This window comes from Rhodococcus sp. NPDC077669, from assembly GCF_040686915.1.
GTDB classification, from domain to species: domain Bacteria; phylum Actinomycetota; class Actinomycetes; order Mycobacteriales; family Mycobacteriaceae; genus Rhodococcoides; species Rhodococcoides fascians.
Window position 1 is genome coordinate 114,382 of record NZ_JBFBMD010000009.1, and the last position, 55,953, is coordinate 170,334.

The 55,953-nt window shown below is 64.4% G+C and carries 60 protein-coding genes, 1 tRNA gene and 1 pseudogene (2 of these 62 cut by a window edge); 22 read left to right on the forward strand and 40 right to left on the reverse strand.

Annotated elements, in window-relative coordinates:
- The 3 genes from AB0P23_RS13465 to AB0P23_RS13475 form a co-directional block, all read left to right on the forward strand.
- On the forward strand, positions 1 to 126 hold the final stretch of the coding sequence (locus AB0P23_RS13465) for an ABC transporter ATP-binding protein (protein WP_206498306.1). The gene continues 630 nt to the left of window position 1, outside the view; the window shows 126 of its 756 coding nt (coding positions 631–756); its start codon lies off the left edge, out of view; it ends in the stop codon at positions 124 to 126.
- Positions 123 to 1,505, forward strand: coding sequence for an FtsX-like permease family protein (locus tag AB0P23_RS13470; protein WP_363797836.1), 1,383 nt, complete (start codon positions 123 to 125; stop codon positions 1,503 to 1,505). Before AB0P23_RS13465 ends, AB0P23_RS13470 begins: the two co-directional genes overlap by 4 nt.
- A gap of 200 nt (positions 1,506 to 1,705) precedes the next feature.
- Entirely contained in the window at positions 1,706 to 2,563 is an 858-nt protein-coding gene (locus tag AB0P23_RS13475; protein WP_032373019.1) for a DUF559 domain-containing protein, read from the forward strand.
- Between the two features lie 107 nt (positions 2,564 to 2,670).
- On the opposite strand, the gene egtD is transcribed toward AB0P23_RS13475, so the two are convergent.
- From egtD to egtA, 4 genes are read right to left on the reverse strand one after another with little or no spacing between them, the layout of a single operon-like run.
- On the reverse strand, positions 2,671 to 3,636 hold the full coding sequence (gene egtD / locus AB0P23_RS13480; protein WP_363797838.1) for an L-histidine N(alpha)-methyltransferase: 966 nt from the start codon (positions 3,634 to 3,636) through the stop codon (positions 2,671 to 2,673).
- Between the two features lie 9 nt (positions 3,637 to 3,645).
- Positions 3,646 to 4,386 (reverse strand): ergothioneine biosynthesis protein EgtC, encoded by a 741-nt coding sequence (egtC, locus tag AB0P23_RS13485; protein ID WP_363797840.1) that lies wholly within the window; start codon positions 4,384 to 4,386, stop codon positions 3,646 to 3,648.
- The gene (gene egtB, locus AB0P23_RS13490) at positions 4,387 to 5,691 is read right to left on the reverse strand and encodes an ergothioneine biosynthesis protein EgtB (RefSeq protein ID WP_363797841.1); all 1,305 of its coding nucleotides are present in this window, start codon (positions 5,689 to 5,691) and stop codon (positions 4,387 to 4,389) included.
- Positions 5,688 to 6,929: an ergothioneine biosynthesis glutamate--cysteine ligase EgtA gene (egtA, locus tag AB0P23_RS13495; RefSeq protein WP_363797843.1), complete on the reverse strand. Its 1,242-nt coding sequence runs from the start codon at positions 6,927 to 6,929 to the stop codon at positions 5,688 to 5,690. Before egtA ends, egtB begins: the two co-directional genes overlap by 4 nt.
- A gap of 143 nt (positions 6,930 to 7,072) precedes the next feature.
- Here egtA and AB0P23_RS13500 point away from each other — a divergent pair, with 143 nt between their 5' ends.
- Positions 7,073 to 8,242 carry an aminotransferase class V-fold PLP-dependent enzyme gene (locus tag AB0P23_RS13500; protein WP_032373114.1) on the forward strand — a complete coding sequence of 390 codons (1,170 nt, stop codon included), beginning with the start codon at positions 7,073 to 7,075 and terminating at the stop codon, positions 8,240 to 8,242.
- A gap of 45 nt (positions 8,243 to 8,287) precedes the next feature.
- On the opposite strand, the pseudogene AB0P23_RS13505 reads toward AB0P23_RS13500, so the two are convergent.
- Positions 8,288 to 9,118: pseudogene (locus AB0P23_RS13505) on the reverse strand (DMT family transporter); the annotation flags it as partial.
- 74 nt (positions 9,119 to 9,192) lie between these two features.
- On the opposite strand from AB0P23_RS13505, the gene AB0P23_RS13510 reads away from it, so the two are divergent.
- From AB0P23_RS13510 to pth, 3 genes are all read left to right on the forward strand, one after another.
- Complete coding sequence (locus AB0P23_RS13510; protein WP_363797845.1) at positions 9,193 to 9,801, forward strand: helix-turn-helix domain-containing protein; 609 nt, start codon at positions 9,193 to 9,195, stop codon at positions 9,799 to 9,801.
- A 185-nt stretch (positions 9,802 to 9,986) separates the two neighbouring features.
- Positions 9,987 to 10,649 carry a 50S ribosomal protein L25/general stress protein Ctc gene (locus AB0P23_RS13515; protein WP_027496086.1) on the forward strand — a complete coding sequence of 221 codons (663 nt, stop codon included), beginning with the start codon at positions 9,987 to 9,989 and terminating at the stop codon, positions 10,647 to 10,649.
- 81 nt (positions 10,650 to 10,730) lie between these two features.
- Positions 10,731 to 11,324, forward strand: a complete 594-nt coding sequence (pth, locus tag AB0P23_RS13520) for an aminoacyl-tRNA hydrolase (protein ID WP_032373025.1) — start codon at positions 10,731 to 10,733, stop codon at positions 11,322 to 11,324.
- Here pth and AB0P23_RS13525 read toward each other — a convergent pair whose 3' ends face one another.
- Positions 11,325 to 12,959 (reverse strand): fatty acyl-AMP ligase, encoded by a 1,635-nt coding sequence (locus tag AB0P23_RS13525; RefSeq protein ID WP_027496084.1) that lies wholly within the window; start codon positions 12,957 to 12,959, stop codon positions 11,325 to 11,327.
- Between the two features lie 129 nt (positions 12,960 to 13,088).
- On the opposite strand from AB0P23_RS13525, the gene AB0P23_RS13530 reads away from it, so the two are divergent.
- The 3 genes from AB0P23_RS13530 (at position 13,089) to AB0P23_RS13540 (ending at position 16,193) form a co-directional block, all read left to right on the forward strand.
- Complete coding sequence (locus AB0P23_RS13530; RefSeq protein WP_032364118.1) at positions 13,089 to 14,771, forward strand: peptide chain release factor 3; 1,683 nt, start codon at positions 13,089 to 13,091, stop codon at positions 14,769 to 14,771.
- Positions 14,772 to 14,780: 9 nt separating this feature from the next.
- Positions 14,781 to 15,434, forward strand: a complete 654-nt coding sequence (locus AB0P23_RS13535) for a nicotinamide mononucleotide transporter family protein (RefSeq protein WP_206498308.1) — start codon at positions 14,781 to 14,783, stop codon at positions 15,432 to 15,434.
- Positions 15,435 to 15,581: 147 nt separating this feature from the next.
- A complete protein-coding gene (locus AB0P23_RS13540) occupies positions 15,582 to 16,193 on the forward strand; it encodes a hypothetical protein (protein ID WP_206498309.1) in 612 nt (203 codons plus the stop codon).
- Between the two features lie 11 nt (positions 16,194 to 16,204).
- Here the strand turns inward: AB0P23_RS13540 and AB0P23_RS13545 are convergent, their stop codons facing one another.
- The 4 genes from AB0P23_RS13545 to AB0P23_RS13560 form a co-directional block, all read right to left on the reverse strand.
- Positions 16,205 to 17,203: an enoyl-CoA hydratase/isomerase family protein gene (locus AB0P23_RS13545; protein WP_206498310.1), complete on the reverse strand. Its 999-nt coding sequence runs from the start codon at positions 17,201 to 17,203 to the stop codon at positions 16,205 to 16,207.
- Between the two features lie 45 nt (positions 17,204 to 17,248).
- On the reverse strand, positions 17,249 to 17,932 hold the full coding sequence (locus tag AB0P23_RS13550; protein ID WP_363797848.1) for a DUF4166 domain-containing protein: 684 nt from the start codon (positions 17,930 to 17,932) through the stop codon (positions 17,249 to 17,251).
- A gap of 78 nt (positions 17,933 to 18,010) precedes the next feature.
- Positions 18,011 to 19,807, reverse strand: coding sequence for an ABC-F family ATP-binding cassette domain-containing protein (locus AB0P23_RS13555; RefSeq protein WP_363797849.1), 1,797 nt, complete (start codon positions 19,805 to 19,807; stop codon positions 18,011 to 18,013).
- Positions 19,807 to 20,742, reverse strand: coding sequence for a 4-(cytidine 5'-diphospho)-2-C-methyl-D-erythritol kinase (locus AB0P23_RS13560; protein ID WP_032371216.1), 936 nt, complete (start codon positions 20,740 to 20,742; stop codon positions 19,807 to 19,809). The genes AB0P23_RS13555 and AB0P23_RS13560 overlap by 1 nt, the downstream gene beginning before the upstream one ends.
- 181 nt (positions 20,743 to 20,923) lie before the next feature.
- On the opposite strand from AB0P23_RS13560, the gene AB0P23_RS13565 reads away from it, so the two are divergent.
- Positions 20,924 to 21,913 carry a YafY family protein gene (locus AB0P23_RS13565; protein WP_206498311.1) on the forward strand — a complete coding sequence of 330 codons (990 nt, stop codon included), beginning with the start codon at positions 20,924 to 20,926 and terminating at the stop codon, positions 21,911 to 21,913.
- 12 nt (positions 21,914 to 21,925) lie between these two features.
- Positions 21,926 to 22,741, forward strand: a complete 816-nt coding sequence (locus AB0P23_RS13570) for a DNA/RNA non-specific endonuclease (RefSeq protein WP_206498312.1) — start codon at positions 21,926 to 21,928, stop codon at positions 22,739 to 22,741.
- Positions 22,742 to 22,751: 10 nt separating this feature from the next.
- Here the strand turns inward: AB0P23_RS13570 and rsmA are convergent, their stop codons facing one another.
- From rsmA to AB0P23_RS13585, 3 genes are all read right to left on the reverse strand, one after another.
- Positions 22,752 to 23,627, reverse strand: a complete 876-nt coding sequence (rsmA, locus tag AB0P23_RS13575) for a 16S rRNA (adenine(1518)-N(6)/adenine(1519)-N(6))-dimethyltransferase RsmA (protein WP_206498313.1) — start codon at positions 23,625 to 23,627, stop codon at positions 22,752 to 22,754.
- Between the two features lie 19 nt (positions 23,628 to 23,646).
- Positions 23,647 to 24,774, reverse strand: coding sequence for a transglycosylase family protein (locus tag AB0P23_RS13580; protein ID WP_363797852.1), 1,128 nt, complete (start codon positions 24,772 to 24,774; stop codon positions 23,647 to 23,649).
- Between the two features lie 102 nt (positions 24,775 to 24,876).
- Positions 24,877 to 25,704 (reverse strand): TatD family hydrolase, encoded by an 828-nt coding sequence (locus AB0P23_RS13585; protein ID WP_206498314.1) that lies wholly within the window; start codon positions 25,702 to 25,704, stop codon positions 24,877 to 24,879.
- 21 nt (positions 25,705 to 25,725) lie between these two features.
- On the opposite strand from AB0P23_RS13585, the gene metG reads away from it, so the two are divergent.
- Positions 25,726 to 27,276 (forward strand): methionine--tRNA ligase, encoded by a 1,551-nt coding sequence (gene metG / locus AB0P23_RS13590; protein WP_032373032.1) that lies wholly within the window; start codon positions 25,726 to 25,728, stop codon positions 27,274 to 27,276.
- Positions 27,277 to 27,328: 52 nt separating this feature from the next.
- On the opposite strand, the gene AB0P23_RS13595 is transcribed toward metG, so the two are convergent.
- Positions 27,329 to 28,708: a wax ester/triacylglycerol synthase family O-acyltransferase gene (locus AB0P23_RS13595; RefSeq protein ID WP_027496070.1), complete on the reverse strand. Its 1,380-nt coding sequence runs from the start codon at positions 28,706 to 28,708 to the stop codon at positions 27,329 to 27,331.
- 187 nt (positions 28,709 to 28,895) lie between these two features.
- On the opposite strand from AB0P23_RS13595, the gene AB0P23_RS13600 reads away from it, so the two are divergent.
- Entirely contained in the window at positions 28,896 to 29,900 is a 1,005-nt protein-coding gene (locus AB0P23_RS13600; RefSeq protein WP_052073517.1) for an alpha/beta hydrolase, read from the forward strand.
- A gap of 14 nt (positions 29,901 to 29,914) precedes the next feature.
- A complete protein-coding gene (locus AB0P23_RS13605) occupies positions 29,915 to 30,343 on the forward strand; it encodes an SRPBCC family protein (protein ID WP_027496068.1) in 429 nt (142 codons plus the stop codon).
- A 3-nt stretch (positions 30,344 to 30,346) separates the two neighbouring features.
- Here the strand turns inward: AB0P23_RS13605 and rsmI are convergent, their stop codons facing one another.
- Complete coding sequence (gene rsmI, locus AB0P23_RS13610) at positions 30,347 to 31,171, reverse strand: 16S rRNA (cytidine(1402)-2'-O)-methyltransferase (RefSeq protein ID WP_363797853.1); 825 nt, start codon at positions 31,169 to 31,171, stop codon at positions 30,347 to 30,349.
- Between the two features lie 107 nt (positions 31,172 to 31,278).
- Here rsmI and AB0P23_RS13615 point away from each other — a divergent pair, with 107 nt between their 5' ends.
- On the forward strand, positions 31,279 to 32,790 hold the full coding sequence (locus AB0P23_RS13615) for a phospholipid carrier-dependent glycosyltransferase (RefSeq protein ID WP_363797887.1): 1,512 nt from the start codon (positions 31,279 to 31,281) through the stop codon (positions 32,788 to 32,790).
- A 24-nt stretch (positions 32,791 to 32,814) separates the two neighbouring features.
- Here the strand turns inward: AB0P23_RS13615 and AB0P23_RS13620 are convergent, their stop codons facing one another.
- The 3 genes from AB0P23_RS13620 to AB0P23_RS13630 form a co-directional block, all read right to left on the reverse strand.
- A complete protein-coding gene (locus tag AB0P23_RS13620; protein WP_363797855.1) occupies positions 32,815 to 33,237 on the reverse strand; it encodes a DoxX family protein in 423 nt (140 codons plus the stop codon).
- A 69-nt stretch (positions 33,238 to 33,306) separates the two neighbouring features.
- On the reverse strand, positions 33,307 to 33,675 hold the full coding sequence (locus AB0P23_RS13625; protein ID WP_363797857.1) for a GntR family transcriptional regulator: 369 nt from the start codon (positions 33,673 to 33,675) through the stop codon (positions 33,307 to 33,309).
- Positions 33,676 to 33,682: 7 nt separating this feature from the next.
- Complete coding sequence (locus AB0P23_RS13630) at positions 33,683 to 34,351, reverse strand: SDR family oxidoreductase (RefSeq protein WP_027496063.1); 669 nt, start codon at positions 34,349 to 34,351, stop codon at positions 33,683 to 33,685.
- A 63-nt stretch (positions 34,352 to 34,414) separates the two neighbouring features.
- Between AB0P23_RS13630 and arsC the strand changes: the two genes are divergently transcribed.
- Entirely contained in the window at positions 34,415 to 34,762 is a 348-nt protein-coding gene (arsC, locus tag AB0P23_RS13635) for an arsenate reductase (glutaredoxin) (RefSeq protein WP_032407574.1), read from the forward strand.
- Between the two features lie 13 nt (positions 34,763 to 34,775).
- Here arsC and AB0P23_RS13640 read toward each other — a convergent pair whose 3' ends face one another.
- Positions 34,776 to 36,014: an arginine deiminase gene (locus AB0P23_RS13640; protein WP_027496061.1), complete on the reverse strand. Its 1,239-nt coding sequence runs from the start codon at positions 36,012 to 36,014 to the stop codon at positions 34,776 to 34,778.
- Between the two features lie 64 nt (positions 36,015 to 36,078).
- Here AB0P23_RS13640 and soxR point away from each other — a divergent pair, with 64 nt between their 5' ends.
- Complete coding sequence (gene soxR, locus AB0P23_RS13645; RefSeq protein WP_027496060.1) at positions 36,079 to 36,579, forward strand: redox-sensitive transcriptional activator SoxR; 501 nt, start codon at positions 36,079 to 36,081, stop codon at positions 36,577 to 36,579.
- Here the strand turns inward: soxR and AB0P23_RS13650 are convergent.
- The 15 genes from AB0P23_RS13650 to AB0P23_RS13720 form a co-directional block, all read right to left on the reverse strand.
- Positions 36,495 to 37,397, reverse strand: coding sequence for an SDR family oxidoreductase (locus AB0P23_RS13650; protein ID WP_032371544.1), 903 nt, complete (start codon positions 37,395 to 37,397; stop codon positions 36,495 to 36,497). The two genes, soxR and AB0P23_RS13650, sit on opposite strands and share 85 nt — an antisense overlap.
- Before the next feature lie 74 nt (positions 37,398 to 37,471).
- Positions 37,472 to 37,627, reverse strand: a complete 156-nt coding sequence (locus tag AB0P23_RS13655) for a hypothetical protein (protein WP_167329154.1) — start codon at positions 37,625 to 37,627, stop codon at positions 37,472 to 37,474.
- A 57-nt stretch (positions 37,628 to 37,684) separates the two neighbouring features.
- Complete coding sequence (locus AB0P23_RS13660) at positions 37,685 to 38,359, reverse strand: ScbR family autoregulator-binding transcription factor (RefSeq protein WP_027496059.1); 675 nt, start codon at positions 38,357 to 38,359, stop codon at positions 37,685 to 37,687.
- Positions 38,360 to 38,549: 190 nt separating this feature from the next.
- Positions 38,550 to 38,867: an AraC family transcriptional regulator gene (locus AB0P23_RS13665; RefSeq protein WP_363797860.1), complete on the reverse strand. Its 318-nt coding sequence runs from the start codon at positions 38,865 to 38,867 to the stop codon at positions 38,550 to 38,552.
- Positions 38,868 to 38,983: 116 nt separating this feature from the next.
- Positions 38,984 to 39,436: a GyrI-like domain-containing protein gene (locus tag AB0P23_RS13670; protein WP_027496057.1), complete on the reverse strand. Its 453-nt coding sequence runs from the start codon at positions 39,434 to 39,436 to the stop codon at positions 38,984 to 38,986.
- A 146-nt stretch (positions 39,437 to 39,582) separates the two neighbouring features.
- A complete protein-coding gene (locus tag AB0P23_RS13675) occupies positions 39,583 to 40,473 on the reverse strand; it encodes an SGNH/GDSL hydrolase family protein (protein ID WP_363797862.1) in 891 nt (296 codons plus the stop codon).
- A 221-nt stretch (positions 40,474 to 40,694) separates the two neighbouring features.
- Entirely contained in the window at positions 40,695 to 41,579 is an 885-nt protein-coding gene (locus AB0P23_RS13680) for a glycosyltransferase family A protein (protein WP_363797864.1), read from the reverse strand.
- Between the two features lie 167 nt (positions 41,580 to 41,746).
- A complete protein-coding gene (locus AB0P23_RS13685) occupies positions 41,747 to 42,298 on the reverse strand; it encodes a DapH/DapD/GlmU-related protein (RefSeq protein WP_051365347.1) in 552 nt (183 codons plus the stop codon).
- A gap of 65 nt (positions 42,299 to 42,363) precedes the next feature.
- Complete coding sequence (locus AB0P23_RS13690) at positions 42,364 to 43,206, reverse strand: glycosyltransferase family 2 protein (protein WP_363797866.1); 843 nt, start codon at positions 43,204 to 43,206, stop codon at positions 42,364 to 42,366.
- Positions 43,207 to 43,467: 261 nt separating this feature from the next.
- Complete coding sequence (locus AB0P23_RS13695; RefSeq protein WP_363797868.1) at positions 43,468 to 44,601, reverse strand: hypothetical protein; 1,134 nt, start codon at positions 44,599 to 44,601, stop codon at positions 43,468 to 43,470.
- Positions 44,602 to 44,712: 111 nt separating this feature from the next.
- Positions 44,713 to 44,785, reverse strand: a tRNA-Ala gene (locus AB0P23_RS13700).
- Positions 44,786 to 44,841: 56 nt separating this feature from the next.
- Complete coding sequence (gene glpR, locus AB0P23_RS13705) at positions 44,842 to 45,714, reverse strand: gephyrin-like molybdotransferase receptor GlpR (protein ID WP_032371228.1); 873 nt, start codon at positions 45,712 to 45,714, stop codon at positions 44,842 to 44,844.
- Between the two features lie 149 nt (positions 45,715 to 45,863).
- Positions 45,864 to 46,511 (reverse strand): GNAT family protein, encoded by a 648-nt coding sequence (locus AB0P23_RS13710; RefSeq protein ID WP_032364078.1) that lies wholly within the window; start codon positions 46,509 to 46,511, stop codon positions 45,864 to 45,866.
- A gap of 37 nt (positions 46,512 to 46,548) precedes the next feature.
- On the reverse strand, positions 46,549 to 47,808 hold the full coding sequence (gene glp, locus AB0P23_RS13715) for a gephyrin-like molybdotransferase Glp (RefSeq protein WP_363797870.1): 1,260 nt from the start codon (positions 47,806 to 47,808) through the stop codon (positions 46,549 to 46,551).
- 33 nt (positions 47,809 to 47,841) lie between these two features.
- Positions 47,842 to 48,795, reverse strand: coding sequence for a UTP--glucose-1-phosphate uridylyltransferase (locus AB0P23_RS13720; protein ID WP_027496052.1), 954 nt, complete (start codon positions 48,793 to 48,795; stop codon positions 47,842 to 47,844).
- A gap of 106 nt (positions 48,796 to 48,901) precedes the next feature.
- Between AB0P23_RS13720 and AB0P23_RS13725 the strand changes: the two genes are divergently transcribed.
- The 4 genes from AB0P23_RS13725 (at position 48,902) to mscL (ending at position 51,311) form a co-directional block, all read left to right on the forward strand.
- Complete coding sequence (locus AB0P23_RS13725) at positions 48,902 to 49,498, forward strand: 5-formyltetrahydrofolate cyclo-ligase (protein WP_363797872.1); 597 nt, start codon at positions 48,902 to 48,904, stop codon at positions 49,496 to 49,498.
- Between the two features lie 143 nt (positions 49,499 to 49,641).
- Positions 49,642 to 49,986, forward strand: a complete 345-nt coding sequence (locus AB0P23_RS13730) for an FmdB family zinc ribbon protein (RefSeq protein ID WP_027496050.1) — start codon at positions 49,642 to 49,644, stop codon at positions 49,984 to 49,986.
- An 89-nt stretch (positions 49,987 to 50,075) separates the two neighbouring features.
- Entirely contained in the window at positions 50,076 to 50,738 is a 663-nt protein-coding gene (locus AB0P23_RS13735) for an RcpC/CpaB family pilus assembly protein (protein ID WP_363797874.1), read from the forward strand.
- A 93-nt stretch (positions 50,739 to 50,831) separates the two neighbouring features.
- Positions 50,832 to 51,311 (forward strand): large conductance mechanosensitive channel protein MscL, encoded by a 480-nt coding sequence (gene mscL, locus AB0P23_RS13740; protein WP_222080670.1) that lies wholly within the window; start codon positions 50,832 to 50,834, stop codon positions 51,309 to 51,311.
- Between the two features lie 109 nt (positions 51,312 to 51,420).
- On the opposite strand, the gene AB0P23_RS13745 is transcribed toward mscL, so the two are convergent.
- The 6 genes from AB0P23_RS13745 to AB0P23_RS13770 form a co-directional block, all read right to left on the reverse strand.
- Positions 51,421 to 51,867, reverse strand: coding sequence for a hypothetical protein (locus AB0P23_RS13745; protein ID WP_363797876.1), 447 nt, complete (start codon positions 51,865 to 51,867; stop codon positions 51,421 to 51,423).
- Positions 51,868 to 51,992: 125 nt separating this feature from the next.
- Positions 51,993 to 52,883 (reverse strand): MspA family porin, encoded by an 891-nt coding sequence (locus AB0P23_RS13750; RefSeq protein ID WP_363797877.1) that lies wholly within the window; start codon positions 52,881 to 52,883, stop codon positions 51,993 to 51,995.
- Between the two features lie 564 nt (positions 52,884 to 53,447).
- A complete protein-coding gene (locus AB0P23_RS13755) occupies positions 53,448 to 53,639 on the reverse strand; it encodes a hypothetical protein (RefSeq protein WP_363797879.1) in 192 nt (63 codons plus the stop codon).
- 8 nt (positions 53,640 to 53,647) lie between these two features.
- Entirely contained in the window at positions 53,648 to 54,145 is a 498-nt protein-coding gene (locus AB0P23_RS13760) for a MogA/MoaB family molybdenum cofactor biosynthesis protein (RefSeq protein WP_197077495.1), read from the reverse strand.
- Between the two features lie 89 nt (positions 54,146 to 54,234).
- Positions 54,235 to 55,770, reverse strand: a complete 1,536-nt coding sequence (locus tag AB0P23_RS13765; RefSeq protein WP_222089942.1) for a trypsin-like peptidase domain-containing protein — start codon at positions 55,768 to 55,770, stop codon at positions 54,235 to 54,237.
- 100 nt (positions 55,771 to 55,870) lie between these two features.
- Positions 55,871 to 55,953 carry the 3' end of a HAMP domain-containing sensor histidine kinase gene (locus AB0P23_RS13770; RefSeq protein WP_094666207.1) on the reverse strand. 1,312 nt of this gene lie beyond the right edge of the window, so the window shows 83 of its 1,395 coding nt (coding positions 1,313–1,395); the start codon falls outside the window, past its right edge; it ends in the stop codon at positions 55,871 to 55,873.

Genomic DNA, 55,953 nt, shown 5'->3' on the forward strand with positions numbered 1-55,953 from the left:
GTCGCGGCCAGTTACGCCGATCGCATCGTCTTCCTCGCCGACGGCCGCATCGTCGACGAACTGGGACGCTCGACGCCGGAACAGATCTCGAACTACATGCTGGGAATGGAAGGTGTTCTCCGATGAGCGTGTCCACATCTGCTCGGGCGTCTCGGGAACACGGTGCGAGCATTCTGGTGACGGCGCTCGCGTCGTTCTTCGGCGTCGTGCTGATCCAGGCCACTGCGTTTCTGGTCGACATCTTCGACGACGGCAGCGACAGCACCGGAATCGTGGCGTTGTACTGCGTGGCCCTGGTGTTCATCGGCCTTGCCCTGTATGTCGCGGCTGTCGTCACCTCCAACACGTTCGCGACGATCGTGGCCGGCCGCACCCGCACCATCGCGCTGCTCCGCCTACTGGGTGCCCGGGCTCGCGATCTGCGTCGATCGGTCGCCCGGGAAGGCTTCCTCGTCGGGTTGTTCGGTGGCGCAGTCGGTCTGGTGCTCGGTGTCGGTGTCAGTCACCTGGCCCGCGCCGTCGCGGTCTCGGCCCGTCAGTTGCCGGATGTGCAGTACACGTCCGTACAACCGCTGGTGGTCCTTCCCGTCGTCACCGTGGTTCTGACGACGACGCTGGCGTCGTACGTCGGATCACGGAAAGTTCTGGACGTCACTCCGATTCAGGCGACCGGAGGTGCCGTCGACACCGGAATCGAGACTCCACGGTCGCGGCGGGTACGGACGGTGTTGTCGATCGTGCTCATCGCGGGCGGTGTCGTGCTGCTCGGCCTCGGTGTGCTGATCGGGATGGTCAACCCCGGCGGAGTACTGGTCGCGTTCTTCGGCGGTGTGGCATCGTTCACCGGCATCATGGTGGGTGCGTACCGAATCCTGCCCGGCGTGCTCCGACTCGTCGGAAGGATGGCGGGCCGCGGGCCGGCCGCACGATTGGCGTCCGCCAACGCAATTCGCTATCCGGATCGCAGCACCCGCACTGCAGTGGGCCTGCTCATCGGGGTGACCTTGGTGGTCACCTTCGCAGTCGCGATGTACAGCTATCGATCGATGCTCGCCGACGAGTACGACGAGGAGACCATCGGTCAAGTGCTGACGGTGACCGTCGGAATCATGACCGGCCTCATCGGTTTCTCCGCCGTCATCGCCGCGGTCGGCATGGTGAACAACCTGCTGCTGAGCATTCTGCAACGTACCCGGGAAATCGGTCTGTTGCGCGCACTCGGATTCACCCGCAAGCAGATTCGTTCCATGATCGTCTCGGAGAGCACCCAGATGGTGGTCGCGTCGATGGGCTTCGGGTTGATCCTCGGAATCGGATACGGTTGGGCCGCAGCACAATCGCTGCTGGGTTCGCTGAGCGGCGGCGGCGTGTCTGCTCCGACACTCCCCTGGGCCGTCATCGCAGGCACGGTACTGTGCGGCGGGCTTCTGGCGCTCGGAGCATCGTTGGCACCGGCGCGGCGGGCGAACAAAATCTCGCCGGTACTCGCGTTGGCGGACACCTGATCGGGCACGAGCGCATCGGGTTGGCTACTAGGGCATGGTTGCGCACTACCGACGCCGATCGACGGAATTCCGTCGATCGGCGAACGTAGCGTGCAACCGTGCCCGCTCCGCCGGGCAGTCCTGTGGATAACGTCGTCGAGTTATCCACAATTGCGAGATTGCCACTGTTGCGTGGGCCCGTCAGCCGCAACGGTGTAGCAATGGGGGTCTACACAGTGCAGCAATTGCTCGCACAAGGAATCAGCACGAGCACGATTTCGAGGCGGTCGCGGTCGGGTGAGCTGGTGCGACTGCTACCGAAGGTCTACGCGACGGAGAAGCCGGACTATTTCGGACTGTGCCTCGGGGCCACCCTGTGGAGACCGGACGCCGCACTGAGTCACGAAAGTGCGGCATGGTTATGGGGACTGATCCAATACGAACCGCGTCTGGTCGACGTCACTGTCGGCCCGACCGGCCAGTCGAGGTCGGTGCCCTGGATCCGAGTTCATCGCCGAGTTCTCGGCGACACCACCACGAGACGCGGCATGCGAGTGGTGTCCCTGGAGCAAACGTTCGTCGACGTCGCGACCTGCTTGTCGACGCCCGATCTCGAGAAGTTCTTCGACAACGCCATAGACAATCACGTGCCGTGGCGTCGGGTCGCTGAACTGTGTGACACGGCAAAGGGCATGGACGGGATGGCTGCAGTGCGCAAGCAGCTCCGAACCTGTTGCCCGAGAACCCTGTCCGAGCCGGAGCGGGTGGTGGCGCGGGCATTGAAAGCTCGCCACTTCACAATGGAGATCAATGCGCGCGTAGGTAGGTTCTACGGCGACCTGGTCGACTTTTCCGCACGAGTCATCGTCGAGATCGATGGACGAGAGTTCCATACCGATCCCGCGACGTTCAACAACGATCGTCGACGCCAGAACGAGTTGGTGCTCGACGGATGGTTGGTGCTGCGATACTCGGCGGCCACAGCGCTTGCCGAACTCGATCGCGTCGTGGACGAAATCATCACGGTGGTGCGTCGTCGCCGGAAGTCGATTGCAGCAACGGGACGTCGACTCCCGTGAATACGCGGCATCGACGGGCAGGGCTGCGCACTACCGACGCCGATCGACGGAATCCCGTCGATCGGCGAACATAGTGTGCAGTGGTGCCCGCAATGCCAGCAGTCCGTTCAGACCCTTCCGGCCAGGATCAGAGCGAAGCGCGAATCTGCGTCGGACCACAGATGGAGGACGTCGAAGCCCGCCATCTTCAATTCACCGGCAATGCCGTCCGGCCGGAACTTCGCGGAGATCTCGGTACGTAGATCTTCTCCGGACTCGAAGTGCACGTGCAGGTCGAGATCCTGCAAATACACCTCCTGCGCAGCTGTGGCCCGCAATCGCATCTCGATCCACTCGTGCTCGGCGTTCCACAGTGCCACGTGTTCGAAAGCCTCGGGGTCGAAATTCGCGCCGAGCCGAGAGTTCAGGACCGACAACACGTTTCGGTTGAACTCGGCTGTCACCCCGGCCGCGTCGTCGTACGCGGGAACGAGCACGTCCGGATCGATCACCAAGCCCACCCCGAGCAGCAGAAACTCTCCGGGTTCGAGTGCGTCCGCTACGGCCGCCAGGAATTCCTCGCGTTCCTGCGGGATGAGGTTCCCCAGAGTGCCGCCGAGGAAGGCGATGGTGCGGCCTGTTCCGGAGGGAAGATTGTGCAGGGTGTCGGTGAAATCGCTGACGATGCCGTGCAGTTCCAGCGTCCGGAACTCCTTCGAGATCTGCTCGATAGCACCCTCCAAGGCGGTACTGGACACATCCTGAGGCACATACGTTCTCAGCGAACCGTGTTCGATGCCGGCAGACAACAGCAGCTTGGTCTTCTCCGACGAACCCGAGCCCAGCTCGATCAGCATCGTCGATTCGGTGGCCCGGGCGATGTCGAGTGCATGCTCCTCGATCGGCGCGCGCTCGGTGCGGGTCGGGTAGTACTCCGGCAGCACCGTGATCTGCTCGAACAGCTCACTGCCGACGGCATCGTAGAAATACTTGGGCGAGAGCCACTTCGGGTCGGCCGTCAAGCCCTCCCGCACGTCCTTGCGCAATTCGTCCAGCAGCGTCGTATCGGTCAGATGTACGTCCACCGTGCTCATGACTCTCCTTCATTCTTCCAGGGTCGAAACGGTGACACCGGTCGCTGTCGCGACGACGATGCTGCGGTCGTCGATAGAGATCCATTCGGGATCGTCGTCGACGGGTTCGGAGGCGATCGTGACCGAATCCTCGGTCTGCAGTACCGACAGCGAATGATGCACCGCCGTGGCATACATGGACGTGCCGTCCGAGAGCAGAAAATTCAGGCGCGCCTTGGGCGACCTGGCCAGAACCTCTCGAACCAGCATGCGCAATGCCGACTCGGGATCGTGTGTGCGCAACAGGTTTCGCAGCACGATCCACAATCCGGCGGCGTCGGTAGGGGCCGGCAGCATCAACGCATCGGTCGGCGGAATCTCCGCCCACAGCTCCGCCAACGATTCCGGCCAACCGAACACGACGCCGTTGTGGCTGAATGCCCAGCGCTCGTCGGTGAACGGGGCACAGGCACTGCGTTCGACCGGCATTCCCACGGTGGCCGATCGGACCGCCGCGATCACCGACGTCGACTCCAGTTGCGGCAGAGCATCGTCGACCGCCGGGTCGGTCCAGATGGGCATCGGATTGCGATAGCTGCGCAGGGTGTCGTCGCCGTCCCACCAGGCAACGCCGAACCCGTCGGCGTTGATGGTGCCGCCGCCCCGCATGTCGGTGGGCGCGAACGATTGTGTGCGCAGGGAGTTCTTGCCCCGGGTCAGCAGCGACCCGACCGAGGTGTTTGCTCCGAGGTACCCGAGATGACGGCACATTCAGTGCGACTCGACGTCGCGGGCCAACCGGAACCCACTGAAGATCTGCCGACGAATCGGGTGATCCCAATTTCGGAACGTCCCGCGGCAGGCGACCTCGTCGGTACCGAAAGAGCCGCCGCGCAACACCTTGTAGTCACCGCGCAGGAACACCTCCGAATACTCGGCATACGGGAATGCCTCGAATCCCGGGTACGCCTCGAAATCCGAGGACGTCCACTCCCACACGTCACCGATCAGCTGATGGACCCCGGCCGAGGACACACCCTGCGGATACGCCCCCACATCGGCCGGTTCGAGATGTCGCTGATTCAGATTGGCATGTGCAGCAGTGGGTTCGGCGTCGCCCCAGGGATAGGCCCCGGTGGTGTTCGACGCCGCGTCGTACCGCGCGGCCTTCTCCCATTCCGCTTCCGTCGGTAGCCGCTTGCCTGCCCAGCGCGCGTAGGCGTCGGCCTCGAACCAGCACACGTGCACGACGGGTTGCTGCGGACGCACCGGCCTGCGCACCCCGAAGCTCCGACGCCACCAGGTGCCGTCGGAATCGGACTCCCAGAACTGCGGGGCGGTGAGCTGCGCGTCGACGCGGTGCGCCCACCCCTTCTCCGTCCACAACTCGGGGCGCTCGTAGCCACCGTCGGCGATGAAGTTCATGTACTGCGCGTTGGTGATCGGGGCGCGGTCGATGGCGAAGGTCGGCACGTGCACGGCGTGTGCAGGCCGCTCGTTGTCCAGCGCCCACGGGTCCAGGGAAGTTCCCATCGTGAACGGCCCACCGGCAATGATGGCTTCCCCCGCCACCGGCATCGTGGACGTCGGCGGTGCGGGAGAAGTGAGAACGGCTGGGCCGGAACGTAACTGGTGGGTTGCGAGCATGGTTTCGTCGTGCTGCTGCTCGTGCTGGGCGATCATTCCGAACGCGAACCCGTGCTTCTCGACCGGCCGACCCTCGAACGTGCTGTGCTCCAACACGTCCCAGGCCTTGTCCCGCACGGTATGCACGTAGGCGCGCGCTTCCTCGGGCGTCAGGAGCGGCAGGGACGTTCGCGACGAACGCGAGTGCTTGAACGCGTCGTACAACTCGTCGATGTCCGGCCGCACCGGATCGCGGCCGCCGACATCGCGCACGAGCCAGAGTTCTTCCTGACTGCCGATGTGTGCCAGATCCCAGATCAGCGGGCTCATCAACGGCGAATGCTGAGCCATCAGTTCGGTTTCGTCCACGCACTCGGTGAGCGAGGCACTGCGGGACCGGCTCCGAGTCAGCACGGTCTCGATTCTGGTCCTGAGTTCTTCGGCGCTCACACCGATTCCTTTCGGCTCTGCGATGTCGGCGACACCGCATCGAATTCGTGGGGCGAAATACCGGCGCGACATCTCCGAGATGCCGCACGCAGCTGCTGGGAGAACTCTCCTCCCGCGGATGATGCGAGATCGAGCACGTCGCTTGCGGCCCTGCGCAACTCGCCATCGGCCAGACCTGCCCGGGCCGCACCGAGCCACCGACCGGCTGTGCCTGCGCCGAGTTCGGTGGCATGGGAAACCAGATCGGGAGTGGACAGCAGCGCCTCGAACGCGGCGGCCGGTATCACCCATTGCCCGTCGGGTTGCGCGTCGAGGTAACGGATTTCGAGGTGCCCGCAGGCTCGGACATGCGGGAACAGCGTCGTCAGGTGGTAGTCGAGATCGGCGTAGGTTGCCGGGCGACCGACAACGCTCGGATCGTCGAGCCACTGCGCAAAAGTGATGCCGGACGGCGCTTCCCAGTTCTGGGTGGTTCCCCGAATACAGAGGAGCGGAACGTCGAGTGCCCACCGCGCGTAATCGGCGATCGGATCGCCCGTGTTCGGTACCGTGGTCCGACTGGAATCGAGTTCGAGCCAGGTGCGCATTCGCTGCGATGCCCACGCACCCGCCGGTGCCCCGGCGAGTTCGGGAGAGCGCGCGAACGCAGCGACGAAGGCCGGGCCGATGGCGTGCAGCATCTGCCATCGCGAAGTGACCTCGGCCCGATCACGTCCGGCGTCCACACTGACCTGGGTAGCGGCGGTGTTGCACATCATCAGCTTGCCGAAAGGACCGATAGTGGTGAAGCGGTTCTCCATCGCGCAATAGCGCGGTAGGACCAGTAGTCGTTCGGGATCTCGCAGGGCGTCGGCGGGAACTGCGCTGATGGAGATGCCGTCGCGACCGAGCATGTCGTGCAACAGTCGAGCGTCGGCGTCGAGCAGCGGTTCGAGCTGGGAAACGGAAATAGAAGGCGAACTGGACAATTCGACTTGGCCGCCCGGTTCGACGGTGACGATACTTCCGCCCGGCAACGTCAGGGCGGGTGACTCGGGAGCGATACTGCGCGGGGAGTGATCACCGAGCGCAGCGGCCAAAGCTGACAGGGAGGGCCGCGAACCGTCGTCGAGGGCGGTGAGCCATTCGAGTTCGGCACCGATGAGCGACGGTGGCCCCAGCTTGAAACACACCTTCGACACGTATGCCTCGATGGCTGGGCGCGTGCTCAGCTCGAGGGACTTCTCGTTGGAGGACACATTTCCTTCTTTCCCACTCACCGCGATCCGACTACGCAATGTACCCAGCTGCCAGGATCGAAAACGCCGAGATCCCGCGTCGTATCGAGGCTACCGATTGTGGAACCCTGATGCCCGAGAGTTCGCTACCGGAAGGACTATCGATGCTCGATCACGACCGCATTCGCCGCGACACCCCTGGTGCGTCGGGCCGGGTATTTCTCGACAGCGCCGGCTCCTCGCTGCCGCCCACCGTCGTCGTCGACACCGCGATCGCCCATCTGCGCCGCGAGGCGGAGATCGGCGGGTACCGGGCCGCGAGCGAACGCCTCGACGATCTCGCGGCGGTCAAGACGTCGATCGGAACCCTGATCGGGGCACCGGCGTCGACCATCGCTCTGAGCGATTCCGCCACCCGCGCGTGGACCGACTTCTTCTACTCGGTGCTGTTGTCGGCCGGGGATCGAATCCTGCTGTGCGAGGCCGAGTACGCCAGCAACGCCATTTCCGCGCTGCACCGCGCCGAGGTCTCCGGGGCCACCGTCGAGGTGATTCCGAGCGACGCGTCGGGGTGCATCGACGTGGACGCCCTCGAACAGATGCTCGACGACCGAGTCCGGGTGGTGTCGGTCGTGCACGCGCCCACCAACGGAGGCTTGATCAACCCGGCCCGCGCGGTGGCCGATCTCGCCCATCGACACGGTGCCCTCGTTCTGCTCGACGCGTGTCAGTCCATCGGCCAGCTGCGGGTTGACGTGGACGAACTCGGCGTCGATGCGCTGTCGGCCACCGGTCGCAAGTGGCTACGCGGGCCCCGAGGTACCGGGTTCCTCTACCTGCGTCCGGAATTGGCCGCGAGCTTGCATCCACCGGCTCTCGATCTGCACAGCGCGCAGTGGGAGGACTCGTCCACCTACCGAATGGCCGACGACGCAACACGTTTCGAGTTCTGGGAATGCGACGTCGCAGCCCGGCTCGCACTCGGCGCGGCCGTCGACTATCTACTCGAACTGGGCATCGACGACGTCGCGGACGCCATCTCCGAGCGCGCCGAGTACCTACGTACCGGCATGCGACGCATTCCCGGGGTCACCGTCCACGATCTCGGTGACCGCAAGAGCGGCATCGTCTCGTTCACCGTGGACGGTGAGGAGCCGGTGGCCGTCCGCGACCGACTTGCCGACCGAAACGTGACGGTCACGGTGAGCCATCGCGGTTCCACTCGACTGGACATGACGGGCCGGGGACTCGACGCCGTCGTCCGTGCATCCCCGCACTACTTCGTCACCTTCGCCGAGTTGGACACGATGCTCGCTGCGCTCGCCGGCGCGTGAGCGGGCTCTACGGTCCGGATGTGCGCTGAGGTAGGCGGCGACCCCGATCCCCGAGACTGCGAGGCCCGCGATACCGAACCACGTGACCGCGTCGCCGAACATCACGAAAGCCCAGAGCATCGTCGTCGGCGGTGTCAGGTAGAGCAGCACACTGGCACGAGTCGGTCCACTGCGGCGCACGACGAACAGGTACGCGCCGTATGCGCCGAAGGTCGACAGCACCACCGTCCACGCCACCGCAGCCCAGAAACCCGTCGTCATCGGCGGTACCGCGTCACCGGCAAGTGCACTCCACGTCATGAAACCGACTGCACTGATGCCACATTGGATGGCCATGGCCAGCGCGATGGGTTCTTTCGGATCCAGTAGCCGTTGCCCGATCGTCCCGGCCGACAGCGCCAGCATGCCCGCGGCAGGAAGCAGGTAGACGGGCCAGGCGAGATCGGCACCGGACAGGTCACCGACGACGACGAGCGTCACTCCGGCGATACCGACGACGAGGCCGAGAATTCCTCTCGATCCGACGCGTTCGCCGAATATCCTGCTCGAGGCCAGCGCGACCACCAGCGGCTGCAATGCAGCGATCAGGGCGGCGACGCCCGGAGGGACGCCCATGCCGATGCCGGTGATGGTGGCACCGAGGTAGAGGAACTGGCAGAAGAGGCCGAGGACTGCGTGGATACGCAGCGCGTGCCACGTCGGGGTGAGTCGTCGCCATCGGCACCACGCGACGAGGAGCACGACTGCCACCAGGTATCTCCATGCCAGCAGCGTGTGGGCCGGAGCTTCGGCGGTGCCGAATTCTGCTCCGATGAAGCCGGAACTCCACAGAATCACCAGAGCTGTACCGGCGAGAACGTCGATGCGTGAGGTCATGGAAGCGATGTAAACATACAGGTCTGTATACTCGCAGTGAACCCCACTCCGACCAGCGCTTTCGAAAGGTCGCCATGCACGACAAGCCACTGACCCCGGCAGCGGAACGAATCCTCGCCGTCGCGAGCGAGCTCTTCTACGACCGCGGAATCCGCGCCGTCGGCGTCGACCTGATCGCCGAGGAAGCCGGCACGACCAAGAAGACCCTGTACGACCGCTTCGGCTCCAAGGACGGCCTGGTGCAGCGCTACCTGAAGCGTCGATACGACCTCTGGTGTGCGCACGTGACGCAGTACGTCGACTCCCTCGACCAGGGTGAGCAGCGTGTACTCGGGGTCTACGACGCACTCGACCTGTGGATGCGCGACAACCATCGCGGCTGCGGATTCGTCAACGCATTCGCCGAGTTCGGCGGCACCGACAGCCCGGTGTTGGCCATCATCGAGTCGGAGAAGGCGTGGACGCGATCGCTGTTCGCACGCCTGGCCACCGATGCCGGATACCCCGATTCAGACGAACTCGGGACTCGATTGTCACTGCTGCACGAAGGTGCGGTGGTCATGGGAACCGCAGGCGGTCGGGACGACGCCGTCGCCGTCGCCCGGTCGGTGGCCGCCGAGTTGCTCGCTGCGCTCGCACGTGAGCGGAAGTTCGTAGCAGGGGTCGAACTTCCGCGCACGTGACCTGGTCGTGTATTGTCTTCCAGGTTGTCTCGGCGAGGGTAGATCCGGCTCATGAGGATCCACCGTTATCGACGCGGCTCGGCCCCGTTGGCCGCGCTCGTTCGTGTCCGCCCCGACGAGTTTGACAGCCCGACGAAGTACGCCGCACGAACCACAGATCACAGTTATCAGGAGCATGTAGCACCATGGCATCGAAGGTAAACAACCTCACCGCACAGGTCCGCACCGAATTCGGCAAGGGTGCCGCACGCCGCGCTCGTCGCGACGGCCTCGTTCCCGCCGTTCTGTACGGACACGCAACCGACCCCCAGCACCTGGCACTCGACGCCCGCGCATTCGCTGCCGTGCTGCGTAACGACGGCACCAACGCTGTGCTCACCCTCGACATCGCCGGCAAGTCGCAGCTGGCACTGACCAAGTCGATCGTCGTGCACCCGATCCGTCGCAGCATCGAGCACGCCGACCTCCTCGTCCTGAACAAGGGCGAGCGCGTCACCGTCGAGGTCAACATCATCGTCGAGGGCGACGCCGCACCGGGCACCCTCGTCACCACCGACTCGACCGCCGTCGAGATCGAGGCCGACGCGCTCGAGATCCCGGAGAACTTCGTCGTCTCCGTCGAGGGTGCCGAGATCGGCACGCAGATCACCGCAGCAGACCTGGATCTGCCGTCCGACGTCACCCTCATCTCCGACGGCGAGACCCTCCTGGTCAACGTCGTCGAGGCACCGTCCGAGGAAGACCTCGAGGCCGACGGCGAAGGCACCGAGCCGATCTCCGAGACCGGCGAGGCCGAGACTCAGGAAGAAGCAGCTTCCGAGGACGAAGACAGCTCCGACGAGAGCTGATTCTCTCCCCTGCATCTCGAGCGGCGCGCTGTTCTCCTTCGGGAGACGGCGCGCCGTTCGTTTCGAACCATCGATGGAAGAATGACGCCCGTGAGCACCGAAAACGGCCCCGCCCTGATAGTCGGGCTCGGCAACCCCGGTCCGCAGTACGACAAGACTCGGCACAACGTGGGCTTCATGGTCGCCGACGCACTCGCCGGGCGCGTCGGCTCGTCGTTCACGTCGCACAAGAAGTCCAATTCCGACATCGTGCAGGCCCGGCTCGACGGCCGTTCGGTCGTCGTCGCGAAGCCGCGAACGTTCATGAACCTCTCGGGCCAGCCGGTGGCGGCACTGGCTCGGTTCTTCTCCGTCGACCCCGCGAACATCGTGGTCGTGCACGACGAACTGGACATCGACTTCGGCGCACTGCGACTCAAGCTCGGCGGCGGTGAGGGCGGGCACAACGGTCTGCGCTCGATTTCTCAGCACCTCGGCACCAAGGACTACCTGCGGGTCCGCGTGGGCGTCGGACGGCCGCCGGGACGGATGGACCCGGCGTCGTTCGTGCTCAAGCCCTTCTCGACGCCCGAACGCAAGGACCTCGGCGTCGTGATCGAAGAAGCCGCCGACGCCGCCGAGCTACTGCTGAAGGTCGGTCTCGAGGCCGCCCAGAATCGGGTACACCCGCGCTGATCAGTTCAGCAGCGACACCGAATTGGCCCGTCGCAGTTTGCCGCTCGACGTCTTCGGGATGCTGCCCGGTCCGAGGACTGCCACCGTGCGGGGGCGCACTCCTACCTCCGAATGCACCGCGTGGATCACTTCACGCTCGATCCGCTTGACCTCGTCGGGGTTGTCGATATCGTTCGTTTCGACTGCAACAGCGAAGCTTTCGCGCTTGTCGCCGGCGTCGAGGCGGATCGCGACGGCGTTACCGGGCCGAACTCCCGCGACGGTGCCCGCCGCTCGCTCGATATCGGTGGGATAGATGTTGCGGCCGCCCATGATGATGACGTCCTTGACCCGGCCGCAGACGACGACCAGTTCGTCCTCGGTGATGTAGCCGACGTCGCCGGTATCGAGCCAGCCGTCGGCGTCCTGTGTCGGCACGGGGCCGTCGACGGTGATGTATCCGGGCGTGACGGCCTTGCCGCGGACCTCGATGATGCCGACACCGCGCGCGGTGAGCACCTGCCCTTCCTTGTCCACGACGCGGCCCTCGAGACCGGGAACGAACTTTCCGAGAGTCGCCAGGGATCGGGTGTTGCCGCGGGTGGACGGGACTGCGCGGCCGAGCGTTTCGAGTAGATCCGCGTCGACGACGTCGATCACCTGCCCTTGGCCGGGGTCCGGAATCGACACGGCGAGAGTCGTTTCCGCCATTCCGTACACGGGCGCGAGGGCCGCGGGATCGAGCTTGTACGGCGCACCCGCTTCTGCCAACGCGATCATCGTGTCGGGGTCGACGGGTTCGGCACCGTTCCACGCGTAACGCAGCGTGGACAGATCCAGATCCAGATCGTCCTCCGCCTGACGCAGCCGACGCGCCAACAGTGAATACGCGAAATTGGGTGCAGCAGTGACTGTTCCGCGGTACTTGTCGATGAGCTTGGCCCACAACAGCGGCGAGCGCAGGAAGTCCAACGGCGTGATGCTCACGACCTCGGCACCCACCTGCATCGGCACCGACAGAAAGCCCACCATGCCCATGTCGTGGAAGAGCGGCAACCAACTGACCATGACGTCGGAATTGACGTCGAACTCGATGCGATCGATCATCGCGTACGCATTGACATAGAAGTTCTCGTGCGTGATGCGCACGGCCTTGGGCGACCCGGTGGAGCCGGACGTGAGCTGTTGCAGCGCGATGTCGGTCTCGGCCGTCGGCACCGGATCGATGTCGCGACCGGACTTCATGTCGTCGATCTTCAGCACAGTGATTCCGCGCTCGACGAGCACCGGTGCGGCGATGTCGAACGGAGCTCCCAGAATCACCGCCTTCGCGTCGATCATCCGGACGACGGTTTCGGTGTCCTCGCCCCAGACGGCCAGATCTGTCCGCGGGGTGGGCTGATGCAACATCGTCACCGACGCTCCGCGCATCCACGTGGCCTGGCAGGCAGGTGCGATGTCGACGGGCTGGCCGGCGAGAATACCGATCGCGTCGCCGTGTTCGACCCCCGCGTCGGCCAGTGCGCCCGCCATCCGCCGCGCCTGCTCGTGGATCTCACCCCACGACTGGCGCAACGCCGCCTCGGGCTCGCCGGTGACCAAACCACGTTTGCTGCTGCTTGCGGTCTCGAACATCTCGTCGGTGAACTTGCTCAACGCGTCATCTCCTCGTTCGACGGTCCTTCCGCGTCCCTCACCCTAAGCAATCCCGCGATGACCGGTGACCGTTACCGGCCGCGTATCCTTGACCTTTGCCGTTGCCGTGACTACGAGATAGAGGCCTTCGTGAGTACCCCGCCCAGTTCCCCCGACGTCGATGCAGCACTCGACGGGTCAGGACCGAACTCCGGCCCCGCTCGACACTCGGCCAGGGAACTCGATTTCGAGGTGGCGAGGCGTCGAACATTCGCGGTGATCTCACACCCCGATGCCGGTAAGTCGACGCTCACCGAGGCCCTCGCCCTGCACGCGCGCGTCATCTCCGAGGCCGGTGCCATTCACGGCAAGGCCGGCCGTCGCTCCACCGTCTCGGACTGGATGGAGATGGAGAAGGCGCGCGGCATTTCGGTGAGTTCGACTGCGCTGCAGTTCAATTACCAGACCTCCCCCGACGCCGAGGTCACCAACGTGATCAACCTCGTCGACACCCCCGGGCACGCCGATTTCTCCGAGGACACCTACCGCGTCCTGACGGCGGTCGACGCGGCCGTCATGCTCATCGACGCCGCGAAGGGCCTCGAGCCGCAGACCCTCAAGCTGTTCCAGGTGTGCCGCCAGTTCGGCATCCCGGTCATCACCGTCATCAACAAGTGGGACCGCCCGGGTCAGTCCCCGCTCGAACTGCTCGACGAGATCGAGTCACGCATCGGCCTGACGCCGACGCCTCTGTATTGGCCCGTCGGCATCGCTGGTGACTTCCGTGGCCTGCTCGATGTGCAGGACGGCAGTTACATCCGCTTCACCCGAACTGCGGGTGGTGCCACGATCGCGCCAGAAGAATTCATGACGGCCGAGGCCGCCGCGCAGCGCGAGGGCGTCGACTGGGACACCGCCGTCGAGGAGAGCGATCTGCTGATCTCGAGCGGCCAGCAACACGACCAGGAGATGTTCCTCGCCGGCCAGACGTCACCGGTGATCTTCGGATCGGCGATGCTGAACTTCGGCGTGCGCCAGATCCTCGACACCCTGGTGGCGCTGGCCCCCGCACCCGGCCCCCGGGCCGACGTCTCCGACGGGGTGCGCGCGGTGACCGATCCCTTCAGCGCCGTCGTGTTCAAGGTGCAGGCCGGCATGGACACCGCACACCGAGACCGCCTGGCCTTCATGCGCGTGGTCTCGGGTGTGTTCGAGCGCGGCATGGTCGTCACGCACGCACAGACCAAGAAGCCGTTCACCACCAAGTACGCGCTCACCGTCTTCGGCCGTGACCGGACGACGGTCGAGAACGCCTACCCCGGCGACATCGTCGGTCTGGTCAACGCCACCGCGCTCGCGCCCGGCCACACGTTGTACACCGACAAGAAGGTCGAGTTCCCACCGATCCCGTCGTTCGCACCCGAGCACTTCTCGGCACTGCGCGTCGACAGCGCCGACAAGTACAAGAAGTTCCGCCGAGCCGTCGAACAACTCGACTCCGAGGGCGTGGTTCAGGTGCTGCGCAACGACATTCGCGGCGACGCCTCCCCGGTTCTCGCGGCCGTCGGCCCGATGCAGTTCGAGGTGGTCACCGCACGAATGAAGACCGAATTCGGCGTCGACGCTCGGATGGAACCGTTGGGTTACTCGCTTGCTCGGCGCACCGACGCGGCGTCGGCCGTCGAATTGGGCCGCCAGCGCGGCGTCGAGGTCTTCACCCGGACCGACGGTGCCCTGCTGGCTCTCGTCAGCGACAAGTGGCGACTGCAGTACATCCAGAAGGAGATGCCCGAGCTCACCCTCGAGCCCCTCGTCGCCGCAGGCGATCAGTAACCTGTCGCGGTGCTGACAGATCTGCTCGACGCCGAATTCAGCGTGCTGGGCCACCCGGTGCTGTGGCGCGAGGTGATCGGGAACGGCTTCGGACTGCTCTCCGCGGTCGGCGGGATGCGTCGAGTCGTGTGGGCGTGGCCGGTGGGAATCATCGGAAATGCGCTGCTGTTCACCGTCTTCATGGGCGGGGTGTTCCACACTCCGCAGGCGTTGGATCTGTACGGACAAGCCGGACGGCAGCTGATGTTCATTGCCGTCAGCGCTTACGGGCTGGCCCGGTGGATGCGCGGCTCGAGGAACTCGGGGGCCGCCGTCGTTCCGCGCTGGGGCACTGCCCGTGAGCGACTGGTGATGATCACTGTCGCAGTCGTCGGAACGATCGTGTTCGCGCAGCTGTTCGGGTACCTCGGTTCGTTCGGCAAGTGGGCCGATGCGTGGATCTTCACCGGTTCGATGCTGGCGACGTTCGGCATGGCCCGCGGGCTCACCGAATTCTGGCTCATTTGGATCGCGGTGGACATCGTGGGCGTCCCGCTGCTGGTGATCGCCGGTTTCTACCCGTCCGCTGTCCTCTACTTGGTATACGCCGGGTTTGTGACCTGGGGTTTCGTGGTGTGGTTCAGGATTCAGAACAAGCCTTTGGACCAAAAAATGGCGATCTAAACAATCGTGATGCTACTCTCAGGCGGTCCGAACAAACTTCGAGTACGTTTTGGCGTGCTCGACGCCGAGTTGGGCGTCATGTGAGTTCTCCGATCATGGCGTCTCGGCGCGGAACCACCCGAGAATCACGATGAAGTGGAAAACGACATGACTAAGGGAACGAACTACCCATTGGCCGGGATCAAGGTCGGTGGCGCTCCCGCGCATCGTTTGGCGACGCCGCCGAACTCCGATTCCACTCCGTCCAACGGTGCCCGCGCCGACAGTTCGGTAGCTGCACCCGCCGAGAAGGCGGCCGAAACCACCACCGATTTCCCGGCGGCAGTGGTCACGTCCACCGACACGGCATCCGCTCCACAGCCCGCAGCATCAGAGAAGCCCGCCACGGAATCGAACGAGGTTGAAGTGACCACCAGCGATCAGATCTCAGAACACGGCCTGCCCACCAACGGCCGTTCCACCGCTCACGCCTCCAGCGGCAGCACGTCGCCGTCTCTCGGCCGCGGCCAGGCACCCGACCGTCGTACCGCCATGGGCGTCGCCTCGGTTCGTATTGCGGGTCGGCTGACCCAGAACGAACTCGGCAGCCGCACCGGCGACATCCGCACCCCCGACACCTCCGTCGGCCCCGACGAGCTGCTTCAGCTCCTCGGCGAATACCTCGTCTCCGGCGGTCTGCAGAACCCGGAGATCCACGTGCGTTCCAACGGCCAGACCATCGTGCTGGACCTGCAGAACCCCGCCAAGGGTTACCGCTGACCCACTGACGGTCACAGCAGCCGCTGGAAGGCCTCTGGTCGCACCATCTCGAGCACCAGAGGCTTCCACTGCGGCGCGCGGTCCTTGTCGACCAGCACTGCGCGCACCCCCTCGGCGAAGTCCGGTTCTGTGATGATCCATGTCGCCAGCCGCAACTCGCGATCGAGGCACTCCCGCAACGTACTGTCCGCAGCCCGCTCGATCAGGGCATCGGTGGCCATCAAGGACGTCGGCGACAGCGTTGCCAACTGAGTCTTGGTCGTGCGAGACCACGCGGTATCGCACTCCAAAGCATCGATGATGTCGACGAGCGACGTCTTCTCGAACACCGTGGCCACCGCCTTCGCGTCGAACGACAATTCCGTCGTCGGCGGCGGGGTCGTGTGTCGCTCGAGCGCTGCACCGAGATCGGTGCCGCCGAGAATGTCGTCCTTCAGCGCCTGGACGGATTCGCTGGGACAAAAGTGTGTCGCCAATCGCAGTGTCACAGCGTCGGATCCGGTGATCCGGGTGCCTGTCAGCGCCAAGTAGCGTCCGATGTGATCGGGCAACCGGGACAGAAAGTAGCTCGAGCCCACATCGGGAACGAATCCGATCGCCGTCTCCGGCATCGCCAGAAGAGCGTTCTCGGTCACGATCCGCACGCTGCCGTGCACCGAGATTCCGAGCCCTCCCCCGAACGCCGCGGCCTCGATGACCGCCACATACGGCTTGGGGTACGTCGCAATGATCTCGTCGAGGTCGTACTCGGCAGAGAAGTAGCGCGGCCCGGCTTCTCGGTCGCCGTCGATCACGGCCTGCCTGATGGCCTTGATGTCTCCGCCGGCGCAGAACGCGCGCGGTGAACTGCTCGTCACCAGAACCGAACCGACGGTGTCGTCGTCCCGCCACGCATCGAGTGCCGCACGAATGCCGTGGATCATGGCCTCGTTCAACGAGTTCAGGGCCTCCGGCCGGTTCAGGACGATATGCCCGACACCACCGACAACCTCGGCTTCGACTACGGCCACTGCGGACTCCCTTTCACCTGCTTCGATCGACGCGTAACAGTAGCGCTATTCGCGTGATTCGATCGAGCGCGGCCGCGCGTCGGACGGTATGTCGGCGGGACGGCACTCGCGCTCCTCCGCGGTGAACCACCCGCGATACAGGAACAACTGGCCGAGCACCGGGCTCTTGACTTCGATCTCGATGCGGTGCCGTTCCTCAGCCGCGTCCCACCATTCCCGGCCGATCGTGACCGCAGAGGCCACCTTCGGCAACTTCGGCGCAATGAGACCGAGCAGAAACCGCGGCACCTCGCTCTCGAGCACCAACCCACCGTCGGAGTCGACCGCACACGTGGTGTGCACCACCATGTCCGACGAGAACCCCAGGTAGTCGAGCGCATATGCGTCGGATTCTGCCGACGACACCATCACCGAATTCATCCCCTGCGGACGCGCGGCGAACGCGAAGCGACGCACGAAAGACATTGTCTCGCGGCCCAATTCGTCGACGTACGCATAGTTGGCGATGGTGAAGGGCACATCCTTGCCCACGCCAGCAGGAAACAGGCCTCGCTTACGACCGGCCCACAGCAGCGGCGGAGGAACGAGACGCGAATGAGTCATCTCCTCCATCACACCGACCCCGAACTGAGCCCGATGATCCGAGGACTGCAAACCGAAACGCCATTGGACCTTGGGATGCAGACGAGCGAAATCCGAACCCATCACTTCTGCGACGACCGATGCCATGACCACAGTATGCGCTGCGCGCATGTGCATGAAACTTCGTAGCAGGTTACGAGTTACCACTCACATGGGCGAAGCCCTCTACTCCAGTTCGGCGGCCAATTCCATCCAGCGTTCCTCGGCGACGTCCTTGTCGGCGAGGACCTGCTTGAGTTCGGTGTCGAGGGCCACGAGCTTGTCCGGCGCAGCGGCAGCCTCGGCGAGTTCGGCGTGCAGTTCGGTCTCCCGCTTGGACAGGCGAATGACGAGCTTCTCGAGCTTGCTGAGTTCCTTACGGGCAGCCCGCTCCGAAGCCGCATCACGGGTTGCCTTCCGCGGCACCCCGCCGGTGGTCAACGAGTCGGGCGTCGCGTCGGCGGCGAGGACGGCCCGCCGGCGCAGGTAATCCTCGATGCCGCCGGGCAGGTTGGTGAGCTTGCCGTCACCGAACAGGGCCCACGTCGAGTCACAGATGCGCTCGATCAGGTACCGGTCGTGACTGATGACGACGAGCGTGCCCGCCCAGCCGTCCAGGATGTCCTCGAGCTGCTGCAGGGTGTCGATGTCCAGGTCGTTGGTCGGCTCGTCGAGCAACAGCACGTTCGGCTCGGCCATCAGGACTCGCGTCAACTGCAGGCGGCGGCGTTCGCCACCGGACAGGTCACCGACCGGCGTGCGCTGGCGAGCTGGGGTGAAGCCCAGCCTTTCCGCGAGCTGCCCGGCGGAAATCTCCTTGTCGCCCAACGTGATCCGCTCGGCCACCTCCTTGACCGCGTCGAGGACACGCAGCTTCTTGGGTAGGTCGTCCAATTCCTGCTTCAGCCACCCGATCTTGACGGTCTGGCCCTGGATGCGCTTGCCCGAAGCGGGCTGCAGTTCACCGGCGAGCGTACGCAGCATCGTCGTCTTACCCGAGCCGTTGACGCCGACGAGACCGACGCGCTCGCCGGGAGCCAGACGCCACGTGAAGTCCTTGACCAGCTCACGGCCGTCGGGAGTTTCCAGGCGCGCGTCCTCGAGTTCGATGACGACCTTGCCCAGACGGCGCTGTGCAAAGGAGGACAGCGCGACGGAGTCACGAGGCGGCGGTACGTCGGCAATCAATGCCTCGGCGGCCTCGATGCGGTATTTGGGCTTGGACGTTCGCGCGGGAGCACCGCGGCGCAGCCATGCGAGTTCCTTGCGGGCGAGGTTGCGACGCCGCTCCTCGGATGCGTCGGCCTGACGGGAGCGCTCTGCACGCGCGAAAACCCAATCGTTGTAGCCACCCTCGTAGGTTTCGATGCCACCCCCGACGACCTCCCACGTCTGATTGGCGACGGTGTCGAGGAACCACCGATCGTGCGTGACGACCAGTAGCGCGCTCCGACGGCTCACCAGGTGTGCGGCCAGCCACTGCACGCCCTCGACGTCGAGGTGGTTGGTGGGCTCGTCGAGCACCAACAGATCCAGATCCTGAACGAGGGCTGCTGCCAACGCGACTCGTCGGCGCTCGCCACCGGAGAGGTTGTCGATCGGCGCGTCCAGTCCGGAGCTGCCGGCCGGACCCAGATCGGCAATACCGATGCCGGTCAGGATGTTTCGTACCCGCGAATCGCCGGCCCACTCGTGCTCGGCCATCCCGAGCGGATCGAGTACCACCTGACCGACCGTCGACCCGGGCGGCAACACACCACGCTGAGTGACGACGGCCATCCGCAGTCCGTTGACGCGGCTGACGCGTCCCGAATCGGGGGGTTCGATGCCGGCGAGAACCTCGAGGGTGGTGGTCTTGCCACCGCCGTTGAGGCCGACCATGCCGATGCGTTCGCCCTCCTGCACACCGAGGGAGACGCCGTCGAGCAGAGGCTTGACGCCGAAGGACTTACTGACGTTTTCGAGATTGACGAGATTGACCATCAGGAAAAACCATTCGATTCACTAGTGACCACACGAGCACCGGGAACCGGTCCACTCGCAACACGGACGGTGCGGCACACGCCTGCACCGGACAATTCAGCGCTCACCGACACCGCCGCATCGGCGTCGGCGCACAGGAACGCACACGTGGGGCCCGAGCCGGACACGATGCCCGCCAACGCACCCGCAGTGACACCCGCTCTCAGTGTGCGACGCAACTGCGGCATCAGCGAGACCGCAGCGGCCTGCAGATCGTTGCCCAACAGCGGGGCGAGGGCCCGCGCATCACCCGACGCGAGGGCATGCATCAGATCCTCGGTTCCGCCGAGCCTGGGCGGATCGCCCTTGGCCCGCAACTGATCGAGCTCGCCGTACACGGCAGGGGTCTGCAGACCACCCTTCGCCAACGCCAGAACCCAATGAAAGTTGTTACGCGAGAGCACCGGAAGCAACTTCTCACCGCGGCCGGTGCCGACGGCAGTACCGCCGTGCAACGAGAACGGCACATCGCTACCGAGCTCGGCCGCCACCTCGTCGAGCTCGTCACGCGAGAGCTCCAGATGCCACATCGCGTTGAGCGCAACCAACGTCGCGGCAGCATCCGCACTACCGCCCGCCATGCCACCGGCCACCGGAATGCCCTTGTCGATGGTGATCTCCACCGACGGCTCGCGCCCGACCCGACGGCCCAACAGCTCGGCGGCCTTCCAGACCAGGTTCCGCGAATCCGTCGGAACGACCTTCGCGTCGTCGCCGCGCACCCGAACCGACAACGCCTTCGCCGGAACGACCGACAACTCGTCGGAGAGAGACAGCGCCTGGAACACCGTCGTCAACTCGTGAAAGCCGTCGGGACGCAGGTCACCGACCGAAAGATGCAGATTCACCTTCGACGGGGCCCGAACGACAACGGGCGTGGGAACGACAGACAGCACGTTTAACCACAGTAGTGGAGAAACATGGGCCGGGTTCACCATCAGACGGCCCACCTGGGGGTACTCAATGTCACGTTCGGTGGACTTTTCGGGGGTCAATGTCACGTTGAGTGGACTTCGGTGGCGGCAAGAGAGCGCAAAGAGGACCGAAGGTGTCCGCATTCGGTGGCATTGTGTGGATATGAAGGAAACCTCGGCCCGGCTGTTGCGGCTGTTGTCGCTTCTGCAGACCCGGCGCGATTGGGCGGGTGCAGAGCTGGCGGAACGGCTCGACGTGACGCCTCGCACGCTGCGGCGCGATGTCGACAAGTTGCGCGATATCGGTTATCCGGTCAATGCGACGCCGGGTGTCGGCGGCGGCTATCAGTTGGGGCCGGGTGCCGAGATGCCCCCGCTATTGCTCGACGACGACGAGGCGTTGGCGGTGGCGTTCGGTTTGCAGTCGGCGGCCGGTGGGTCGGTGGCAGGGATCGGCGAGGCGTCGTTGCGTGCGTTGACGAAGCTGCGGCAGGTGATGCCGTCGCGCATCCGGCATCGGCTCGATGCCCTCCGTATCGACGTGGTGGAGCACACCCCGCGGTCTGCGGTGGATGCGGCGGTGTTGTCGACGGTGGCTGCGGTGTGTCACGGTCACGAGCGACTGCGATTCGACTACCGCAAGCACGACGGTTCCGAGTCTCGGCGCGAGGTGGAGCCCTACAGCTTGGTTCGGGCGGGAGCGCGGTGGTATCTGCTGGGTTGGGATGTGCTGCGCCAGGATTGGCGATCGTATCGAGTGGATCGCCTGATTCCGAAGATCCCGACGGGTCCTCGGTTCACCCCGCGAGAGTTGCCTGCAGGCGGGGCGGCGGCGTTCGTCTCGAAGGGAATCGACCGCGCGTTCACCCAGGTTCGGGCGCGCATTCGCTTGCATGCGCCGATCGAGACGATCGCCCCGATGGTCGACGAGCACTGGGGCACTCTCGAATCCATCGACGACACCTCGTGTGCGGTGGTGCTCTCGGGAGACTCACTGCCGTCGATCGCCCGCTGGCTCGCGGCCTTCGACACCGACTTCACCGTGCTCGACCCGCCGGAGCTGAAAGAGGAATGCCGCGTGGTCGCCGCGCGTCACGCGGCCCTCGAACGGAGATACCTCGCCGCGGTTCACCCTCCGGTAACCGACGCGTGAGTCAATGGGTCCATGACGACCCCACTCGGTTTCGACCCGACCTTCCTGGCCGACATCGACGTTCCGCTGCCGGGTCGAGCAGGCCTGGTGGTTCTTCCGTACACGCATTTCTCGGTGTCCATGGATCCTGCCCGACGCCTCGCCGCGGTCACCGGCGTGAACATCGACGGCTCGAGCCTGAAAGACGTGGAGCGAGGCGATGATTGGCGTCTGGACGAGCGGCTCCCGGCAGCGCAGCAGGCGGGGAACGAGTTGTACTCGAACAACGACCTCGACCGTGGGCATCTCGTTCGCCGACGAGATCCGGTGTGGGACGAGCTGTCGGTCGCGACGCGCGCCAATGCGGATACCTTCCACTACACGGTGTGCGCTCCGCAGACGGCCACTCTGAACCAATCGAAAACTCTGTGGCTGGGGCTCGAGGATTACGTACTGGGCCATGCCGAGCAGTACGGGCAACGACTCTCGGTGTTCAGTGGCTGCATCTTCGCCGACGACGATCCGATCTACCGAGGCATTGCCATACCGCGTCGCTTCTTCAAGATTGCCGCGTGGTCCCAGGGTTCGGCACCGGCGTGCACCGGATACGTGCTCGATCAGTCGCCGTCACTCGACCCGATTCTCGACAAGCCGCTTCGGGTCGAGACCGATCCCCCACCGCTCGGCCCGTACCGCACGTATCAGGTTCCGGTAGCAGACATCGCGTCGGCGACCGGCTTGGAGCTGGGAAGTCTCACCGAGGCCGACCGGTACGCACCTGTCGCAGCGGCACGCGCCGAGGCGTCGAAGTGGACCGAACTGACGCGACTGTCGGACATTCACCTGTAAGGACGAGACGTCAGGCCTCGGTAGCCGCCAGGCGAACGAACGCTGCCGCGTCGATCGTTTCGCCGCGGGCAGTGGGATCGATTCCGGCCTCGCGAAGTCTGCGCTCCGCGGCGACGGGTGAACCGGCCCACCCCGCGAGGGCGGCCCGTAAAGTCTTGCGGCGCTGGGCGAATGCGGCGTCGATGACGGCGAATACCGACTTCCGGTGCACGGTATCGATCGGCCACGGCGGCTCGGCGTATCGATCGATGCGCACCAGCCCCGATTCCACTTTGGGAACCGGCCAGAACACCGAACGGCCTACTGCCCCGGCCCGTTTGACGTCACCGAAGAATCGGGCCTTGACGCTGGGAATGCCGTAGATCTTGCTTCCCGGTACCGCGGCGAGGCGATCGGCAACCTCGGCCTGGACCATCACCACGGCCACCCGCAGGCTGGGTAGCTCCGAGAACAGGTGAATGAGCACAGGCACCGCGACGTTGTACGGCAGGTTCGCCACCAATGCCGTCGGGTGTCCCGGAATGTCCTCGGCCCGTACGCGCAACGCGTCGGCTTCGATGACCGTCAACCGTTCGGCAAGGCTGGGGGCGCGGTCGGCCACAGTGATGGGCAAGCGGGTCGCGAGCTTGGGGTCGATCTCGACCGCGACAACGGCGTCGGCCACATCGAGCAGAGCGAGAGTCAACGATCCGAGGCCGGGACCGACTTCGAGGACGGTGTCCTGAGGTCCGACACCGGCGGAGGCGACGATGCGTCGCACGGTGTTGGCGTCGTGCACGAAGTTCTGGCCGAGTTGTTTGGTGGGACGCACGTCGAGCTCGGCAGCGAGAGAGCGGACTTCGGCAGGACCGAGCAGAGCCGCAGCTCCCCTCACATGTTCGGACACGGCGGGAACTCTACGGGAACTAGCGGTAACCCAGACGCGAGGTGCATGCCGGCCATGCGCCCCAGCCCTGCGACTTCTGCGTCACCGATGCGATGGCGATCTGTTCTTCGCGGGTGGCGAGGTCGGCGCGCGGTGCGTATTTCAGGCCGCCCTGGCGTTCCCAGGTGTTCTGGTCGAATTGCACGCCGCCATAGAAACCGTTGCCGGTGTTGATGGCCCAGTTGCCGGTTGCCTCGCATTGAGCAAGCGCGTCCCAGATCGCACCGTTCTCCACGGGTGGGACCTCGGTGCCGGGCTTGGCTCCGACTCGAACGGTCTTCGGCTGCGCCGGCACCTTGACCACTTCGTCGATCTTCTCGCGCCCGGCCTCGACCCCGTTGACCATGTTGATCTTCCAGGTGATGTCGGAGACGCCGGGAGCGCCAGGGTTCTCGACGACGGTCTTGCTCATGTTCATCGTCGGATCTTCGATGCGCTGTTCCGGGGCATCGGTGTCGGTGGTCTCGGTCTTGGTGACGGTCCGGTCGCGCGTGACGACGATCTCGGCACCGTCGGTGACGGCGGCATCCGGATCCGGCGACACGGTGTCGGCCTCTTCCAATGGCTTGCCCGCTGCTTCGAGGAATTCGCGCACGGTCGGAGCGGCGAGCGTCACCGGCGTTGCCGGACTGCCTCCGTCGACCAGCGAGACCTGCTTGGGCAGGGCCACGTCCAGTTCGGTGCCGTCGAGGGGCAACCGCTCGGAGCGAGACGCCGACACGTGGACGTCCTCGGCGAGGCCCGTCTGCTGCAGAGCTTCCTCGACCGTCAACGCAGTGGTCCAGATCTCCTCCGGCTTGCCGTCGACGTTCAGCGTGATCTCGCGAGCGCGGCGCAGCACGACGGTGTCGCCGTCACTCAGCCCGGAGTCGGGCGCGGGAACGACCAGATCCTTGTCCGACGGCGTGTAGCCGGCATCGACGAGAGCGCTGTTGACGTCGGTCTTCATCGTGCTCAGCGAAATCATGTCGCCGTCGACGTCGATGGTCACGGTTTTGTGACGGCTCACCGCCATCACGCCCCCGGCGACCAGCGACATCAACAGGGCCGCGATGACCAGGTAGAGCGTGGTCGAACGAGCGGAGTTGAGACGTCTGATAGTCGACAAGTTTCGTATTCCTGGCGGTTGCAAGCGTGACTTCGGGGTCGAAACGCCCGAGTTCGGTCACGGTACGGTAACGAATTAGTACCTCCGCCGCAACCCAAGGAGCTACAGCCCGTACACCCGCTCGGCATTCGCCGTGGCATGCGCCGCCAGTTCGGCCGGGTCCTGGCCACGAACCTCGGCCAGCGCCCGGGCGGTGTACGGCAGGCAGTACGGCTCGTTGGGTGCACCGCGAAACGGATGCGGAGTGAGAAACGGAGCATCCGTTTCCACCAGCACCAACTCGTCGGGCACCAACACTGCGGCCTCACGCAGCGCATGCGCGTTCTTGAAACTGACCGTCCCCGAGAAGCTGAGAACGTAACCGGCGTCGGCGCAGGCCTTGGCGGTCTCGGGCCCGCCGGAGAAGCAGTGGAAGATCACCGTCTCCGGAGCGCCCTCGGCGACCAGGACCGCGAGCAGATCCTCGTCGGCCTCGCGGTTGTGAATCATCAGCGGCTTCCCGAGGCGCTTGGCGAGATCGATGTGCCAGCGAAATCCCTCGTGCTGCTCCGGGACCGTCGCACAGTCGTCGAGCTTGCCGGGCCAGTAGTAGTCCAGACCCGTTTCGCCGATGGCGACGACGCGGGGATCGGCCGCGAGTCGTTCGATCTCGGCCTTCGCTGCGTCGTCGAGCGCATTCGCGCGGGTGGGATGGATCGCGACCGCCGCCCACACCCGTGGATCCCAGGATGCAGCGTCGACGGCGAAGCGCGCAGCGTCGAGGTCGTCGGCGATCGTGACCACCCGGGTGACCCCCACCGACTCGGCGCGATCGACGATCGCGGCCACGCTCGCGGCATCGGTCGCTCCGCAGGCATCGAGGTGGGTGTGGGCGTCGACGAGGGTGCCGACGGCATCGGGCAGCGGTGGCGCGGGACGTTCTCTACTCACGCTGGATAGAGTAGGCGCACCATGACTGCGCCAGCTGATGCCTCACGGCCACCCTTCTACGTCACCACGGCAATCGCGTACCCCAACGGAGCACCTCACATCGGGCACGCGTACGAATACATCGCCACCGACACGATCGCGCGCTTCAAGCGCCTCGATGGCTACGACGTGCGTTTTCTGACGGGAACCGACGAGCACGGCCTCAAGATGCAGCAGACCGCGCAGAACGAGGGCATCGACGTCCGCGAGCTCGCGGCGCGCAATTCCGACGCCTTCCAGGCGGCGCACGATCTGCTGCAGAGCTCGTACGGCCGCTTCATCCGCACCACCGATGCCGACCACCATGCCGCCAGCCAGGAACTGTGGCGACGGATGGAGGCGAACGGCGACATCTACCTCGACTCCTACTCCGGCTGGTACTCGGTCCGCGACGAGGCGTTCTACACCGAGGCCGAGACCACCCTGACCGAGGACGGGTCCCGCGTCGCGACCGAGACGAACACGCCCGTCGAATGGACCGAGGAGTCGTCGTACTTCTTCCGGCTCTCGCAGTACCAGGACAAACTGCTCGAGATGTACGACGCGTCGCCCGATTTCATCGCGCCGAACACGCGCCGCAACGAGATCGTGAACTTCGTCAAGGGCGGTCTGCGCGACCTGTCGATCTCCCGAACCACATTCGACTGGGGTGTGCCGGTACCCGGCGATCCCGCGCACGTCATGTACGTGTGGGTCGACGCGTTGACCAACTACCTGACCGGTGCGGGTTTCCCTGAGACCGACTCGGAGGCGTATCGGAAGTTCTGGCCCGCCGATCTGCACGTCATCGGCAAGGACATCACGAGGTTCCACACCGTCTACTGGCCGGCGTTCCTGATGTCCGCAGGCATCGAGCTACCCAAGCGGGTGTTCGTGCACGGGTTCTTGAATGTCAAGGGCGAGAAGATGTCCAAGTCTCTGGGCAACGTGCTGACCCCCGACTCGTTGGTGGAGAACTACGGCCTCGATCCGGTGCGCTTCTTCTTCCTCCGCGAGGTCTCGTTCGGGCAGGACGGCAGCTACAGCCACGAGGCGATCGTCGCCCGCGTCAATGCCGACCTGTCCAACGAACTGGGCAACCTCGCGCAGCGTTCGCTGACGATGGTGGCGAAGAACCTCGAAGGACAGCTCCCGACACCGGGTGCATTCACCGCCGAGGACGAGGCGATGCTGGCCCGCGCGGACGCGCTGCTGGAGATCTGCCGACGCGAATTCGATGTGCAGGCAATCCATTCCGCGCTCGAAGCGATCTGGTCGGTACTCGGCGAGACCAACCGCTACTTCTCGCTGCAGCAGCCATGGGTGCTGCGTAAGACCGACCCCGATCGCATGGCCACGGTGCTGTACGTGACGATAGAGGTGTTGCGCATCGTGAGCATCCTGGCCCAGCCCGTCATGCCCGATTCCGCGTCGCGCATTCTCGACCTGCTCGGGGCGTCGAACCGCGAATTCGCCGACATCGCAACACGTTCGGTTCCCGGCACCGCTCTCCCGGCCCCGACGCCGGTGTTCCCCAAGTACGAGGAGAAGTAAGCCCATGTGAGTGGAACTTCGTAGCCCACTACGCGGTTCCACTCACGTGGGGCTACGCCGCCTTTTCGAGCTCCTCCAACGTGTTCTCCAGATGCGTGAGCATCCGCTGCAGGTGCGGCACACTGCGTCGGCACCCGATGAGCCCGAAGTTCAACGAATCGCCGTTGCTGGCGACGGTGATGTTGAGCGCTTGCCCGTCGCACACGATGGACGCCGGGTAGATGCCATCGAGTTTCGCGCCGTTCCAGTAGAGGTCTTCTTTGGAACCCGGCACGTTGGAGATGATCACGTTGAACGGCGGTGGGGTGTAGTCGACGAATCCCGGCACCGGCCCGAACAACAACGGGGCCATGGTGATTGCACCGACGGCAAGCGCTTCGAGGGTGTTGAGCTCCCCCATCATCTGCTTACCCCGAACAGTGGACTCCTTGATGCGTTCGAGGCGAAGCAGTGGATCGGATTCGTCGGTCCCCAGGTTGCACAGAATGGTCGTCACGGAGTTACCGGCGTCCTTGCTGTCGCCCTCCTTGCGCAGCGAGACCGGCACCATGGCAATCAGTGGCTCTTCGGGGAGCGCGTTCTGATCGATGAGGTAGGCACGCAGCGCACCGGCGCACATCGCGAGCACCATGTCGTTCAGCGTTGCATCGAGAGCGGTACCGACCTTACGAATTCGCTCGATCGACCAGCTCTCCGCCGCGAAGCGTCGAGCGCCGCCGATGGGCACGTTGAACATTGTCCGCGGTGCCCGCAGCGGTAGCTGTGCGCCTTCTTTCTTCAACGCGCGCAACCCTATTCGCGCGGAGGCAGGGGCGAAGTCCACCAGGTCGCCGGCAATCTTGCGTCCCATGGACAGGCCGCTGCCCAGTTGCGCCAGCCGCCCGGGCTCGGCCTTGTCGACCTTCTTTCTGCCGCGACCGAACAACGACGGGTCCCAGGTCGCCACTCCGCTGCGATCCTCGGGGTCCGTCGAGAGTGTGCGCTGCATGAGCTTCAGCGCGCTGACGCCGTCGACCAGCGAGTGATGCACCTTGGTGTACAACGCAACTCGGCCGTCGGCCAGACCCTCGATGATGTGCAGTTCCCACATCGGCCGGTAGCGATCGAGCGGGGCACTGTGATTGAGCGAGAGAAACTGGAACAGCTCGCGGATGCGTCCCGGCGAGGGCAAGACAGCGCGCCTGACGTGGTACTCGAAGTCGACGTCCTGATCGAAAGCCCACGCGAGAGTTCCCATGATCTGCACCGGGCGGGCCGGCCGCTTGCGGAACAGCTCGTGCACTTCACCAGTGGTGAACTTGCGATGCACTTCCTGTGCGAACTCGTGCGGATCGCCGGGCGGTACGAACAACTCCAGTCCGCCCACGTGCATCGGGTGCTCCCGCGATTCGGCGATCAGAAACATCGATTCGGTGATGGGCATGAGTGCCATGAGCTGTCCTTTTTCCATTTGTTTTATGTCACGGTACGGCACCGAATGTGACTCAGAACACGACCTTACGTGCGCTCACGAAATCCCACCCGCTATTGTCCGTTACCAGGGGTTCCAAACAGAACGGGGATCCGACGCACGGCGCACACGCGCCCTGCAACAGCCAACGGGGATGGAGGCGACGGCTATGAATCCGGCGCTCACCGTAGTGAAAACGTCCGACGCGGCAGCCACTGCGCGCCGCCGCGATATCCGCGGAGCAAGTCTGCAGTCGCAGATCCTGTCCAAGTACCTGCAGTTCACCGTGCGCCCGTTCCTGACGGTGTGGGCGCAGGCACCGTCACTGCCGTGGCCGATGGGTTTGGTCGATTACGCGGGTCTGCTCGTCCCCCAGATCAGCGGCACCACCCGCAGTCGCGTCATGCTCTCCGAATGCGAGGCCGAGTGGATTCGGGCCGAGGGCAGCGGAACCGATCGTGTCGTTCTGTACATGCACGGCGGCGCGTTCGTGTGCTGCGGACTGAGAACGCACCGGCGGATGACCTCGCGGGTCTCCAAGAGCGTCGACGGCCCGGTGCTGTCGGTGAACTACCGCATGATGCCGCGCAACCCGATCGCGCACGCCGTCGAGGACGGAGTCGACGCCTATCGCTTCCTCCTCGATTCCGGCTATCGCCCGGATCAGATCATCATGGGCGGGGATTCGGCGGGCGGATATCTCGCTTTCATGGTCACCTTGGCTCTGCGTACCGTCGGCCTTCCGGCACCTGCCGGCATCTTCACGATGTCGCCGCTGACCGACATGGATCCCACCGGCAAGCTGACTCACGAGAACGCCAAGAAGTGTTCGGTGTTTCCGTCCAACGCTGTTCCCGCACTGACCGCCCTCGCCGATCGGGTCGACGCACGGATCGTCATCGAAGGTGAACGCGGCCCTCGGGTCTCACCGGTCGACGGTGATCTCGCTGGCCTGCCGCCGGTGCTGATCCAGGTCGGATCGACCGAAATGGTCTATGCCGACGCCGAACTCATGGCGGAGCGCCTCGCCGTCGCCGGCGTCGACTGCGAACTCCAGGTCTTCGAGGATCAGGTGCACGTGTTCCAGGCCGCCGATTTCGTTCCCGAAGCGCGTCGCGCACTACGCGCCATCGGCGAGTTCGCCCGTAACGTCAGCCCCAGTACAGAAAGCTGAGATACCTTCTCCCCATGGCAGTCACAGTGAACAAGTCCGTCGACATCGAGGCGGACGCAGCGACAATTCTCGACGTCCTCGCCGACGTCGAAGGCATCCCCTCGTGGTCTCCCGTGCACAAGAAGTGCGAGGTGGTCGACCGCTTCGACGACGGTCGGCCGAACCACGTCAAGATGAAGGTCTCGATCATCGGTATCAACGACGAGCAGCTGGTCCAGTACACCTGGAGCGAGAACGAGGTGTCGTGGAGCTTGGTGGAGAGCACCCAGCAGAAGGCCCAGGAAGGCCGATACACGTTGACGCCCAAGGGCAACGGGACGCACGTCGAATTCGAGCTGACCGTCGACCCGAAGGCTCCCCTGCCCGGCTTCCTGGTCAAGAAGGGCACCAAGACCATTCTCGAAGCAGCGACCGAAGGGCTACGCCAGCACGTGGTGGGCTGAGCGTCACTGATCCTTGCGGGCGGCGAGAACGGCCTCGTACACCTCGCGCTTGGACACGCCTGCGACGGCCACCTGAGCGCAGGCGTCCTTCAATCGCATGCCCGACGCCACGAGCGATTCCACCTCGGCCACGAGATCCTCGGGTTCCTCGGCGACGGCGACCGCTCCTTCGAGTACGACGGTGATCTCACCGCGCACTCCGTCACGTGCCCAGTCGAGCAGCTCCCCCAGTCCGCCGCGGCGGACCTCCTCGTAGGTCTTGGTGAGCTCTCGGCACACCGCAGCGCGGCGGTCGGGGCCGAGAACGTGCACCGCGTCCTCGAGACACGCGACGAGCCGATGCGGGGCCTCGAAGAAGACGATGGCACGCGGTTCGGCGAGCACCGACTGGAAATACGTGCGCCGCTGTCCCTGCTTGCGCGGGGCGAATCCGTCGAAGCAGAAGCGCTCCACCGGCAGCCCCGACAGTGCGAGGGCGGCCGTGACGGCCGACGGTCCGGGCAGGCAGGTCACCGGCAGGTCGGCGTCGACGCAGGCCGCGACCAACCGGTAGCCCGGATCGCTCACCGACGGCATGCCCGCGTCGGTCACCAGCAGTACGGTCTTTCCCTCGGCGACGGCCTCGACCAGTGCGGGTAGCCGCGCCGTTTCGACCTGGTCGTAGAAACTGACGACCCTGCCCCCGATCGTCACGCCGAGGGAGGACGCCAGTTGTTTGGTGCGTCGGGTGTCTTCGGCGGCCACGACATCGGCACTACCGAGGGCATCACGCAGGCGCTGCGAGGCATCTCCGACGTCGCCCATCGGGGTAGCAGCAAGGATGAGCATGTCTCCAGTGTCTCCCATGCGGTGCAGCGGCCTGCCGCCCACTCCGGAACACCGCCTACGATCGGTACGTGACCTTGCTGACCTCTGAGCGCTCCGGCGACCGGTCGATGGTCAGTCCCGGGCCCACTGTTGCCGCGCGCGACTGGTTCCACGACACCGAAGTACGACGCGGCTGGATCGTCACCCTCGTCGTCACCGCCATCTGTGCGATCACCCGCTTCACGATGTTGCGGTACCCCACCGACGCCGGAACGCCGGTGTTCGACGAGAAGCACTACGCACCGCAGGGTTATCAGGTGCTCACCGGCGGCGGGCTCGAGGACAATCCGGCCTACGGACTGGTGGTGCACCCGCCGGTCGGCAAGCAGCTGATCGCCGTCGGCGAGGCGTTGTTCGGCTACAACGGTTGGGGATGGCGTTTTTCGTCCGCGGTCGCCGGAACGCTGTTGGTACTGCTGGTGATTCGCATCGTCCGACGCCTCACCCACTCGACGCTCATCGGTGCGATCGCAGGCATTCTGCTCATCGTCGACGGTGTGACGTTCGTCAGCAGCCGCATCGGCATGCTGGACATCTTTCTGGTTTTGTTCGTCACCGCTGCTCTGGGTTGCCTGGTCGTCGACCGCGACGACGTGCGAAAGCGACTGTGGACGGTGCGAGCCGAGGGCCGCATGGACGTCAGCGATCTCGGCCCGCGAATGGGTGTGCGGTGGTGGCGTTTCGGGGCCGGCGTCATGCTGGGTCTCGCATGTGGCACCAAGTGGTCGGGTCTGTATTTCATCGCGTTCTTCGGCTTGCTGAGCGTGGCGTTCGACCTGGCTGCTCGTCGCTCGTACGGGGTTCGCCGACCGTGGCGGGGAACTGCGGTGCGCGACATCGGACCCGCGCTGTACGCGCTGGTGATCGTTCCGATCGCCGTGTACCTGATGACGTACTGGGCGTGGTTCACCTCCGAGACCGGTGTCGACCGACACGAGGTGGGCAACGGAATCGGATTCGGCGGACCGTTCTCCTTCGTCCCCGGCGCCCTGCGGTCGCTCTGGTACTACAGCGGCAGTGTGCTCGATTTCCATGAGGGACTGACCAATTCGGCAGGCAATCGGCACCCGTGGGAATCCAAGCCGTGGACGTGGCCGATGGGCCTACGCCCCATGCTGTACTACTTCGCCGACGGCGAGAGCGTGTCGGGTTGCTCGGCGTCGTCGTGCGTGAAGGCGATCATGCTGATCGGCACGCCCGCGATGTGGTGGTTGGCCTTGCCGATGCTCGCCTGGACGCTGTGGTCCGTTCTCGTACGACGAGATTGGCGCTACGCCACGGTTCTCGTCGGTTACGGTGCCGCACTGTTGCCCTGGTTCGCGACCCTCGACCGGCAGATGTACTACTTCTATGCGGTGGCGCTCGCGCCGTTCATGGTGATGGGCTTCGCGCTGGTACTGGGCGACATCATCGGAAAAGCCAGCGCCTCGGCCGAGAGACGCGGCACCGGACTGCTTCTGGTGTGCCTGTACATCGCGGTGGTGATCGCCAACTTCGTGTGGCTGTGGCCGATCCTCACCGCGATGCCGATCACCCCGCAGATGTGGCAGGAACAATTGTGGTTACCGAGTTGGCGCTGAGCGCCCCACTCGGCTCGCTACCGACTACTGCAGAATTGCGGTCTTGCCCTTGGTGATTCCGTCGATGCTGATGCGACCGGCACCGAACGCCGCGAGTATCAGTGCGCCGACGCCGAGGGCGACGACGAGCTCGTAGCCGTTTTCGGTGGCGAACACCCCGTTCTCGAAGTGGACGAGGAATGCAGCTCCCAACATGTCGGCGAACAGCAGCAGACCGGCGATCGGGGTGAAGATGCCGAGAACCAATGCGCCGCCGCCGATGAGCTCGACGAACGTTGCGAAGTAGGCAGACGCCGTGGGTACCGGAATGTTCATCGCCTCGAAGCTGGCAGCAGTGCCGTCGAGGCCGAAGGTGTTGAGCTTCTGCCACCCGTGGGCGATGAAGACGACTCCCAGGCCGATACGGGCTACGAGGGCGACGGCGTCACGGACGAGTGTTGAGTTCATTGATAGGCATCCTTCTGGCGCGGCTGAATGGGCAGCACCACCCTGACAGAAGGAGGTTGAAGCGTCAACTTACCGGCCGCCTGCCCCTTTCAGAGCAGCTTCGAGAAACGTTCGCGTCTGGTCGTCGTCGAGACCGATAGATCTGACGGCCCGGACGAATTCCGTTGCGGCCCTGGCTGCGATGTCCCGTGACGGATCACCGCCGGACGCCACGAACGATCCGGACCTACCCCGCGTCTCGATGATTCCCTGCTGTTCGAGCTCCCGGTAGGTCTTCGCCACCGTGTTCGGCGCGATCTTCAGCTCTTCGGCAAGCCCACGTACCGTGGGGATCTTTGTGCCAGCGATGAGATCCCCGGACCGCACCGATCCCAGAATCTGCATCCGCAATTGCTCGAACACCGGGGTCGTGTTCGACGGATCGATGCTTACGCGCACGATCGCCTCATCGAACCGCGTCGACAGCGTCGGCGATGGACGTCGATCCGGATGTGAGCATCAGCGTTTTGCCGATGGCACTGCCGGTGTCGATCAGACGGGCGACGACCGCTGCCACGTCGGCACGGGTCACCTCGCCGGGGTCGAGTGGAGGCTCGGTGAGCGAAACCGAGTCCGTCGCATCCTCGTCGGTCAGCTTGCCGGGGCGAAGAACGGTCCAGTCCAAGCCCGCGCGGGACGAAACATCTTCTTCTGCAGCAGTTTTGGCCCGGATGTATGCTTTCCATCCCTCGTCGAGGTCGTCCGCGACCGGCTCACCGGCCCCGAAGGAACTGATCAGCACGTAGCGGCGAACGCCGGCCTTCTCGGCGGCATCGGCCAACAACACCGCACCGGCCCGGTCGACGGTGTCCTTGCGCTCGGGACCGCTGTTGGGACCTGCACCGGCCGCGAACACCACTGCGTCGGCACCGGAGAGAACGTCGGCCAACTCGTCGACGGACGCAGACTCCAGATCGATGACCTGCGGCAGCGCACCGAGGGCCGTGACGGCATCGACGTGATCGCTGTTGCGAATGAGCGACACAGCGCGGTCACCGTGCGCCGTGAGAACCTGCGTGAGATGTTGGGCGATCTGGCCGTGCCCACCTGCAATGACAATGCGCTTGTCGGTCATGCGACTACTCCCGTTCCTGACGTGATCTGTCGCGTTGGCTACCCGCGTGACAGGATTGCAAACATGACCCGGGCCGCAACCATCTATCACAACCCACGCTGCAACACCTCCCGCACCGTTCTGAAGATGATCGAGGATGCGGGCATCGTCCCCCAGGTCGTCAAGTACCTCGAGACGCCGCCGACCGAAGACGAACTCCGCACGCTGCTCGCCGACGCGGGACTCGCACCACGTCAGGCTGTTCGCACCCGCGAGAGCATCTACAAAGAACTCGAACTGGCGGTGGCCGACGACGAGACCTTGATCGCGGCGATGGCGGCGCACCCCATTCTGATCGAACGCCCGATCGTGGTCACCGACAAGGGAACCGTGCTGGCTCGCCCCTCCGACAAGGTCCTCGCCGTCCTGTAGAAACGCCTGTCCGTCAGAGCCTTTCGCGCGACACCGGGCACGACATACACCGAGGGCCACCCCGGCCCGAGCCCAACTCGGACCCGGAGATTCGCAACACCTCGATGCCCGACGCCTCGAGTCGCGCATTGGTCTCGACGTTGCGCTCGTAGGCGACGACCACCCCCGGGGAGATCGCGAGGGTGTTGTTGCCGTCGTCCCATTGCTCGCGTTCGGCGGTCACATGATCGAGTCCGGTGTCGATCAACCGGAGTTTGCCGATTCCCATCGCATCGGCAGCGGCTTCGAGGAACGGGTCGGCGCCGCGAATACTGACGCCGGCATCCTCGCGGTGAATCGTGAACGCGGACAACGTGTCCTGAATAGCCGGATACATCACGACCGCGTCGGTGTCGACCATGGTGCAGACGGTGTCCAGATGCATGGACGCACGCTCCTGCGCGATCGGCACCACCAACACGCTGTGCGCCAGATCGTCCTCGAAGAGACTGCGTGCCAACGCTTCTGCGCCCGCAGGGGTGGTGCGCTCCCCCACACCCACCGCGACCACTCCAGGAGCGAGCAGCAACACGTCACCGCCTTCGACCGGAGCGGTACGGGATTCGTACGCACGTCGCACGCCTTTGAACATGGGATGGAATGCGTAGATCAAGTCGGTCAGCGACGTTTCCCGTACTCGCGCAGGCAAGGCGAGGGAGGTGATCGCCACTCGGTTGTCGATCCAGAACGACGAGTCACGGGTGAACAGCAGATTGGGCAGCGGATCGATGACGAAGTCGCCCCCGTGATGCATGCGGCGAACCAGCGAGGCACCACTGGGCTCGGCCTCACCGGACTCGGCTTCGAGCAACTCGTCGAACGTCATTCCCGCCATCAGGATCTGAGCCAGTTCGGCTGCCGGGATACCGCGCAGGTACTGGGCGAGATCCTCGGCGAGAGCCCGTCCGAGCCGCCGAGCGTCGACGGCAGCCGAGATGCCCTGCATCCGAGCGGCACCGCTGACCGTCATCGCTTCGGTGAGGAGTTCGCCCAGCAGCAGCACCGTCACGCCGCGGCTGCGCAGCAGCTCCGCGAACGCATCGTGCTCGTCCTGTGCCCGGTCCACCCACGGCAATCCGTCGAACAGCAGTTGGTCGTTGTTTCTCGGAGTCAGGCGCCGCAGCTCGTCGCCCGGGCGGTGCAGCATCACAGTGCGGAGCACACCTACCTCGGAATTGGCTCCCAACGGGCCCGCAGCGGAGTCGACGCTCATGAACGAACGGTAAACCCATTCGTCGTTCAGCGCTGGCATCCGGACCTGAAGTAATGTCAAGGTCGTGCCGATGCCCGAGTGGAACGTCCGTGAACTGACTCCAGGCCAGCTGTCGGAGCGCAGCGGCGTCGCCGTGTCCGCGTTGCATTTCTACGAGAAGCAGGGCTTGATCAGCAGTCGACGAACATCGGGCAACCAGCGCAGGTTTCACCGCGAGACTTTGCGCAGAGTGGCGTTCATTCGTATCTCGCAGAAGGTGGGAATCCCTCTCGCGACCATCCGTCAGGCGTTGAGCGAACTTCCGGACGAGCGAACGCCCACCCGCGAGGACTGGGCCAGGCTGTCGACGCGGTGGCATCGCGAACTGGACTCGCGTATCGAGCAGTTGGTTCGCTTACGGGACGATCTGACCGGGTGCATCGGCTGTGGTTGTCTGTCGTTGGCCGGCTGCGCTCTGGCCAACCCGCACGACCGGCTCTCCTACTCCGGCCCCGGTGCCCGCACACTGGACGTCGACTTCGACGCCCCGTCGGTGCGACGCGGCTCGAGCAGTTTGGAGAACTGATCGTTCGCTCGTTGCAGCACGAACTCGTACGGTGGCGCGAACTTTCGCGAGATCCAGTAACCGAAGCGAATGTCGTTGGAGGAGTACACGAGGTACTTGCGTTTGGCGATACCGGCGAGAATCGCATCGGCCACGACCGACGGTTCGACAGCACGCTTCTCGAACCGGTGCTGCAGCTTCTGCACCCGAGGATCGTCTCGATCGATACCGGCGATCTGCAGCGTCTGCACCAGGCCGGTCTTGACCCCACCGGGCACGACGAGGCTGACGCCGATTCCGTGACGTTTGAGGTCGTATCGAAGAACTTCGGACACGCCACGAAGGCCGTACTTGCTGGCGCTGTACGCAGCGTGCCAAGGCAGAGGAATCAATCCCGCCGCGGACGAGACGTTGACCAGATGCCCACCGCGGCCCGCCTCGATCATCGGCGGGAGGAATTTCTCGATGACATGGATGGGACCCATGAGATTGACATCGACCATGGACTTCCAATGCCGATGCTCCAGATTCTCGACGGTGCCCCACGCCGAGATGCCCGCGACGTTCATCACGACGTCGAGGCTGCCGAACTCGGCGTGAATATCGTCCGCGAAGGCGGTGACCGCGTCGAAATCGGAGACGTCGAAGGGCAAGGAGTGACTGACCGTGCCGCCCGCTCGACCGACCAGGTCCACGGTCTCGGCAAGCCCGGAGGCATTGATGTCGGTCAGGAACAGTTCAGCTCCCACAGCTGCAGCCGCGATGGCCGTCGCCCGGCCGATTCCGCTGCCCGCTCCCGTGATCAACGTCTTCTTGCCGCGCAGATCGTATGTAGCCATCGAAGCTTGTTCCCCCACCGGTTGCCACGTGTCAGGTCGATTTCGACCCTACGCGGTGACGACCGACAGGGCCGTCACAATCTCTGCGACATCTCGTCTCGGTAATCGGCGACGGTGTTCTCGATACGCGTCGCCTCGTCGTCGGCACCTCGCTTTCGCGCGTCGTCCGCGCGGTGCTGCAGAGTGCCGATCGCTTTCCGGAGCTCGTTGTCCGACATTCTGTGTTCCATGTCACATAGTGTGCGCCTCACGTCGGCGCGCAGCAAGCACCCCGGGCGACGAGAACGTCAGACGGTGACCGAGCTCGAATCGATGTTCTCGCGCACGAAGCTCGAGAGGCTGCGAGCTGCGAATTCTCGGAAGTAAGCCAGCTTGTCGGCAGGCACCAACGACGGCAGCACGGTGTTCCACACCTTCTCCATACGAGACGGCGCATCCTCCAGACGCGACTGCGCCTCGGACACCATCAGAACCCCGGCCAGCATTTCGCACACCAGCAGTGCCGCGTTGCCGGCGTCCAGGTGGTCGGCGACGTCGCCGTGCTCGATGGCCCGCTCGAAAAGATGCTCGAAGATGTTGCCCCAGGTGCCGAACACGCTTCCGCGAGCGGTGTCGGACCCGTCGATCTCCATCTGCAACCGGTACATCACACGAACGAGCGGATCCGACGCTGCCAGTTCGAGAACCGAGTACGAGATTCCGATGACGGACTCGAGGGCTGGGCTGCGGCTGTCCACCAGCCCCGCGCAGGCCGTGGACACGCGCTCGTGACCTTCGTCGACGATGGCGCGAGCGAGTTCTTCCTTGGACGCGAAATGGAAGTACAGCGCGCCCTTGGTCACGCCGGACTGCGCCGACACCTGACTCAGCGTGGCATTGGCATGCCCGACGTCGAGGAAGAGATCTGCTGCAGCGCGCAGCGCCGCCGCGCGAGTGGCTTCTGCCCTGAGTTGTCTCACCATGTTGCTACACCCCTGCTCAGTCGATCGTGCGATGACATCGACACCTTGTGGTCCGCGCTGGCTCCCGGGTGCTGAACCCACGAACTCGAATTCACGTTCCCTATACGGGCTTGTCAGCGCTTGCCAATAGTAACCGGTTCGTCGGCGATTTTGTGATTCGAAAGTGACAAAAACATGAAGAAGACCTCGTTTACAAAACGATCGAAACGAAAAGTTTCACTTCTCCAGCATTCGTAACGACTTCTACTTCCTCGGCGTAAGCACGGAATAGCGTCCCGGACCGAACGCACTCGTCGACTTGCGCCCAGACGTCTTCGATCGGATCCGCGAGACCACCACTGGGCACGAACACTGCAAACACACCAGTCGGTATGGATACGAACACATCTCCCACAGCGACGTCACTCGGCGAGTCCAGCGGGACACCGACGAGTGCATTGACGGTGCCGTGCGCATCGGGGACATACACGGTGGTCACCTCCGTGGCGTCGATGTTCTTCTCGCGCACACGATCTCGGAGGAATCCCATCCATTCGCTGCAACTGGCCTCGGCACCGGGCTCCACCCGCGGTGCCACCAACCCACCGAACAATTCGGCACTGCGCGCGGTGATCCGAAAGCTCATCACGAACCGCCGGGCTGCGTGATGGCCAAATACAGGTCGACTTTGTAGGCGTGCGGGTAGCACTCGTAATCACCGGTGAACGATCGCACTATCTCCCCGTTCTCCTCGGCGTGATCGATCTGATTCCACAATCGAGTGAGAACGTCGGGAAAATAACCCACCGCGGAGAATCGGGCATATTTTGCAGACGGCACTTTTGCGATCAAATGCCCACGCGTCACCTGCCCGAGCGACGAGCACTGGTAACCGACTATCTGTGTATTGTACGATCCGATTCCAGGGGCGAAGTCCGTGTAGATCGACGCAAGCGGTCCGGCAGTCTCCTGATTGAGCACTGCGGACCACGCCTGGTTGAGGGCAGGATCGTTCAACCGCCCGAGTGCTCGTTTGGGACTGCGAACGGGGAGACCGGCGACCCACGTTTCGGGGAGGTCGACGATCTCGAACGACATTCACACTCCGTATGGAAGTTGCAGGGGCAGATCCAGCGCTCGGATCGTCGGTTCACGATATAACCCGTCAATCTACCGGGCCGACCGGTACGCAGATGATCGTTTGTTCAACAGGATGTGTCACCGGGCGTTGTCCCCGCGCATTGTCACCGACGACGCGACGTCACCGACCGATCGCGTCCAGCACCAATCCCGCCATCGCAGCGCTGCCCAGCGGGGTCGGATGCAAGAACGGTGTCGGACCGAACGTCATCGAGCCCGTGAACCAGCGCTCTGCAATCGGTGCGCATGCGTCGTGGCCGACGGCCGGCCCCCGCCACATCGACGAACGTCGCCCCATGTCTGACGGCACTGTCTCGAAGCACGGAATCGAACCGGACGAAGAAATCCTGCACGAACGCCGCGTCGGCACCGTGCAGATTCGAGTCCGGGAAACAGCCCTGATGGTCGAAGTAACCACCGTGACCCACCAGCACGACGACGGCGTGTGGTGAACGCTGCGTAATCGCGTCGAGTACGCCGTCCAACACCGGCCCCAGCTGCCCGAGCCTCTGATCGATCGCCTGGAGGACCACGGGGCTATTCCGGCACCGAGGATCTTCCTGCGGCACAGGTTGCAGGCACGGCCCGATCAACTGCGCCCAATTCAGGTCGTTGCCGCCTATCGAGAGGGTCACCAGCGTCGTATGAGGCCGCAGTGCATCGATCTGAACCGGGACCCGACGAGGCAGTGGCGTGAACGTGCTCTGCGGCGTTGACACGACGTGTGCGCTCGTCGCGCCACTGCACGCGACGCTGGCGAATGACGCGGGGTGCAGTGCGTTCGCGATCATGGCCGGATACGCCGCGTCGGATCGTCCACAACCGTCTCCGCCGGCATAGTACAACCACGCGGGCCCGGCAGCTCTGGAGTCGCCCAGAGCGACGTAGTGGACGGGGTTGTCGACGACGACGTCCGCCGACGCTGTCCCGACGAGCTGTCCCGCCAGCAGAGACACGGCAAGACCGACGACGAACGTCCGAACATCGGAGCGCACGACACGCCCCCGCCTGCTACACGGCCGACCGACCGGCCCACCCCGACTCGACTCTCGGATACCCGCGGGTCGAAGAACTACGAGACAGTAACACCGCGTCGGCGATCACGCGGGCCTGTATCGAACCGTGGGGCCGGTTCCGGGGGCGGCAGCAGACACAGCGAGTCTATCGGCGCTACCGATCGGACAATGGTCGCGTACCGCTCGAATCAGCCGTGAATTTACTCGGCCGACGCCGTGGTGGCATATTCGCCATCGCGAACAGGTGACAAATATTGTTGCGATGTCACGCCCTCGTTCGAATGCGACACCGGCAGAATTCGCGACTCGCATCCGGACAAAATTCGAGTCAGCGGCCAATGCACGGTATGCAGAATCATGTCCCCGATCAACAGTCGGCGTAGCGCCTTGTTCGCCAAATCGTGGTGGGCCCATGTTCGGTAGGAACTCAGCACATAATGACGATATTCGAGGGGCGGAGTCAGCAGCCGCCGACCCGACACCTCGACGCACATCGTTTTGATCAGCGCGATCTGGAGACCGACGCGGTACAGGCACAGAGAGAGATCGATATCCTCGTGCAGGTCGGTACGCAGACTCACGCGGTCGCGGGCGGCTTCCCAAGCGGAGCGGCGAATGGCGAAGTTGTTGCCCGATGCCGCCGATACCCGCAACTCGTCGGGTTTGCGCTTGGTGGAGTAGTCCACGTACGCGCCGTACGGTGCAGCCCACGGGGAGTCGTACAGGTAGATCGGCCCGGTCACCGCCGCGTAGTCCAGTCTGCGGTCGAAGAAATTCAGAATCGACTCGGCCCAATCCGGAGCTACCCGAGTGTCCGCATCGATACGTCCGATGATGGATCCTTCGGCCCTATCGAAACCGGCGTTGCGCGCATGAACGACGCCTCGCTTCGACTCCCGGACCAGAACTATCCCTGGAAACCGGCGGCTGTAGCTCGCTACCACGCCGGCGGTATCGTCGGTGGAATTGTTGTCCACCACGATTATTTCGTGAATGTGTTCACGTTGCGCCAATAAAGCGTCCAGCCATCCACCCAAATGCGCCTGTTCGTCGAATGCGGGCACAACAACAGAAAGAGTGTTCACAACGCCAACCCCTGACACCTTTTTGGCAATGCGTAGCTCGACAATTTCCGAAGCGAATGCAAAGAGTGCCGTGCCTCTGACGCAGACGATGCTACATCATCAATTCGACGAAATAAGTCGTCCAATTTCGGATCGATAATAGTCTTTTGTCGATATCGACAAGCGCTTTATCGATCGTTCGTCAGAGTATTGCTCTCGAAATCAGGCGTCGCGCCCGCTATGGCTCGCGCGTCGGGTAGATCGTTCAACTCCCGGCGACGAGCGGCTGGACTGCCGACGTACACCGCGTCCGGTTCGCAATCCTTGGTCACCAACGAGTTCGCCCCGATGATGCATCCCTCACCGATGCGGACCCCGGGCATGATCACCACACCGGACCCAATCCACGTGCCTCGCCCGATGGTGACCGACTCGCCCCGCAGCAAGCCTGCCCGACGCCACGACGGTCCGACGTCATGGGTACTGGTGATGATCCGAACGTGGTCCGCCAGGAACACATCGTCACCGATCACGATGTCGGCAACAGTGTCGAAGTGGCACCCGAAATTCACGAAGACCCCGGTGCCCATCCGTACCGACCCGCGACCCTGGATCATCGCGCCGCCGTATATCAAGCACGGCCCGTCCGTCCGGACCCCCGCCGGCCGCAGCAAGGTCGCCCGCAGTACCGCCGGAACGAACGGCAGGTTCGCCACCGACACGAGGGTTGCCTGACGCATTTGAAAGAGGGCCCACTTGACGTTCGATGAGTCGCTCGCCCAAGTTGGGATCAGGGAGCGCAGGTTCACGCGGCCTCTCGCATCCGTTCTTCGGAGAGCGCACGGTCGTCGACGGGCAATGCGCGCGAGGGCACCGCCGAGAACATTCTCGAGATGGGCCAGCGCAGCGTGTGCAGGAGCCAATCCATCGCAACGATCCGGGCCAGCTTGGCCGATGCGAGCCCATGCTCCTTGTAGGAACGGTAGCCCGCGATCGCGTAGTTCACGTACTTCACCGGAGACGTAGCCGATCGCCGGCCGGACACCGCAGCCTTCATACGGCCGTTCTGAGCAAGCGGCAACTTCTTGCCGACCAACGACAAGCACAGATCGATGTCCTCGTGCACGCAGGTCTTGTCGCTGACGACATCCCGAACCTCGTGCCAAGCAGATGCGCGGATTGCGAAATTGTTGCCCGATACCGCCAAGGCGCTGCGCACCGACGGGTCGCGCTGCTCCGCTCGTGCATGTTGCCACGCCAGAGGCCGGGCCCACGGCGACTCGTACAAGTAGGTCCGCCCGCCCGCTGCCGCAACCGTGGAGTGCTCTCCGAAGAATTCGATGATGGAGCGTGCCCACCCGGGCCGGACGCGCGTATCGGCGTCTATGCGCCCGATGATGGACGACTGCACGAGATCGAAGCCTGTGTTCCTGGCATGCACGACGCCCCGATTCGGCTCGTGCACCAACTGGACCTTGTCATTGACCTCGCACAGGGTCTCGACCAGATCGAGCGTCCCGTCGGTCGAGCCGTTGTCCACCACGACGATACGGTCTATGTAGTTTCCCTGATCGAGCAGCAGATTCAAGCATTCGCCGATGTGGTCGACCTCGTCGAGCACCGGAATTACCACACTGAGAGTGTTCATTTCGATCCCCTGATTGAATTCGACACCTACCGAACGCGCAGGCACGCGTATAAAGATACGACATTAGCCACGCGAACACTAAAGTCAGCCGAAGAAGTAGCCCCAGCTCAGAGCGCCGAAAACGGCAGCGTGACTCGTCCGCGGGTGCTAAGCAATCCAAAAGACCGTTTCAGGGCAATGGTGCTCATAAGACGTTCGAAAGAATTCGATTCCCGTTAATGATCGAATGTTGTCCGAATACGCCATATTGCCGGAAATGCCTCAGCTCACGCGACGACGTATGAAGCCTGTGGATATCGATCGTGCGCGTCGTAAATACGACGCAGCCTGTCGCCAGTGTCTTCGGCGGATCGCCGTGTCTACTGCCGCAACCACACCATCGTCGGTCACGCCTGCTTCCTCCATGGCAGCAAGCCCGTTTCGCAGGTGGTGGCACTGACGGTTCGTCAACGTCAGGGACCTGACCGCATGGAGATCGATGGGTCCTGGAAGGGCCTCGCTCTCCGCACCTGCAGCGGCCAACCCGATCTTCGTCCTGATGCACTTGAAGCACACTCCGCAGTTGAATCGACCGTCGCGGTTCTCCCAGCACACCCGTAGATGCTTCATCGCCGTCTCGTCCAGGCCTATCCGCCGGAGCTTGCCGAGCCGATTCACCTCCAACTCGTGGTGATCGAACGTGACACTGCTACTCGACCACAGCGGGTCCAGATCGGGATGGGAACCCCACGGCAGCAGATCCCAGCGACTGTTGGACGACGGAATCATGACGGTGCTCACATGCTGCGACAACGCCAGCCCCACGTGAGCCAGGGCGGCTCCGTGAAGGTCGTATCCCCAATCGAGCGGCAATCGGTCTCCGAACGCCGACCTCAACGTGGTCTTGACCTCGATCAGCGGCTTGCCGAGCTCCGCGGCCGCGTCTCGGGCACTAGCCAGTGCCTGAGACGCCAAATCCTCGTTCCCGGCGGAGATGTCGAAACCGTGAACGAATATCAAATGGGTGATGCGATCGGATTGGGTGATTGCCGAATAGAAGCTGTCCACGCCTCCACTGAAGAAGCAACCCACCCCTCGGCCGTCGGACAGTACATCGGAAGGTTCAGCCGATACCGATATCCCATGAAACCGTCTGGGATACCAGTCGAGAAACACTCTCTGCGCCTCGGGAGCGCCTCGAAGTGCCGTCGAATCCACCGGGCCGTCGAAAGCGATACTCCACTTCTTTCGCATTCCCGCTACCACCATCGGCGGAAGCCACGGAGTCGCCGAATGGTCCAACTCGTAATTCGACGCGGTGGTCACCACAGCCTCTTTGCCGAAAGGCGTCACTATCCGGGCCGCAATTCGATGAGCCTCGGTGTCCTCGACATGCACGGTCATCTGGCTGGTCACCGTATGAAGTGTGACACATGCGCCGGCGACGTAACGCCGCTCCGAGCTCTGTATTTCCTTGATTCACAACGAAAGCCGCCACTCGAGGTGAGTGGCGGCTTTCGTTTCGGGTGGAGCTGAGGGGAATCGAACCCCTGACCTTCTCGATGCGAACGAGACGCGCTACCAACTGCGCCACAGCCCCGTTTGCCGTCGTCTCGACCGGCTGGGCAACTCTAGCAAAGCCCCTCGGGACCGCTGTTACGCGCCCTGTGCCCGACGGAAATCGCCGTCATCGTCGCGGCGTGCCTGGAACGGCTCCTCGTAATGATCGAGATGCTCGAACTCCGGGTCCTCGTCGTCGATCTCGAGCACCACGGCTCCGGGTCGACGCAGACGCTGCGGCACGAGTTCGAGCTCTTCGTCGGTCTCCGATTCCACACCGAGGCGCGAGCGACCCATGCGGGTGAGTCGTCGTCGACGAATCTCTTCTTCGATCTGCACCTGCCTGCGCAGGTAGTACAGGTATCCGACGAGGACTGCGACGGACAGTCCGCACAGCCACCACACCGTCGGGGAGATGATGAACGCCAGTGCCGCGGTCGTGATGGCGGCGAACACCAGGCCGAGAACCGCGCGCTGACGGAAGGCGTATCGGGCGGCCCGGGCGATGGCGTCGGCCTCGGGATCGAATCCGCCGCGGCCGCGTCGGCGAGGCACGAAGTCGTCGTCGACGACTCCCGGCTCGTGTGCGGGAGAGCTCGCGCGAGGTGCGTCGTGGACCGGTTCGTCGCGTTCGAGGTCGTTTTCTTCTTCTGCGTGAGTGTCCATGGGGTCCTCCGCGGTACCGGGTAGATCGGGTGAGTCCGAACGAATCGACGCGAATTTCGGGCCGAAGATCTCGCTGGCGGGCGCGGAGACCCGCAGGTCGTCCTCCGGCCGCCAGTCGGGATCACTGCGGTGGCCGGTCGCGGGGCCGCGCTGCTTGCGCTTGGTGCCACCCCGATGCAACACGCGCGTGGCGAGTGCTGCGTCCGTGGTCTGCATGATCTGCGGACGCTTGGTCATCAGCATGGGAAGGAGAACGAAGAGCCAGACGGCCACGAGACCGATCCAGATGATCGAGTTCGGCATCGGCGATGTTCTCCTTCCTCAGGCGACAGCGACAGTCGAGACGCCCTCAGGTTATGTGGAGCAGGTGCGAGAACCCCGCAGACGCGCCGACCCGAATTACACTCCTGTCACTTTGACAACATCTGCAACCGGACACTGTGGAGTGAGCGCTATGCCCACGCAGCCCTGCCCGCGCGGACCAATCGATCGACGACCGATCCCTGCACCTCTCCCGAGGTGATCGCGACGAGTTTGTGGTCGCGCCACTCGCCGTCGACGTCGAGGTACTTGTAGAGCAGGCCCTCTTCGCGGAAACCGACGTTACGCAGCACGGCCTGGCTGGCGAGGTTCTCCGGACGCACCGTTGCCTCGACGCGGTGCAACCCGACCGGTCCGAAACAATGATCGAGCCCGAGCGCCAGCGCCGCGGTGGCGACGCCTTTGCCGTTGACTTCCTTGGACACCCAGTACCCGATCCACGCCGACCGGAGCGCTCCGCGCACGATGTTTCCGGTGGTGATCTGCCCGCAGAATTCGCCGTCGACCTCGATCACCATCGGCAGCATGTGTCCCTTGCGTGCCTCGGACTTCAGGCCCGAGCACAGTGTGGGCCACGAGGAGATGTGGTGGCGGGAATTCCAACTGCCCTCACCGCTCGGCTCCCACGGCTCGAGGTGTGCGCGGTCCTGGGTGCGGATTCGACTCCAGGAGGCTGCGTCGCGCATGCGGACGGGCCGGACGGTCACCGTTCCCCCGGCCACTCGCACTGGACCCAATTTCGCCGGCCAACCCGGATGGCTCGACCACGTTCGCGGCATCAGTCGATCGTATGCGCTGCGCGTGTGAGCGCGTGCGTCAGCCGCGCTGAGCGAGGAACGAAACCTTCACTTCTTCGCCGGTTCGGATCTCGGTGACGTCGGGATCGATGACGACCAGGCAGTTCGCCTCCGCGAGTGTCGCGAGCAGATGAGACGACGAGCCCGGAGCACCGCCGAGAGCCTGAACGAGATATTCGCCGGTGCCCTCGTCGCGCATCAGCTGCCCTCGCAGGAATCCCTTGCGGTCCTCGATCGATGTGATCGGTGCGACGGTCCGCGCGGTGACGGTCCGGCGCAGCGGCTGGCGACGGCCGAGTGCAATGCGAATGAGCGGACGGACCATCACCTCGAACACCACGAGCGCGCTGACGGGGTTGGCAGGCAACAGGAACGTGGGCACCTCGTCGCGTCCGAGCTGGCCGAATCCCTGCACCGAGCCGGGATGCATGGCAACCCGCTCGACTTCCAAGTCCCCGAGTTCGCCCAGCGCCTCACGGACGCCATCGGACGCGCCGCCGCCGACCGCGCCCGCGATGACGACGATCTCGGAGCGGATCAACTGGCCTTCGACCACTTCACGCAGTCGCTTGGGGTCGGTGCTCACGATGCCGACGCGGTTCACGTCGGCTCCGGCATCGCGCGCTGCAGCAGCGAGCGCGTAGGAGTTGACGTCGTACACCTGACCGGGCCCGGGGGTCCGATCGGTATCGACCAACTCCCCGCCCACCGAGATGACCGACAACCGCGGACGCGGGTGCACCAGCACCTTGTCGCGTCCGACGGCGGCCAACAAGCCGACCTGCGCGGCACCGATGATCGTTCCCGCACGCACGGCGACGTCGCCGGGTTGGACGTCGTCGCCGATCTTGCGCACGTAGTCGCCCGAGCGCACCGGACGGAACACCTTGACCCGGGCGCGGCCGTTGTCGGTGCGATCCAGCGGCAGGACCGCGTCTGCCAACGTGGGCAGCGGTGCCCCGGTATCGACCCGTACGGCCTGACGCGGCTGCAGCCGGATGGGCTGACGCGAACCCGCGGAGACCTCGCCGACGACGGGCAGCGTCAGGTCGATGCGCTCGTCTTCCTCGTTACGCAGGTCGGTACCTGCGGAGGCGACGTCGACACTGCGCACGGCGTAACCGTCGATCGCGGCTTGGTCGAAGCCGGGAAGGGGACGCTCGGTGACCACTTCCTCGGCGCAGAGCAGACCCTGCGCTTCCGAGATGGCGACCCGAACAGGCCGTGGAGCCACCGCCGCTGCGGTCACCCTGGTCTGTTGATCTTCGACCGAGCGCATCTGGCCCTTCCTCTATGGCATCGACCCGCGATGCTATTCGTACGTCGTCAGTTCCGGTGCCCAGCTGTCGCTCAAGCGTTCGTTCAGCCATTCACGCAGCGCGGGACCGTAGTCGTCACGCTGCAAAGCAAAGTCAACCGCAGCGCGTAGGTATCCCCCGGGATTTCCGAGGTCGTGTCTCGATCCACGATGCACCACCACGTGAACGGGATGGCCCTCCTCGATCAGAAGTGCGATGGCGTCGGTCAGCTGCAATTCGCCGCCGGCACCGGGCTCGATGCGTCGCAACGCGTCGAAGATCGCGCGGTCGAGCAGATAGCGGCCCGCGGCAGCCAAGTTGGACGGTGCCTCTTCCTTCTTGGGCTTTTCGACCATGCCGGTGACTTTGAGGACGTTCGGGTTGACGGCATCGGGCACGATTTCGACGGAGAAGACGCCGTAGGACGAGACCTTGTCGTCGGGAACCTCGATGGCGCACAGCACCGAGCCGCCGCGCTTGGCGCGCACCCGGGCCATGACGTCCAGCACACCGCGCGGCATCACCAGATCGTCGGGCAGCAGCACCGCGACCGAATCCTCGTCGTCGTCGAGTGCTTCCTCGGCACATGCGACGGCGTGACCGAGTCCGAGCGGTTCGTGCTGAATGACCGATTGCACGTCCAGAAGCTTGGGGGCGACGCGTACCTTCTCGAGCATTTCGAGCTTTCCGCTCGCTTCGAGCTTCTTTTCCAGAACGAGGTCCTCGACGAAGTGGGCGACGACGCCGTCCTTGCCGGGAGAGGTGACGATGACCAACCGTTGTGCACCGGAATCTGCCGCTTCTCCGGCGACGAGTTCGATACCCGGAGTGTCGACGACCGGAAGTAGTTCCTTCGGAACGGTTTTCGTGGCCGGCAGGAACCGGGTACCCATGCCTGCGGCGGGGACGATGGCCGTGCGGAAGTGCACAGGCGTGGCGGCGGTCGTCGCTGAAGCGGCTTCTGTCATGGTGCTCACCCTATCCGTGGTTTCTGGCGATTGGCTCGGCGTGTGCCCCGTTCGACCCCCGAGTGCATATCGTTGAACGACAGCACGAGAGGGAGAGTGAACCGTTGTGAGCGTTCCCGAATTTTCGGAGAACACGCCGAAGGATCTGTGGCGGGAGCATGTCCTCGCCGAACGCCGACTGCTCGACGATGCGCAACGCGCGATGGAGTCCTCCGCACTCTGCCATGCCGTCGGCGAATTGGCGGCCGAACACTCGGTCGTGGCGGCGTACGTTCCGATCGGCCGGGAGCCGGGGTCGATCGAGATGCTCGACGCGATGGCCGCGGCCGGAGCCACGGTTCTGCTGCCGAGTGCCCGTGAGCCGGGGCCGCTGAAGTGGGCGCGTTACGAGGGCCGCGATGCGCTGGTGCGGGCACCGTACGGGCTGCTCGAGCCGTCGGGTCCGCTACTCGAGCCCGACGCCGTCGGGCAGTGCTCCCTGGTGTTGCTGCCCGCGCTGGCCGTCGATCGCCGCGGTGTTCGGCTGGGCCGCGGAGCCGGGTTCTACGACCGGACTCTCGACCTGTGCAGTCCCGAGGCCATGCTGGTCGCAATCGTGCGCGACGCGGAGCTGTTCTCCCGGCTACCGGCCGAACCGCACGACCGCCGCGTGACGCACGCGCTGACTCCCGGCGGCGGGCTCGTACGCTTGGGTACGGAATAACGCTACGATTCGATTCGTTGGCACTCCTGACTGTAGAGTGCTAATGCTCTCCCCACTTTCGACGAACAGACAAGACACCGGCGGTGTTCGGCCTCGGCCAGCAGAGCGCGAACCTCCTCGGTGACCAGCGCGGAGGAAACACGATGCCCACCTACTCATACGCCTGCACCGAGTGCGACAACCGCTTCGACATCGTCCAGTCCTTCACCGACGACACGTTGACGGTATGCCCGGCATGCTCCGGCAAGCTTCGCAAGTTGTTCAATTCGGTCGGCATCGTCTTCAAGGGCAGCGGCTTCTACCGCACCGACAGTCGGGGCAACTCCGGCACCGCCAGCGAAGGCGCGAGCGAGAAGAAGTCCGACGCCGCGGCCACGAAGTCGGAGACCAAGAGCGACTCGAAGCCGGCCGAGAAGAAGTCGTCGGATTCGTCCTCGTCGAGCAGCTCCTCCTCGTCCTCCACCACGAAAGCTGCTGCCAGCCAGTAATTTTCGGATCCATCCACAGGCCGGTCTGTTATCCACAGGCCGGCCTTTTCGGTCTCTTCAGGCCAGTTGGGACCGCTACCGTTCCGGTCATGGCTGCCCGCAAGAACCGACTGGACTCGACGCTGCTCGACCGCTTCGCTCAGCGTCCCGCGTGGGTGGGATCGGTGAAAGTTCGACGCATCGCCGCGGGCATTCTGGTGGCCGTCGCAGTCCTGCTGTTCGTCGACGACGCCGCAGGCGACGATCGCGTCCGCGTCGTCACGGCCGGCCGCGACCTGACGCCGGGAACGATACTGACGCCGGCCGATGTTGCCGTCGCCGAATGGGATTCGGCCGCGGTGCCCGACGGCGCAGTGCTCGATTCCGCCGACGTGGACGGACGGACACTGACCGGACCGGTTCGAGCAGGCGAATTGCTCACCGACGTCCGGCTGTTGGGCTCGCGGACAGCCAGCGCGGCGCTGGGTGCCGAGGCACGCGTCGTACCGGTCCATCTCGCCGATGCGGGCGTGACCGACCTACTCAGAGAAGGCGATCGAGTGGATGTCCTGACCGTCGAGACTCAGGAGAATCCCGACGCCCCACCTGCGGCTCGGATACTGGCATCGGGGGCGATGGTGGTGCTCGTCTCCGCCGAGGCCGGTGGAGGTCGGCAACGAGATCGGGTGGTGCTGCTCGCCCTACCGACCGAGGATGCGACGACGGTGGCAGCCGCGTCGCTGGTGAGCGCTTTGACGGTGACATTGCATTGAGCCGGTGCCCGGGCGATTCACGAGGTCCGAAGTCGCTCGATCTGGGTTAACGTCTGGCGAGACAGAAACATACCCAGAGATCGGAGAGCGCTCATGCTTAAGGGCTTCAAGGACTTTCTGCTGCGAGGCAACGTGGTCGACCTCGCGGTCGCAGTCGTCGTCGGCGCAGCATTCACTGCGATCGTCACGGCGTTCACCACGAACATCATCAACCCGTTGGTCGCCGCTGTGGGTGGCAGCAACGAACTGGGGTGGGGAATCAAGATCCTCAGTAGTAACGACGCCACGTTCATCAATATCGGCGCGGTCATCACGGCGATCATCAACTTCATCATCATCGCCGCGGTCGTGTACTTCGTGCTGATTCTGCCGGTGAACACCGCGAAGAAGCGCTTCGTCAGCCAGCCGGAGAAAGAACTGAGCGACGTCGACGTGCTGGTGCAGATCCGCGACATTCTGGCGGGTGGAACCACTGCAGGACAGAAGCTTTCGACGGCGGCCGACACCACCGGCGGCAGCGGCGAAGCAATCGATTCGCCCTCCCCCGACCTCGGTAAGCACTCGAAGGACTGACACCGGTCTGCTTCAACGAATGAATGCGCCGTTCACGCTGTCTGACAGCGTGAATGGCGCATTCATTCGTTGTTGGGCGTGCGACAGGCCGAGAGGGCCCGTCAGGCGATCAGTTGGTGAACGTGGTCAGCGGTAGCTCGTCGAGCGTGATCGAGGTGCCATCCGCCTCGCAGGCGGACTTCACTGCTGCGCCGTTGTCGACGAACGCCTTGCCCGACTCGCTGTCGGGCTCCGACAGTTCGAGCGTATCTGCGGGAACGGCGTCCGCGAACGTCGTCATCGCGCTGGCGACGTCACCAGACGCGGTGCCGGACAGTGACTTGACCTTGTCGACGGCCGCCTGCTTGTCCGCAGTCCATGGGTCCAAGTTCTCGGCGGTCCCTGGGCCAGCTTTGACCAACCCAACCAATTCATTGTGGTCGGCGGCAAAGCTGTTGCATACATCGGTGTTCTGGCCGGTAGCCGCCGACTCGTCTGCGCTGCTGCAGCCGGTGGCAAGCACCAAGGCTGCGGCAGCACCGGCCGCGGCAAAGATGAAGCGAGTAGTCGAGCGCATGTATCTCCAATACCTCTCGATGGGAGCCAGTCGAATTGGCCCAAACGTAATTCAGGCCCGCACGGAGTGATCCGTACGGGCCTGAATTGGTAGAACTAAGTCACACCTGGTTCAACCGATCGAGGTCAGTTGAAGCGAACCGGCTGACCGTAAGCAACAGCGGCGATGTCGCCCGCGCTGCTGACGACCTTCACGTACGGACGGACCGTGACGTTACCGATGACGTTGGTGACGGAGCCGTGCAGTCCACGAACCTGGATCGAACCCGACGTGCCTGCGGCGTCTGCAGTGCTGCCCTGGCCGTCATCATCGTTCGTGATCGGGATGGAGTCAGACGTGACCGACTGGATTCCGCCGCCGGGGGTCAGCGCGCCGCTACCCTCAATCGTGGGAAGCAAGTCAGCGTGGAAAGCGATACCGGAGGTAGCTTCGCCGACACCCTCAAGGCCAACCGCAACGGGGCTCTGGGTAGGCGTACCAGCGGCCGGGTTCGGCACGGTGATCTCAGTCGGATTGGCCGCACTGATCGGCAGAGCCGGATTGAAATTCGGGTTGCTGATCTCGATCGTGGCCGGAGCCGGCTCTACGTCGGTCGAGATGGTTCCGGTCGAGGTGTTACCCGAACCGATGTCGAGGCCGAGGGTCGGGGTTGCCCAGGAGAAGGCGACCTGAGGATCGGCAATGGCGAGCGGGTAGCCGACCTGGAAGCCGATCTGGAAAGTGCCCTCGAAGTCGTCGGCCGACGGGCCGGTGACGGTGAACGCAGCGTTCTCGTCGACGAACCACTCACGGGTGAGCGGGTTTCCGTCGAGCGACGGAACGCCATTGATGAACGTGTCGGACAGGGTCACGTTGATGGTGTTTCCGCCAGCGTCGACGACAGAAACCTGTCCGTCCACGCCTGCAGAAGCGGTTCCGGTACCGAGCACCAGGCCGACAACCGATGCACCGGCGACGGTCGCGACACTCATGGACTTGAGTCCCCGGCTGCGCCGCGACTTCTGGATCTCCGTCATTTATTCCTCATCATGTTCAGTCCCAGCGCGGTGTCGCACGGGAAGCTTGTGGCTTTCACCCTCGAACTAGATCGCACGCAACGGTGTGTGCGAGCCCGAGCCAGATGGAGCCTGAAGGCCACATCCTCGATCGATCTGTTCCGAGATGAAGGGCGCGGCACCGTTTCGGTCCCACGCCCTGATCCTCTGGAAGCTGAGGGGAACATTAGAGGAGATGCCTGAGCGTGACAATCCCTACGATCGACGCCCAAACGTTGCCATCTCGTGATGTGTTTCGTCGGCGTGAACATCTTTCACACCCGTGTTAGCGATAACCTGCGTCACAACATCTCCCGAGAAGTCGAAACCGTTACAGGTCCCGATCAGGAGTAAAACCACTCTGATATGGGAAGACGCGGCGGGAGTCATGTCTGGATTGCGCGATTGGACCGTTCCGCAATCCGCTTGCAGTGTCCGTTTTCGACAGCTTCGCCCGGCACTACCGCCGAGTAGGTCGCTAACGACAGGTAAACGATTAACTAACAGACCTGTCATTCAGGGCCGCAAAATGTGTTGTGGATCACACTAAAAGTAATGGGGTGGTCGCTGCTGCTTCAACCAATCGACCGACAACGAGTCGCCATCGGGACCGTCGGCCCGGTCGTCTCCCGTCGCGTCCGGCAACACGTCCCCGAAGATACGAGCGAGCCGGGCCCGTTCTGCTCGGGCCCGGCTCGCTTCGTCGTCCGGTCGATTCTCGATCGGCTCGTCGTTCATCGCAGTGACTACGCGTCCAATCCCGACAGCTCGGCAATGACCTGACTCGCCAGCGGAGTCAGCGTCGCCATGCCGTCACGTATGGCCGCACGGGACGACGCAAGGTTGACCACCAGCGTGCTGCCCGATACTCCGACCAGTCCCCGAGACAGGCCCGCATCCAACGATCCGGCTGCCAGGCCGGAAGAGCGCAGCGCCTCACTGATTCCCGGTATCTCGCGATCTAGCACCTCGGCCGTGACGTCGGGAGTGACGTCGCGAGGCGAGACACCCGTGCCGCCGACGGACACCACCAGGTCGACACCGCCGATCACCGCGGTGTTCAGCGCATTCCGCACGTCCACTTCGTCGGCCGTCACTGCCACCACACCGTCGACCAAGAAACCGGCCTCGGTCAACAGTTCGGTCACCAGCGGACCCGTCGAATCCTTCTCGTTGCTGTGAGCAGTCCGGTCGTCCACGATGACGACCAACGCGCGGCCGGCCAAAGGTGCGTCGAGTTCCATACCGCTCACCGTAGTAGTAAGGCCCGTACCCGGCTCACGCTGTGCGTAAATAGTTGCAATGGTTCCGTGCCTACCGGCTTCCCTGAGCATCAGCGACCGCCCGGGAACGACGGGATCTGCAGTGACGGGACCTGCGCGGCGGGTGCCGCAGCCGGCTCGGCGGTGCCCAGCGTCACGTCGACGGTCTTCTCGCTGCCACCGTCCGTGTACGTGATCTTCACCGAATCGCCGGGTGCGTGCGAACGCACCGCGGCGATCAGCGCGTCACCGCTGGCGACGATCCGATCGTCGACCTTGGTGATGACCGCGCCCTTCGGAATGCCGGCCGCCGCAGCCGGGCCACCCTCGGTGACCTCGACGACGGTTGCGCCGTTGGCATCGTCCTTGGACGGCACCTGCACACCGATCATCGCTTGAGTGGCTTTGCCGGTGGTGGTCAGCTCGTCGGCGATCCGCTTGGCCTGATCGACCGGGATTGCGAATCCGAGACCGATCGATCCGCTCTGAGCGCCGGAGCCCTCACTGCCGCCGAGTGTCGCGATGGCGGTGTTGATGCCGATCAGTTGCCCATCGGTGTTGACGAGAGCGCCGCCGGAATTACCGGGGTTGATGGCCGCGTCGGTCTGAATGGCGTCGATCACCGAGTTCTGGTTGCCGGACTCACCGGACGTCGATACCGGGCGGTTGAGCGAGGAAACGATGCCGGTGGTGACGGTGCCGGCCAGGCCCAGAGGCGAGCCGATGGCGACGACCTGCTGGCCGACCTCGAGGTTGGACGAGCTGCCCAACTCGATCGGCGTCAGATTCGTCTTTCCTTCGGCCTTGATGACGGCCATGTCCGAGACGGAGTCGGCACCGACGATGGTGGCGTCGGCCACCGACCCGTCGGCGAACGCGACGGTCAGTTTGCCGTTGGCTCCTGCGCCGGTGGCGACGTGGTTGTTCGTCAGGATCAGGCCGTCGCTGCTGAGGATGACGCCGGAGCCCTCACCTTCCTGCTGCGAGCCCTTCACCTGAATCTGCACGACACTCGGCAGCACCTTGTTCGCGACGGCCTGAACGGAACCGTCGGGGAAATTGGCGGCCGGCTGAGCGGCGGTGATCGGTGAGTTCAACGAATTGGTGACACCGGCGTTGTTGCCGTTGGCGTTGTTGGTCGCGATGGCACCGACAGCGCCGCCGATTCCGCCGCCCACGAGAACGAGAGCAATCGCTCCGGCCACCAGAGCAGACCGACCCGGCCGGGACTTGACGGTGCCGGATGTCGAATGAGGCTGCGGCGCAACCTGTTGGGGCTGCGCATGCTGGCCCGGGTTGTGCTGACCGGGGTTGCGCTGACCGGCCTGCGAGTCGCCGTGCTGACCGTAGGGGCCGTAGCCTGGCTGGTACTGATTCTGCCCGTAGCCCGCGTACTGCTGGGGGTAGCTCTGCTGGGGATGCGCCTGCTGGGGTGGGAACTGCTGCGTGGGATTCTGCTGGGTGGGCTGCTGAGCCGGCTGCTGCTGGGTGGGCTGGTGCTGAGTCGAGGGATCGTGCTCGCCGCCGTGTGAAGCCCGGTCCGCAGGATGATGCTGTGCACCGGCATCCCGTCCGGGCTGTTCTGGTTCGTTACGGTCGTCGCTCATCGCTGTTGCTTCCTTCGATAGAGACCTCGGCTTCGAGGTCGCCCGCCTTCTTGCTACTCACTGTGCAGGGCGGTACTGAGAGCGCGCTGAGACTCGCCTATCAGTTTGCCGAGAGTGTCTCGTGGTCCGCGGCACCCTCACCGGGCAACACGATTCGGATGAGAGCTCCACCCCGCTCGGACA

Excerpts from the sequence above, each read along its gene's own strand:
- AB0P23_RS13470 (WP_363797836.1), top strand. The coding sequence starts at position 123 with ATGAGCGTGTCCACATCTGCTCGGGCGTCTCGGGAACACGGTGCGAGC.
- AB0P23_RS13475 (WP_032373019.1), top strand. The coding sequence starts at position 1,706 with ATGGGGGTCTACACAGTGCAGCAATTGCTCGCACAAGGAATCAGCACG.
- egtD (WP_363797838.1), bottom strand. The coding sequence starts at position 3,636 with ATGAGCACGGTGGACGTACATCTGACCGATACGACGCTGCTGGACGAA.
- egtC (WP_363797840.1), bottom strand. The coding sequence starts at position 4,386 with ATGTGCCGTCATCTCGGGTACCTCGGAGCAAACACCTCGGTCGGGTCG.
- AB0P23_RS13500 (WP_032373114.1), top strand. The coding sequence starts at position 7,073 with ATGCTCGATCACGACCGCATTCGCCGCGACACCCCTGGTGCGTCGGGC.
- AB0P23_RS13510 (WP_363797845.1), top strand. The coding sequence starts at position 9,193 with ATGCACGACAAGCCACTGACCCCGGCAGCGGAACGAATCCTCGCCGTC.
- AB0P23_RS13515 (WP_027496086.1), top strand. The coding sequence starts at position 9,987 with ATGGCATCGAAGGTAAACAACCTCACCGCACAGGTCCGCACCGAATTC.
- pth (WP_032373025.1), top strand. The coding sequence starts at position 10,731 with ATGACGCCCGTGAGCACCGAAAACGGCCCCGCCCTGATAGTCGGGCTC.
- AB0P23_RS13540 (WP_206498309.1), top strand. The coding sequence starts at position 15,582 with ATGACTAAGGGAACGAACTACCCATTGGCCGGGATCAAGGTCGGTGGC.
- AB0P23_RS13550 (WP_363797848.1), bottom strand. The coding sequence starts at position 17,932 with ATGGCATCGGTCGTCGCAGAAGTGATGGGTTCGGATTTCGCTCGTCTG.
- AB0P23_RS13555 (WP_363797849.1), bottom strand. The coding sequence starts at position 19,807 with ATGGTCAATCTCGTCAATCTCGAAAACGTCAGTAAGTCCTTCGGCGTC.
- AB0P23_RS13565 (WP_206498311.1), top strand. The coding sequence starts at position 20,924 with ATGAAGGAAACCTCGGCCCGGCTGTTGCGGCTGTTGTCGCTTCTGCAG.
- AB0P23_RS13570 (WP_206498312.1), top strand. The coding sequence starts at position 21,926 with ATGACGACCCCACTCGGTTTCGACCCGACCTTCCTGGCCGACATCGAC.
- metG (WP_032373032.1), top strand. The coding sequence starts at position 25,726 with ATGACTGCGCCAGCTGATGCCTCACGGCCACCCTTCTACGTCACCACG.
- AB0P23_RS13595 (WP_027496070.1), bottom strand. The coding sequence starts at position 28,708 with ATGGCACTCATGCCCATCACCGAATCGATGTTTCTGATCGCCGAATCG.
- AB0P23_RS13600 (WP_052073517.1), top strand. The coding sequence starts at position 28,896 with ATGAATCCGGCGCTCACCGTAGTGAAAACGTCCGACGCGGCAGCCACT.
- AB0P23_RS13605 (WP_027496068.1), top strand. The coding sequence starts at position 29,915 with ATGGCAGTCACAGTGAACAAGTCCGTCGACATCGAGGCGGACGCAGCG.
- rsmI (WP_363797853.1), bottom strand. The coding sequence starts at position 31,171 with ATGCTCATCCTTGCTGCTACCCCGATGGGCGACGTCGGAGATGCCTCG.
- AB0P23_RS13615 (WP_363797887.1), top strand. The coding sequence starts at position 31,279 with ATGGTCAGTCCCGGGCCCACTGTTGCCGCGCGCGACTGGTTCCACGAC.
- AB0P23_RS13620 (WP_363797855.1), bottom strand. The coding sequence starts at position 33,237 with ATGAACTCAACACTCGTCCGTGACGCCGTCGCCCTCGTAGCCCGTATC.
- AB0P23_RS13630 (WP_027496063.1), bottom strand. The coding sequence starts at position 34,351 with ATGACCGACAAGCGCATTGTCATTGCAGGTGGGCACGGCCAGATCGCC.
- arsC (WP_032407574.1), top strand. The coding sequence starts at position 34,415 with ATGACCCGGGCCGCAACCATCTATCACAACCCACGCTGCAACACCTCC.
- AB0P23_RS13640 (WP_027496061.1), bottom strand. The coding sequence starts at position 36,014 with ATGAGCGTCGACTCCGCTGCGGGCCCGTTGGGAGCCAATTCCGAGGTA.
- AB0P23_RS13650 (WP_032371544.1), bottom strand. The coding sequence starts at position 37,397 with ATGGCTACATACGATCTGCGCGGCAAGAAGACGTTGATCACGGGAGCG.
- AB0P23_RS13655 (WP_167329154.1), bottom strand. The coding sequence starts at position 37,627 with ATGGAACACAGAATGTCGGACAACGAGCTCCGGAAAGCGATCGGCACT.
- AB0P23_RS13660 (WP_027496059.1), bottom strand. The coding sequence starts at position 38,359 with ATGGTGAGACAACTCAGGGCAGAAGCCACTCGCGCGGCGGCGCTGCGC.
- AB0P23_RS13670 (WP_027496057.1), bottom strand. The coding sequence starts at position 39,436 with ATGTCGTTCGAGATCGTCGACCTCCCCGAAACGTGGGTCGCCGGTCTC.
- AB0P23_RS13685 (WP_051365347.1), bottom strand. The coding sequence starts at position 42,298 with ATGCGTCAGGCAACCCTCGTGTCGGTGGCGAACCTGCCGTTCGTTCCG.
- AB0P23_RS13690 (WP_363797866.1), bottom strand. The coding sequence starts at position 43,206 with ATGAACACTCTCAGTGTGGTAATTCCGGTGCTCGACGAGGTCGACCAC.
- glpR (WP_032371228.1), bottom strand. The coding sequence starts at position 45,714 with ATGCCGAACTCGATCATCTGGATCGGTCTCGTGGCCGTCTGGCTCTTC.
- AB0P23_RS13710 (WP_032364078.1), bottom strand. The coding sequence starts at position 46,511 with ATGCCGCGAACGTGGTCGAGCCATCCGGGTTGGCCGGCGAAATTGGGT.
- glp (WP_363797870.1), bottom strand. The coding sequence starts at position 47,808 with ATGCGCTCGGTCGAAGATCAACAGACCAGGGTGACCGCAGCGGCGGTG.
- AB0P23_RS13720 (WP_027496052.1), bottom strand. The coding sequence starts at position 48,795 with ATGACAGAAGCCGCTTCAGCGACGACCGCCGCCACGCCTGTGCACTTC.
- AB0P23_RS13730 (WP_027496050.1), top strand. The coding sequence starts at position 49,642 with ATGCCCACCTACTCATACGCCTGCACCGAGTGCGACAACCGCTTCGAC.
- AB0P23_RS13735 (WP_363797874.1), top strand. The coding sequence starts at position 50,076 with ATGGCTGCCCGCAAGAACCGACTGGACTCGACGCTGCTCGACCGCTTC.
- mscL (WP_222080670.1), top strand. The coding sequence starts at position 50,832 with ATGCTTAAGGGCTTCAAGGACTTTCTGCTGCGAGGCAACGTGGTCGAC.
- AB0P23_RS13745 (WP_363797876.1), bottom strand. The coding sequence starts at position 51,867 with ATGCGCTCGACTACTCGCTTCATCTTTGCCGCGGCCGGTGCTGCCGCA.
- AB0P23_RS13750 (WP_363797877.1), bottom strand. The coding sequence starts at position 52,883 with ATGACGGAGATCCAGAAGTCGCGGCGCAGCCGGGGACTCAAGTCCATG.
- AB0P23_RS13755 (WP_363797879.1), bottom strand. The coding sequence starts at position 53,639 with ATGAACGACGAGCCGATCGAGAATCGACCGGACGACGAAGCGAGCCGG.
- AB0P23_RS13760 (WP_197077495.1), bottom strand. The coding sequence starts at position 54,145 with ATGGAACTCGACGCACCTTTGGCCGGCCGCGCGTTGGTCGTCATCGTG.
- AB0P23_RS13765 (WP_222089942.1), bottom strand. The coding sequence starts at position 55,770 with ATGAGCGACGACCGTAACGAACCAGAACAGCCCGGACGGGATGCCGGT.